General features: G+C 62.1%; 54 protein-coding genes (1 of these 54 running past the window's edge). 23 read left to right on the forward strand and 31 right to left on the reverse strand.

The genetic code is table 11. The features are described 5' to 3' along the window. Positions 1 to 142: 142 nt before the first annotated feature. Positions 143 to 1213: a phage portal protein gene (locus tag FHE74_RS07680; RefSeq protein WP_139465924.1), complete on the reverse strand. Its 1071-nt coding sequence runs from the start codon at positions 1211 to 1213 to the stop codon at positions 143 to 145. 184 nt (positions 1214 to 1397) lie between these two features. On the opposite strand from FHE74_RS07680, the gene FHE74_RS07685 reads away from it, so the two are divergent. From FHE74_RS07685 to FHE74_RS10810, 3 genes are all read left to right on the forward strand, one after another. After that, the gene (locus FHE74_RS07685) at positions 1398 to 1913 is read left to right on the forward strand and encodes a hypothetical protein (protein ID WP_139465925.1); all 516 of its coding nucleotides are present in this window, start codon (positions 1398 to 1400) and stop codon (positions 1911 to 1913) included. A gap of 763 nt (positions 1914 to 2676) precedes the next feature. Continuing rightward, positions 2677 to 2913, forward strand: coding sequence for a tyrosine-type recombinase/integrase (locus FHE74_RS07690; protein WP_139465926.1), 237 nt, complete (start codon positions 2677 to 2679; stop codon positions 2911 to 2913). A 447-nt stretch (positions 2914 to 3360) separates the two neighbouring features. Continuing rightward, positions 3361 to 3936 carry an Ltp family lipoprotein gene (locus FHE74_RS10810; RefSeq protein WP_139466034.1) on the forward strand — a complete coding sequence of 192 codons (576 nt, stop codon included), beginning with the start codon at positions 3361 to 3363 and terminating at the stop codon, positions 3934 to 3936. 111 nt (positions 3937 to 4047) lie between these two features. Here FHE74_RS10810 and FHE74_RS07700 read toward each other — a convergent pair whose 3' ends face one another. Beyond that, on the reverse strand, positions 4048 to 4800 hold the full coding sequence (locus FHE74_RS07700) for an SDR family NAD(P)-dependent oxidoreductase (RefSeq protein WP_139465927.1): 753 nt from the start codon (positions 4798 to 4800) through the stop codon (positions 4048 to 4050). Between the two features lie 287 nt (positions 4801 to 5087). Next, positions 5088 to 5450: a DoxX family protein gene (locus FHE74_RS07705; RefSeq protein WP_139465928.1), complete on the reverse strand. Its 363-nt coding sequence runs from the start codon at positions 5448 to 5450 to the stop codon at positions 5088 to 5090. A gap of 145 nt (positions 5451 to 5595) precedes the next feature. On the opposite strand from FHE74_RS07705, the gene FHE74_RS07710 reads away from it, so the two are divergent. Then, a complete protein-coding gene (locus FHE74_RS07710) occupies positions 5596 to 5847 on the forward strand; it encodes a hypothetical protein (RefSeq protein WP_139465929.1) in 252 nt (83 codons plus the stop codon). Here FHE74_RS07710 and dnaG read toward each other — a convergent pair. Continuing rightward, on the reverse strand, positions 5844 to 7760 hold the full coding sequence (gene dnaG, locus FHE74_RS07715) for a DNA primase (protein WP_139465930.1): 1917 nt from the start codon (positions 7758 to 7760) through the stop codon (positions 5844 to 5846). The genes FHE74_RS07710 and dnaG overlap by 4 nt on opposite strands. 53 nt (positions 7761 to 7813) lie before the next feature. On the opposite strand from dnaG, the gene FHE74_RS07720 reads away from it, so the two are divergent. After that, on the forward strand, positions 7814 to 8275 hold the full coding sequence (locus FHE74_RS07720) for a guanyl-specific ribonuclease (protein ID WP_139465931.1): 462 nt from the start codon (positions 7814 to 7816) through the stop codon (positions 8273 to 8275). Between the two features lie 3 nt (positions 8276 to 8278). On the opposite strand, the gene FHE74_RS07725 is transcribed toward FHE74_RS07720, so the two are convergent. Together FHE74_RS07725 and FHE74_RS07730 are read right to left on the reverse strand one after the other, a co-directional pair. Next, positions 8279 to 9553 (reverse strand): deoxyguanosinetriphosphate triphosphohydrolase, encoded by a 1275-nt coding sequence (locus FHE74_RS07725; RefSeq protein WP_139465932.1) that lies wholly within the window; start codon positions 9551 to 9553, stop codon positions 8279 to 8281. A gap of 7 nt (positions 9554 to 9560) precedes the next feature. After that, positions 9561 to 10205: a YdcF family protein gene (locus tag FHE74_RS07730; protein ID WP_246049230.1), complete on the reverse strand. Its 645-nt coding sequence runs from the start codon at positions 10203 to 10205 to the stop codon at positions 9561 to 9563. 37 nt (positions 10206 to 10242) lie between these two features. Here FHE74_RS07730 and FHE74_RS07735 point away from each other — a divergent pair, with 37 nt between their 5' ends. Next, positions 10243 to 12264 (forward strand): TPM domain-containing protein, encoded by a 2022-nt coding sequence (locus tag FHE74_RS07735; protein ID WP_139465934.1) that lies wholly within the window; start codon positions 10243 to 10245, stop codon positions 12262 to 12264. On the opposite strand, the gene FHE74_RS07740 is transcribed toward FHE74_RS07735, so the two are convergent. The 3 genes from FHE74_RS07740 to FHE74_RS07750 are packed head-to-tail and all read right to left on the reverse strand — an operon-like array spanning position 12261 to position 14618. Continuing rightward, on the reverse strand, positions 12261 to 12725 hold the full coding sequence (locus FHE74_RS07740) for a hypothetical protein (protein WP_139465935.1): 465 nt from the start codon (positions 12723 to 12725) through the stop codon (positions 12261 to 12263). The genes FHE74_RS07735 and FHE74_RS07740 overlap by 4 nt on opposite strands. Before the next feature lie 4 nt (positions 12726 to 12729). Beyond that, a complete protein-coding gene (locus FHE74_RS07745; protein ID WP_139465936.1) occupies positions 12730 to 13236 on the reverse strand; it encodes a hypothetical protein in 507 nt (168 codons plus the stop codon). Then, complete coding sequence (locus tag FHE74_RS07750; RefSeq protein WP_139465937.1) at positions 13236 to 14618, reverse strand: glycine--tRNA ligase; 1383 nt, start codon at positions 14616 to 14618, stop codon at positions 13236 to 13238. Before FHE74_RS07750 ends, FHE74_RS07745 begins: the two co-directional genes overlap by 1 nt. 372 nt (positions 14619 to 14990) lie before the next feature. On the opposite strand from FHE74_RS07750, the gene FHE74_RS07755 reads away from it, so the two are divergent. Further along, a complete protein-coding gene (locus FHE74_RS07755) occupies positions 14991 to 15470 on the forward strand; it encodes an ArsR/SmtB family transcription factor (RefSeq protein ID WP_139465938.1) in 480 nt (159 codons plus the stop codon). Positions 15471 to 15597: 127 nt separating this feature from the next. Then, positions 15598 to 16017, forward strand: coding sequence for a Fur family transcriptional regulator (locus tag FHE74_RS07760; RefSeq protein ID WP_139465939.1), 420 nt, complete (start codon positions 15598 to 15600; stop codon positions 16015 to 16017). Here FHE74_RS07760 and FHE74_RS07765 read toward each other — a convergent pair. The 11 genes from FHE74_RS07765 to hemW form a co-directional block, all read right to left on the reverse strand. Further along, on the reverse strand, positions 16014 to 17087 hold the full coding sequence (locus FHE74_RS07765; RefSeq protein ID WP_139466035.1) for a VIT1/CCC1 transporter family protein: 1074 nt from the start codon (positions 17085 to 17087) through the stop codon (positions 16014 to 16016). The genes FHE74_RS07760 and FHE74_RS07765 overlap by 4 nt on opposite strands. A gap of 8 nt (positions 17088 to 17095) precedes the next feature. Next, a complete protein-coding gene (locus FHE74_RS07770; protein ID WP_425456337.1) occupies positions 17096 to 17779 on the reverse strand; it encodes an isoprenyl transferase in 684 nt (227 codons plus the stop codon). Positions 17780 to 17874: 95 nt separating this feature from the next. Further along, positions 17875 to 18621 carry a DNA repair protein RecO gene (gene recO / locus FHE74_RS07775; RefSeq protein WP_139465941.1) on the reverse strand — a complete coding sequence of 249 codons (747 nt, stop codon included), beginning with the start codon at positions 18619 to 18621 and terminating at the stop codon, positions 17875 to 17877. Beyond that, entirely contained in the window at positions 18621 to 19550 is a 930-nt protein-coding gene (era, locus tag FHE74_RS07780) for a GTPase Era (RefSeq protein ID WP_246049231.1), read from the reverse strand. Before era ends, recO begins: the two co-directional genes overlap by 1 nt. Positions 19551 to 19609: 59 nt before the next feature. After that, positions 19610 to 20464: a pyridoxal kinase PdxY gene (pdxY, locus tag FHE74_RS07785; RefSeq protein ID WP_139465943.1), complete on the reverse strand. Its 855-nt coding sequence runs from the start codon at positions 20462 to 20464 to the stop codon at positions 19610 to 19612. 18 nt (positions 20465 to 20482) lie between these two features. Continuing rightward, positions 20483 to 21094: an rRNA maturation RNase YbeY gene (gene ybeY, locus FHE74_RS07790; protein WP_139465944.1), complete on the reverse strand. Its 612-nt coding sequence runs from the start codon at positions 21092 to 21094 to the stop codon at positions 20483 to 20485. Continuing rightward, positions 21091 to 22065 (reverse strand): PhoH family protein, encoded by a 975-nt coding sequence (locus tag FHE74_RS07795; protein WP_139465945.1) that lies wholly within the window; start codon positions 22063 to 22065, stop codon positions 21091 to 21093. Before FHE74_RS07795 ends, ybeY begins: the two co-directional genes overlap by 4 nt. Before the next feature lie 60 nt (positions 22066 to 22125). Then, positions 22126 to 22839 carry a 16S rRNA (uracil(1498)-N(3))-methyltransferase gene (locus FHE74_RS07800; protein ID WP_139465946.1) on the reverse strand — a complete coding sequence of 238 codons (714 nt, stop codon included), beginning with the start codon at positions 22837 to 22839 and terminating at the stop codon, positions 22126 to 22128. After that, positions 22836 to 23975, reverse strand: coding sequence for a molecular chaperone DnaJ (gene dnaJ, locus FHE74_RS07805; protein ID WP_139465947.1), 1140 nt, complete (start codon positions 23973 to 23975; stop codon positions 22836 to 22838). Before dnaJ ends, FHE74_RS07800 begins: the two co-directional genes overlap by 4 nt. 69 nt (positions 23976 to 24044) lie before the next feature. Beyond that, on the reverse strand, positions 24045 to 25085 hold the full coding sequence (hrcA, locus tag FHE74_RS07810; RefSeq protein ID WP_139465948.1) for a heat-inducible transcriptional repressor HrcA: 1041 nt from the start codon (positions 25083 to 25085) through the stop codon (positions 24045 to 24047). Between the two features lie 71 nt (positions 25086 to 25156). After that, entirely contained in the window at positions 25157 to 26296 is a 1140-nt protein-coding gene (hemW, locus tag FHE74_RS07815) for a radical SAM family heme chaperone HemW (protein ID WP_139465949.1), read from the reverse strand. Positions 26297 to 26444: 148 nt separating this feature from the next. Here hemW and FHE74_RS07820 point away from each other — a divergent pair, with 148 nt between their 5' ends. Together FHE74_RS07820 and FHE74_RS07825 are read left to right on the forward strand one after the other, a co-directional pair. Beyond that, positions 26445 to 27890 (forward strand): hemolysin family protein, encoded by a 1446-nt coding sequence (locus FHE74_RS07820; RefSeq protein ID WP_139465950.1) that lies wholly within the window; start codon positions 26445 to 26447, stop codon positions 27888 to 27890. Further along, complete coding sequence (locus tag FHE74_RS07825) at positions 27891 to 28928, forward strand: CNNM domain-containing protein (protein ID WP_139465951.1); 1038 nt, start codon at positions 27891 to 27893, stop codon at positions 28926 to 28928. Positions 28929 to 28992: 64 nt separating this feature from the next. Here the strand turns inward: FHE74_RS07825 and FHE74_RS07830 are convergent, their stop codons facing one another. The 3 genes from FHE74_RS07830 to FHE74_RS07840 form a co-directional block, all read right to left on the reverse strand. Next, positions 28993 to 30897 (reverse strand): fructose-specific PTS transporter subunit EIIC, encoded by a 1905-nt coding sequence (locus tag FHE74_RS07830; RefSeq protein ID WP_139465952.1) that lies wholly within the window; start codon positions 30895 to 30897, stop codon positions 28993 to 28995. A 9-nt stretch (positions 30898 to 30906) separates the two neighbouring features. Next, positions 30907 to 31590 (reverse strand): hypothetical protein, encoded by a 684-nt coding sequence (locus tag FHE74_RS07835; RefSeq protein WP_139465953.1) that lies wholly within the window; start codon positions 31588 to 31590, stop codon positions 30907 to 30909. Between the two features lie 97 nt (positions 31591 to 31687). After that, complete coding sequence (locus tag FHE74_RS07840) at positions 31688 to 33454, reverse strand: AMP-dependent synthetase/ligase (protein ID WP_139466036.1); 1767 nt, start codon at positions 33452 to 33454, stop codon at positions 31688 to 31690. A 231-nt stretch (positions 33455 to 33685) separates the two neighbouring features. Here FHE74_RS07840 and malQ point away from each other — a divergent pair, with 231 nt between their 5' ends. Beyond that, the gene (malQ, locus tag FHE74_RS07845; protein WP_139465954.1) at positions 33686 to 35818 is read left to right on the forward strand and encodes a 4-alpha-glucanotransferase; all 2133 of its coding nucleotides are present in this window, start codon (positions 33686 to 33688) and stop codon (positions 35816 to 35818) included. Here malQ and FHE74_RS10670 read toward each other — a convergent pair. The 3 genes from FHE74_RS10670 to FHE74_RS07850 are packed head-to-tail and all read right to left on the reverse strand — an operon-like array spanning position 35815 to position 38098. Further along, the gene (locus FHE74_RS10670; protein WP_180339717.1) at positions 35815 to 35955 is read right to left on the reverse strand and encodes a hypothetical protein; all 141 of its coding nucleotides are present in this window, start codon (positions 35953 to 35955) and stop codon (positions 35815 to 35817) included. The genes malQ and FHE74_RS10670 overlap by 4 nt on opposite strands. Before the next feature lie 5 nt (positions 35956 to 35960). Continuing rightward, on the reverse strand, positions 35961 to 36095 hold the full coding sequence (locus FHE74_RS10815; protein ID WP_281279415.1) for a hypothetical protein: 135 nt from the start codon (positions 36093 to 36095) through the stop codon (positions 35961 to 35963). 2 nt (positions 36096 to 36097) lie between these two features. Further along, positions 36098 to 38098, reverse strand: coding sequence for a M3 family metallopeptidase (locus FHE74_RS07850; protein WP_139465955.1), 2001 nt, complete (start codon positions 38096 to 38098; stop codon positions 36098 to 36100). Positions 38099 to 38131: 33 nt separating this feature from the next. Between FHE74_RS07850 and FHE74_RS07855 the strand changes: the two genes are divergently transcribed. Continuing rightward, on the forward strand, positions 38132 to 39253 hold the full coding sequence (locus FHE74_RS07855) for a carboxylesterase family protein (RefSeq protein ID WP_139465956.1): 1122 nt from the start codon (positions 38132 to 38134) through the stop codon (positions 39251 to 39253). Here FHE74_RS07855 and idi read toward each other — a convergent pair. Together idi and FHE74_RS07865 are read right to left on the reverse strand one after the other, a co-directional pair. After that, a complete protein-coding gene (gene idi, locus FHE74_RS07860) occupies positions 39230 to 39790 on the reverse strand; it encodes an isopentenyl-diphosphate Delta-isomerase (protein ID WP_139465957.1) in 561 nt (186 codons plus the stop codon). The genes FHE74_RS07855 and idi overlap by 24 nt on opposite strands. A 3-nt stretch (positions 39791 to 39793) precedes the next feature. Continuing rightward, positions 39794 to 40348, reverse strand: a complete 555-nt coding sequence (locus FHE74_RS07865; RefSeq protein ID WP_139465958.1) for a hypothetical protein — start codon at positions 40346 to 40348, stop codon at positions 39794 to 39796. Between the two features lie 97 nt (positions 40349 to 40445). Here FHE74_RS07865 and FHE74_RS07870 point away from each other — a divergent pair, with 97 nt between their 5' ends. The 6 genes from FHE74_RS07870 (at position 40446) to FHE74_RS07895 (ending at position 48862) form a co-directional block, all read left to right on the forward strand. Further along, positions 40446 to 42311 carry an ABC transporter ATP-binding protein gene (locus tag FHE74_RS07870; protein ID WP_139465959.1) on the forward strand — a complete coding sequence of 622 codons (1866 nt, stop codon included), beginning with the start codon at positions 40446 to 40448 and terminating at the stop codon, positions 42309 to 42311. A gap of 3 nt (positions 42312 to 42314) precedes the next feature. Beyond that, complete coding sequence (locus tag FHE74_RS07875; protein ID WP_139465960.1) at positions 42315 to 43454, forward strand: MalY/PatB family protein; 1140 nt, start codon at positions 42315 to 42317, stop codon at positions 43452 to 43454. Positions 43455 to 43520: 66 nt separating this feature from the next. Continuing rightward, complete coding sequence (treS, locus tag FHE74_RS07880) at positions 43521 to 45290, forward strand: maltose alpha-D-glucosyltransferase (RefSeq protein ID WP_139465961.1); 1770 nt, start codon at positions 43521 to 43523, stop codon at positions 45288 to 45290. Then, positions 45290 to 46432, forward strand: coding sequence for a phosphotransferase (locus FHE74_RS07885; RefSeq protein ID WP_139465962.1), 1143 nt, complete (start codon positions 45290 to 45292; stop codon positions 46430 to 46432). The genes treS and FHE74_RS07885 overlap by 1 nt, the downstream gene beginning before the upstream one ends. A 62-nt stretch (positions 46433 to 46494) precedes the next feature. Then, positions 46495 to 47841 (forward strand): branched-chain amino acid transport system II carrier protein, encoded by a 1347-nt coding sequence (gene brnQ / locus FHE74_RS07890; RefSeq protein ID WP_139465963.1) that lies wholly within the window; start codon positions 46495 to 46497, stop codon positions 47839 to 47841. 28 nt (positions 47842 to 47869) lie between these two features. After that, entirely contained in the window at positions 47870 to 48862 is a 993-nt protein-coding gene (locus FHE74_RS07895; RefSeq protein ID WP_139465964.1) for an LLM class flavin-dependent oxidoreductase, read from the forward strand. Here FHE74_RS07895 and FHE74_RS07900 read toward each other — a convergent pair. Then, positions 48859 to 50697 (reverse strand): BCCT family transporter, encoded by a 1839-nt coding sequence (locus FHE74_RS07900; RefSeq protein WP_139465965.1) that lies wholly within the window; start codon positions 50695 to 50697, stop codon positions 48859 to 48861. The two genes, FHE74_RS07895 and FHE74_RS07900, sit on opposite strands and share 4 nt — an antisense overlap. 69 nt (positions 50698 to 50766) lie before the next feature. Between FHE74_RS07900 and FHE74_RS07905 the strand changes: the two genes are divergently transcribed. From FHE74_RS07905 to FHE74_RS07925, 5 genes are read left to right on the forward strand one after another with little or no spacing between them, the layout of a single operon-like run. Further along, positions 50767 to 52272 carry an ABC transporter substrate-binding protein gene (locus FHE74_RS07905; protein WP_139465966.1) on the forward strand — a complete coding sequence of 502 codons (1506 nt, stop codon included), beginning with the start codon at positions 50767 to 50769 and terminating at the stop codon, positions 52270 to 52272. Next, the gene (locus FHE74_RS07910; RefSeq protein ID WP_139465967.1) at positions 52269 to 53207 is read left to right on the forward strand and encodes an ABC transporter permease; all 939 of its coding nucleotides are present in this window, start codon (positions 52269 to 52271) and stop codon (positions 53205 to 53207) included. The genes FHE74_RS07905 and FHE74_RS07910 overlap by 4 nt, the downstream gene beginning before the upstream one ends. After that, positions 53204 to 54022: an ABC transporter permease gene (locus FHE74_RS07915; RefSeq protein WP_139465968.1), complete on the forward strand. Its 819-nt coding sequence runs from the start codon at positions 53204 to 53206 to the stop codon at positions 54020 to 54022. The genes FHE74_RS07910 and FHE74_RS07915 overlap by 4 nt, the downstream gene beginning before the upstream one ends. Then, a complete protein-coding gene (locus FHE74_RS07920) occupies positions 54006 to 55358 on the forward strand; it encodes an ATP-binding cassette domain-containing protein (protein WP_246049232.1) in 1353 nt (450 codons plus the stop codon). Before FHE74_RS07915 ends, FHE74_RS07920 begins: the two co-directional genes overlap by 17 nt. Positions 55359 to 55361: 3 nt before the next feature. Beyond that, the gene (locus tag FHE74_RS07925; protein ID WP_246049238.1) at positions 55362 to 56276 is read left to right on the forward strand and encodes a ribokinase; all 915 of its coding nucleotides are present in this window, start codon (positions 55362 to 55364) and stop codon (positions 56274 to 56276) included. A gap of 6 nt (positions 56277 to 56282) precedes the next feature. On the opposite strand, the gene FHE74_RS10675 is transcribed toward FHE74_RS07925, so the two are convergent. Further along, on the reverse strand, positions 56283 to 56420 hold the full coding sequence (locus FHE74_RS10675; protein WP_180339718.1) for a hypothetical protein: 138 nt from the start codon (positions 56418 to 56420) through the stop codon (positions 56283 to 56285). Between the two features lie 59 nt (positions 56421 to 56479). Next, positions 56480 to 57242, reverse strand: partial view of an alpha/beta fold hydrolase gene (locus FHE74_RS07930; RefSeq protein WP_342773744.1) — the 3' portion only. The gene runs 494 nt beyond the window's last position; 763 of the gene's 1257 nt are visible here — the last part of the coding sequence; the start codon falls outside the window, past its right edge — the gene reads right to left on this strand; its stop codon occupies positions 56480 to 56482.

Consider the following 57242-nt stretch of genomic DNA (forward strand, 5'->3'; position numbering starts at 1 on the left):
GCCGGTTGCTGCTGGGCCTGCTGAGCAGGTGGGTATCAATCTTGTGGGGGTGCAGTGACTCCAAACAGGTTGACATCCACCGCAACGACTGATTGTGCGCAACAAGATGACCAGCAGACACGAAACAAAACCCCCAAAATCATTAGGGGCTTGTAATCACCCCAGTATCAGTACCAGACGCGCCAAGACCACCAGGCTCCTCACTGAAGAACCCGGGGGCCTGAACCGTGCGGCGCGCACGCTGAGCACGCTCAACACGCTCCCGGGTCCACCCGGGAATGTCCGACCACAGCTCCTCCGGCGGGATACCCAACATCTGCGCCAACTTGCCAAGACCGTCCACGGTCTGCGCGAACGACCGCGCAGACGTCTCAGCCCACTTGACCTCCGAGCTGAAGTCCCCGGCGCCAGTATCATCGCCGGTCACATACGCGGCCAGGCGCAGAAGCTGCTCATGAGACTCGCCCAAGCTCGTCTGAATCTCGGACACCTTACGGTCCTTCGACGTCTCCAAAGCAGCCAGACCATCAGCAGAAATATTGCTAATCGCATTGGCACCGAGCGCCTGTGCCGGCACCTGAGCGACCGCGGCGAAATCACGCACCGTTGCCTGGCGAGAGTCGATATACCGCGTCAGGTCAGTCTCGTCGTACTGGCCGACCTTCACGTCTGGGTCCTTGAAGAACTGGGTGGTAGCCACCGACTGCTTTAAAGCAACCAGCTCATTCTCTGGCATCCAGCCAATCACATAACGCTGCTTAAACGCCGCGAAGTACTGGGCAACACCCTGCTCGTAGTTCGTCCGATTGATTCGGTCCTGCAGGCCGATCAGGTGCTCGACGATGCCGAACTGTTGCTCACCCTCGGCCATCATGCGGTCCTGGTATCGAACCACTGGGGTCACGCCAAGGTCATGGGGACGTGCCTCGATGTAGGGCAAATTATGCGGATGAAGGTAGGCTTTCTGCGTCCACCAGAGGGGATCACCAGGCTTACGCTCAATCCCGAAGTAATAAACTGCTTCCTCATCGATAAGACGCAGATGAGTGCGCCCAATCTCCAAAGCAATGATCGGGTACTCATCCCCCACCGGCTCGAAACCAGGAAGGTTAATTCCCTCCCCGTAGTGGGCAACGAACCGGCGCGGCGAATGCACCCCAATGCGAGCACCGCCCTTCTGAGCCGGCTCCCCCGTTGAATACGCCGCAGCCACACAGCACTACGGGTCACATGCAGGAGACATCAAACAAGAGCTAGGCGTTACCAGAAACTTAATAACGACTTGGAACCAGCTGAGTAAAACCGATACAACGCCTGTAACCTCCTGACAGTCGCACCGATAAGACAGGTGCAATGCAACCGCAGCAACACCGCTGCTCCACCCCAGAAAGACCAGTGTGAGTACCCCAGCCCACGACCAGCAGCCAGCAAACAGCAACCAGTACCCGCAGCAGCCCTCCATCCCCCAGGGCTACGAGCTGCGACAAAAGAAGCCTTGGTACAAGAAGGCTGGCTGCATCATCCCCCTCATCCTCGTCCTCCTCATGCTCCTCCTCCTCGGCAGCTGCACCGCTCTCTTCGGTAGCGCGATCAACGAGACCGAAAAGATGATGAACGAAGAGCACACCGTCACCTACCGAATCCAGGGCGACGCCCAGGACGCAACCGTGACCTACTCCTCAGACGAAATGGAGACCGCACAGGACACCGGAGTGCAGGCTGGTTGGGAAAAGGAAGTCAAGGTCAAGGGATTCTGGTCCCCGCACTTTACTGCCTCCAATGGCATGAACGATTACGGCACCATAACCTGCCAGATCCTGTCCGACGGTAACGTGATCGCAGAAAACACTGGATCTGGCCAATTTGCATCGGTTACCTGCAACGCTTCCACTGAAGACCTTGGCAAGAAGTAAGCAGTAGGCACAAGGAGCCCCGTTCTGGATCTTTCCGGAGCGGGGCATTTTCGGGATTAGGGGACGAAATAGCGCCATAATAGGAATCGCAATGTCCTCGATTAAGCCTTATCAGGCCAAGGCTGGCCGCAGGTGGCGCATCCAGTACCGAGATGCAACTGGAGTTAACCGCAATAAGCGTGGTTTCCGCACGAAGAATGGGACACAAGCCTGGGCTGACAAAACGCCACCGCTGTTCGTGAGAGCGACTGGATCAACCCCAATGAGCGCAAGCGCACACTGGGTAACATCGCTGACGCCTGGTTCCCCACGCTCACCCTCTTGAAACCTAAGACCAAGCATTAAATGGAAGCTGTGTAGAAGAACCACGTGAAGCCAGTGTGGGCAGAACGCTCGGTTGTTTCTATCGCTCCGTCGGAGGTGCAGGCCTGGGGCAGCGGCCTGGACCGTTCTATTTCCCTCGTTCTTCACGCTTATGCTGTGCTGTCGCAGAGCCTTGATGTGGCCGTGGGTGACCGTGCACTCAAGGTGAATCCTGCTCGTGGAGTGCGCCTGTCACTCAAGAGCAAGACGTGAAAGTCTATCTCATTTCCGATCAGCTGGCGACGCTCGTCGGTGAGTGCACGCGGTATGAGGAATTCGTGTGGGTGCTCGGCACTGTTGGACTGCGCTGGGGTGAGGCTGCAGCACTTCGGGTACGTGACGTGAACGTTTTACGCAACCGACTCATGGCAAGTGGTACTACAACGCTTTGGATCGTTGCATGGCTAAGGACAAGACCTTTCCTCGCGTGACTCCGCATGGTTTGCGGCATGTGGCGGCAGGGTTGATGGTCCATGCTGGCGCGAACGTAAAAGTGGTTCAGCGTCAGCTCGGCCATACCAGCGCTGTAATGACTCTCGATACCTACGCCGATCTCTTTGATGAGGATCGGATGCCGTGGGTGCTCGGGTTGATGAAGTTATTCAGGGTGCAGTCAAATTGCAGTCAAATTAGCTAGATTTCGCCCGTTTTCCCAGTTCACAGGGTTACAGGCTCCTGGCTCGAGCCCAGTTGGAGGAGCACATAAAACACCCCGTTAAGCTGCGTTCGCGCAGATGGCGGGGTGCTTTTCGTTGGCAAGACCAAACATGCCGCATGCCCCCCATTTCCGGAGCATGCGCGGCAGGCTTTATCTCCTACTGCCACGTCGTTCGGCTTCGCAACCGTCGATAAGCGGCCTACCTAACACCTTTTTCGAACACTATTTCTATCTTGCCCACAGGATGCACACAGCTCTTGTTAGGGTGCATTTCATCAACCGAGCTGGTTCGCCTTGAAGCCCAGTAGGTTACTGCCGTCACCGGCTCCAGCCCAAGGACACGAGCTGAGCCCGTACGGCGCACTCCATATTTTCTGACTGCCCTAAGTCAGGCCCGATAGAGAGGAATCTCCTGTGAGCAGCCCAATGACCCAGCCGTACGAATTTCCTGAAGCTCGAAAGTCGTCGACAGGTAAGAAAGTAGGCTGCGGTTGCGGCATCGCGGTCTTACTTCTCGGCATAGTGGGGGCATGCTCGGCGGCAGTTAGCGGGATCGCTGGAGACTCCCAATACCAGCCGCCAGCGTCGTCAACCCCATCCCACAGCCCTCAAGCCCAACAAGCTCTAAACTCCGCGCCCAGTTCCGCTCCGGCCGGTACTACTTCCCCACTGCCAGTCCAATCCAACAACTCCCAAAGTGTGCCTCGGGAATATTCAAACGCTTTGCGCGAGGCAAAGAGCTACATCAAGCTCATGAACTTCTCCAAGGCAGAACTCATGGATCAGCTCACCAGCGAATACGGCGGCCAGTATCCGGTAGACGCCGCACAGTACGCAGTCGATAACGTGGGCGCCGATTGGAAAGAGGAGGCCCTAGAAGCAGCCAAAAGCTACCAAGAGCTGATGGGAATGTCTGACGCTGCTCTCTACGATCAGCTCACCAGTGAGTACGGAAATCAATTCACTGCAGAGGAAGCCCAATACGCAATCGACAACCTCTAGCGTCACGATGACTCAACTTCAGGGCCCTCTTTGAATTGTCATCACGAAGAGGTCTTGAGACCATTGGCTGCCGATTTTCCGGCAGCCAACCGGAAAAAGGAGCTCCGTACTTTAAACCGAGAGGTACCCTCCATCAGCAACGATCTGGGCGCCGGTGACAAAGGATGCCTTGTCCGAGAGAAGGAACGCGACAACTTCGGCGATTTCCTCCGACGTGCCCAAGCGTCCCAGCGGGTGCAGAGCCTCCAGCGAAGCCTTCAGCTCAGTGTTGGTCCACTGACTGATCAGAGGGGTGTCGATGTATCCCGGATGTACAGAGTTGATTCGGACACCCTGGCGCGCGTATTCGACGGCAGAGGCCTTGGTCAGCCCTGCAACGCCATGCTTGGAGGAGACATACGGAGCAAGGTTTTCGATTCCGGCGAACCCGGCGATCGATGACGTATTGACGATTGCGCCACCGCCAGACTTTACGATCTCCGGAAGCTCCGCACGCATCCCGTAGAACACACCATCAAGATTGATGGAAAGAACCTGGCGCCACTGCTCTGGCGTGAGCTCATCGGTGTGATGCTCTGCACCTACGATGCCGGCGTTGTTGAACGCAAGGTGGAGCCCACCGAACTTCTCCACAGCAAAACGCACTGCTTTCTCGGAGTCTTCCGGCTTGCTCACGTCAACCTGGATCGGCAAGGCCTGGAAGCCTTGATCAACGAGTTTTTGAGCCGCCGCATTTACGGCCTCCTCATTGATATCCGAAAGAACAACGGATGCTCCGTCTTGCGCCAAAAGCTGAGCGGTAGCAAAACCAATGCCGCCGGCTCCACCCGAGATAAATGCAACTTTTCCGTCGAATTGACCCATTGTGGGAATCCTTTCTGAAGCTGGGCTTTACGACGTCCCCCAGTTTATCCGAAAGGTAGTATGTTTGACCATGGCCTAAATCACATCTGGAGCTGAACTGTGCTTGCCGGCGCAATTCGGTATCGCAAGAAGTTGAGCATGCCCCCCGCAAACCTCTAAAGGAATAGGCACAAACCACGCCTATTTTTGCTCTAAAGCTTTAAAGGGCGCGCCCTTTGCGCCGATTCCTTTAGAGCTTTAGCCAAACTCCCCCGAAAACCCCGGCGTCGAACCCCCGACCAACCGCGCTACTTCTTCTTCCCCTGGTAAATGTCCCAGCCGGAGCGAATCAGCGGGAGCTGCAAAGGTAAACGCCCATAAGCGATCGCCTTCTTCAACGGGGTCTTGTCACGGTACTGATACGCCATGTAGATGTTGCCCGGCCACACTGCCAAGGACAGCAGCGAGGTCGCCAGACCGCCGAGTCGTCGCGTGCGCGGAAGCGCCAACAGCCCAGCAGTGGCGAGTTCCGCTACCCCGGAAGCGTACGTGTAGGTCCGCGGCGAGCCCGGAAGCTGCGGCGGAATGATGCCGTCGAAAGGCTCCGGTTTGATGAAGTGCAAGGCACCCATTCCTGCGAATAGTCCGGTGAGCTGGCGGCGTGAGGGCATGTTGGGCTCTCCTCTGCAACGTGGGGACCGCGAAAGGTTCGCGCTGAACACATCCCACGATAAACCAGCCCCTGCGTGAAAAACGTGGAAAGGTAGTCTGGCAACACAAGTCATTACCAAGCGTGCAAGGGACGAAGACACTCTTATGATCCAATTTGTTGTTGGTGCCGCGGCCGGTTACGTCGTGGGCACGAAGGCAGGTCGCAAGCGCTACCACCAGATCAAGAAGGGCGCGCAGGCGGTAGCCAACTCCCCAGTGACCAAACAGGTGGTCACCTCCGCCCGGCGCGCGGTGGCCAACAAGCTCGACCCGCAGCCGCGCATGCGTGAGGTCAAGAATCTGCGCCGCTCGAACACGGTGGACGGCCAGGAGATCCTGGAGCGCGACGCGGACTAGGAGCGATTCGGGCGAAATGCTCGGTCGTTAAGTTCGCGACGCGCCTGCTCCAATGCAATGAGGTCTGCAAACAGGTTGTTGTAGGCCTCTTCGTCGTCACTCGGGCGCATGCGCTGCAGCTGCACCTTGAGCTGGGCGATCTCATTTCCCACTCGCTGCTCCTGCAAGCGAGAGAGCACGGCGTCAGCGTAAGTGGTCACATCGTCAACGCCAATGAACTCCTCCACAGCGAGTTCAGACACAAAGTTGCGCCCCGAATAGTCGAGCATTTCTCCCGCGACGGAGGCGATCCACTCCACGCCACCGGTCCCGGCAGCGTCCGCTCCCCCGGCTTTAGAGATGGCATCTCGGATGGCGCGGTACGCGTCGTTGGTAAAGCTATCGGCGCTCAAGCCGTCAAAGTAGGCACCCACGCTCGCGGGCTCCTGGAGCGCGAGCTTGATGGCTTCCCGCTCCGGCCACAGGCGCGGATCCTTAGGATTCGGCGGGATCACCATGGGCGTGTCTGTGGTCTTCGGTTGCTTAGAGTCGTCGAAACGCGTTGCCTTACGGAAGGTTTCCTTCTTCGCCTGACGCGGCTTGCGTGCCTCCTCGCGCACCATGCGAACAACGTCCGCAGGATCATGCCAGCCAACCCAGCCGGAAAGCTGGCGGGCGTACTCATCGCGCAGGGTCTCATCACGAATCCCCGCCACCACCGGGACGGTGCGACGCAATGCCTGCAAACGGCCCTCGGCGGTGTCGGTGGAGTACTCCTGCAACAAGGAGGTGACCACGAACTCAAACATGGGCACGCGCGAGGCCACCAGGGAACGCACGGCGCCGTTGCCTTTGGCCAGGCGAAGATCGCACGGATCCTGCCCGTCGGGAGCAACCGCCACAAAGGACTGGCCAGTGAAGTTCTGCTCGCCTTCAAAGGCGCGCATGGCGGCTTTTTGCCCGGCCTCGTCGCCATCGAAGGTGTAGATGAGCTCGCCGCGGAAGTAGTTATCGTCCAACATGAGACGGCGCAGGACCTGGAGGTGGTCGGCGCCAAACGACGTTCCGCAAGCTGCCACGGCGGTGGGGATGCCGGCCGCGTGCATGGCCATGACGTCGGTGTAGCCCTCAACAACCACGGCTTGGTGCTTGGTGGCGATGTTCTTCTTGGCCAGATCCAGGCCGAAGAGCACCTTGGACTTGTGATAAAGCGGCGTGTCCTGGGTGTTCATGTATTTGCCCATGCGGTCATCGTCGAAAAGCTTGCGCGCGCCGAAGCCGATGACGTTGCCCGCCACGTCCTTGATGGGCCACAGCAGACGGCGATGGAACTTATCGATCGGACCGCGGCGCCCCATAGTGGAGAGGCCTGCGAGCTCGAGCTCTTTGAATTCGAAGCCCTTGCGCATGAGGTACTTGGTCAGGGTGTCCCAGCCAGCCGGGGCGTAACCGCACTCGAAGGTGTAGATGATCTCCTGATCGAATCCACGATCCAGCAAGAAGTCGCGAGCCGGGGCGGCCTCCGGTGTTTCCAGCTGCTCGCGGTAGAACGCATGCGCAGCCTTGTTTGCCGCAATTAAGCGCTGGCGCGTACCCGGTTCATGCTTGCGCCCACCAGTACTTCCGCCCTGGTAGTTGATGTGATAGCCGATCTTCTCGGCAACAGCTTCGACGGCTTCGGGGAAGCTCAGCTGCTCCATTTCCATGAGGAAGGAGAAGACGTCGCCGCCTTTGCCTGTGGAAAAACAGTGATAGTAGCCACGCGCCGGGCGGACATGGAACGAGGGCGTGCGCTCATCTTTGAACGGGCTCAACCCCTTCAACGAGTCTGATCCCGCTGGTTTGAGCTGGACGTATTCCCCCACGATCTCATCAAGAGCTGCACGTTCTCGAATCGCCTCGATATCGCTCGCTGGAATCCGTCCCTTCGCCATGCTTCATTACCCTACCGCCCCCACTGCGCACAGCCCATGAGACCATTAGTCGCATGGCATCGAACGTTTCCCGGAGCGGAAAGACGCTGTTTACTCTCGTGGGAGCCATCGTGGCGCTGACCTCGATGGCGATCTTGGGCACGGACGTGACCGGGACGCTAGGACAACAGTCACCGGACCACAAGCACGAGGACAAGACCCGCCCGGGCTCTATCCAAACCTGCCCGTTGGACACGCTCCCCCGGGAGACTTCCGAGACGGCCAAGGACATCAACGCGGGTGGCCCCTACGATTTCCCTGGTGAAGACGACTCGCACTTTGGTAACTACGAGGGAGTCCTGCCCAAACAGGATTCCAACTACTACCGCGAGTACACGGTGGAAACGCCTGGATTGAACCATCGCGGTGAGCGCCGAATTGTCACTGGTGGTGGAACGGAAACAGATCCGGAGGTGTGGTACTACACCGACGACCACTACGAGTCCTTCTGCGAGATCCCCGACGCAGAAAAGTAACTGTTAGATGTAACGCGCCAACCCGGCCGCCCGCTGGGCTATGCGCTCCAGGCGCGATTCCGTCATAGACGCCATGAAGTCCACGATCACGCGCTCGCGCTGGGAGTTCGTCTCGGCTTCCTCCCACCACGCGCGGAACATGGGATCCAGCCCGCCCGCGCCGGCCGCCTGCAGATAATCGTAAACCCGATAGATGCGCTCGCGCTGGCGGTCCTGGCGGGCCTTATGCGCCGGGTCGTCCATGACGTAGAGCACGGCGATGGTTTTCAGCAAGGTGACCTCGTTGGCCACAGTCTCAGGCAACACCAGCTGCCCGTGATAGCGGCCCAGCTGACCGGATGCCCCGTCCAACGTCGCGCTCACGCATGCACCAACAAAACGGCCCACCAGCTCTGAGGTCAATTTCTTCAGAGCGGTGTATCCGCGCAGGGAATAGTCAAAGTCAGCAGCTGCAGCCACGGTGGGCAGCTCGCGCAGGCGCGCGGCGGCGTCGATAAGCCCATCCACCGACCCGCCGAAGGCCACCACACCCTTCTCCGCCAAAGACGCCAGCTCCACCAGATCCCACAGCACGTCCAGCCGGACGCGCCCGGAAACGATGCCGTCCTCCACGTCGTGCACCGAGTAGGCGATGTCATCGGAGACATCCATGGCCTGCGCCTCCATTGGTGGGCGCAGGTCAGTGTGCCCCTCGCGCGCCCACGCCAAAATCTCGGCGTCCTCGTCGTAGGCCGAGTACTTGCGGTTCACCGAGCCATCCGCGTTGGTGCGCGTAACCGGGTACTTGCAGGCCGCGTCCAAGGCTGCCCGGGTGAGATTCAGCCCTACCGACTGCCCGTTCTCATCAACCACCTTGGGCTCGAGCCTAGACAGAATGCGCAGAGTCTGGGCGTTGCCCTCGAACCCGCCGCAATCCTGAGCCACCTCGTTGAGCGCGACCTCACCGTTGTGCCCATAGGGCGGATGGCCCAGGTCGTGTGTCAGCCCAGCCATCTCGCACAGATCCGCATCCAGCCCGAGGCCCGTACCGATCCCGCGCGCTATCTGGGCAACTTCCAGCGAGTGGGTCAGCCGAGTTCGCGGAGTATCGCCATCGCGCGGTCCTACTACTTGCGTTTTGTCAGCCAAACGTCGCAACGCAGCGCTATGCAGCACACGCGCACGGTCCCGAGCGAATGCCCCGCGATCCTCGTCCGCGTCCGAGCGCGGCCCCAGCGTGCTGCTCTTCGGGGCCTCCAGCACTCTGCGCTGGCTGTCGTGATCGGAGTACGGGTACACGGTCTGCTTATCCTTTAAGAGTCCGGAGATGGTCATGCCGGGCGCGCCGGGAGGGTCGCAGGCGCGACTCGATGTTTCGCAACAATTCCTCCACCCTATCGGCAGCACCATTGCCCCACCTGGCGGACACGTCGGCGACCAGCAAGCCTCCACACTCGTGGGCCAGGGTTCGAAACCAGGATTTGCGGGGAAAGCGACTCGGACAACCTGGCGCCGGTGAACCAATCGCCTGCAGCCCCTCCTGTTGCGCCAGAATCTCGGTGCGCAATACGTGATGAGGATCAGTCACCACCACCGTCCGCCCCGGTTGCTGCAGATAGAGAGCCTTCAGCGACGCTCGGGAGTCGTTGCCCTCTGGCAGCGCGGTGATGCGTTGCTTTTCGACGCCCCGGGCAACCAGAAACTTGCGGCCCACCTCAGCCTCTGTGAAGCGATCACCCGGCAGGTTAGCTCCCAGTGTGTACACGTGCGCATCTGGGAACCGAGAAGCAAGGTCGGCGACGTGCTCGAGGCGGGCAGCAAATTGTGGGGAAGGCCGGCCGTCGTACTGCGCAGTGCCCATCACCGCCAGCGAATCCACCTCGGCGGTGAGGCGACGGCGCCGCCGTGCAGTAGCCAGTATGCGCAATGGGTAGGCAGGAGGAAAGAACACGCGCATAGTCTAGGGCCCGCTAGGTACAGTTACCGGTATGAATCTCGTGCGCCGCGTCCCTGTCGCCCTCTCCGGCAGCCTTGCCGCCGCCGGACTCATCGCCCTAGCCTCGCCGGTCTCGCTGCCGACCGCAGCAGCGGATATTCCCGCCACCGTTCTCGCCCAGCCGAGCACGCAATTGAGGCAGCCCGTCACGGATGAGGCCGGCGTGCTGACCCCCGGCGATGAAGAGCGCATCAGGGAGGCGATCTCGCAACTGCAGCGAGAGAAGCAACTGACCCTGCGCGTGGTGTACCTCGATGACTTTGGATCCCTTTCTCCGCAGCAGTACGCCAAGCAGGCCGTGCAGGCTAGCGGAGGAGGCAACACCGGCGTGCTGGCGATTGCACCGCAGGCACGCCAGTACGGGCTGTACGGCGGACAGCGTTGGTTCAGTTCCCAGCTCGATGCCTTCGACCAGGGTGCGCTCGAGGCCCTGAGCCAGGAGCAATGGGCACAGGCTCCGATCAACGGAGTGGACGCCGTGATCTCAGGTGGGACCAGTTCTGCTCCCGCCGGTGGTGGCAACGCCGGGGACAACGCAGCCTGGCTGGGTGCGGGCGCTGCTGGATTAGCCGCGGTCGGCGGCGGAACCTGGCTGTACTCGCGTCGCCAGAGGAACAAGCGATCGGCTGCTCAGCTCGAGCGTTCCCGGGAGCTTGATCCCGCAGATACCCGTTCCATCATGTCGCTGGATCTGGCCACACTGCGCACGCGCTCGGAGGAGACTCTGGTGGCGACGGATGAATCGGTGCGTAAGGCCCAGGAAGAACTGAATCTGGCCGCGGCGGAGTTCGGCCCGGAGCGCACTCGCCCGTTCCTCAAGGCAGTCAATACCGCGAACCACGCACTGCAGAACGCCTACCAGATCCAAGCACAGCTACGAGACTCCATCCCCGAGACGGAATCTCAGCAGCAGGCGATGCACACCGACATCATCTCCTCCTGCGGCCAGGCCCAGCAGGCTTTGGACGAACAATCCCAACACTTTGCTGAGCTGCGCAATCTGCTCATCAATGCCGAATCCACCTTGGATAAGCTCACCCAGCGCGTTGTGGACCTGCGTGCGCGGCAGGCACCGGCAGCTGAGATGTTGGCTCAATTGCGAGAGCGTTACGACGCGCATGTGCTCAGTAGCATCAACGAGAACGACCAGCTCGCCGCCGAGGCTTTGGACAAGGCCGACCAGCTCCTGGATGAGGCCCGCCAGCTGGAGCAACGCCCGGCTGGCCAGCAGGGTGCGCTGGTTGACGTCATCACCGACGCCGAGCGCGCAGTCAGCCTCAGCGATGATCTGCTGGCTGGTATTGAACATGCGGACCGCAACATCTCCGACGCACGGGCGGTCCTGCCCCAGCTCATCGAAGAGGTGGAGCAAGAGATCGCCGAGGCTCGTCAGCTCACGCAACGCGACGCTCCATTGGACACGAGCGCTCTGCAGAAGGTCGCCGACGAGGCTGTCTCCGTACTGGAGCAGGCGCGCCAAGATGCCGAGGTCGATCCCCTGACTGCCCACGCCAACCTGATGCACATCGACTCTGAGCTTGATGAGCAGCTAGATTCCGCGCGCGACACCGTGCAGACGCACGAGCGCCAGCTCGCCATCGTCGACCAGCAGCTCGCCGCGGCAGCAGCCCAGATTCAAGGCGCTGAGGACCTCATCGCCTCCCGCGGCCGTCTCATTGGTTCCGCTGCGCGCACCCACCTGGCAGAGGCCAAGAACCTGTTCGCCCAGGCGCAGCATCTGCGGCGCAGTGATCCCCGAGGAGCTGCAAGCGCGGCTCGTGGCGCAGCCGTCGCTGCCCGACGCGCCGCGGATGCGGCCAACGACGATCTGCAGCGCTACCGCAATCAAACGATGCGCAGCCAGGGAAGCGACATGATTACCGGTATGGTCATCGGCTCGCTGCTGAGCGGTGGCGGCCGCGGCGGATTCGGTGGTGGATTCGGTGGCGGCTTTGGGGGTGGCGGCTTCAGTGGGGGCGGCGGAGGCGGCGGCTTCCGCGGAGGCTCCTTCTAGCTATTCCGTCCGCCCATGCGGGTGGGTGTCGGGGGTGCGTCGATTAGCGCGCATCCCCAGGTAAGAAAGGCGACGTCGGCCACGGGGACGTCGTCAAACGCGGGGCCGGGTTCGACGACCACAGTGCCGCCGAATTGCGAGGAGACGGTAGCGACGAGCTCCGCGCCTGCGGTGCGGATTTCCCGCACCCGGTGAAAGGTACTTGGCCGGTCTAGGCGGTAGGGCCGCTCCGCACACTGCGCCGACAGTCGCTTGACCGTGAATCCATCTTGGCGGATGAATCCATAAGCGCCCGAAGACGACGTTGCCCGCATGCGAAACTTCCGGGAGGACGTCGAGCGCTCCAACAGAAACCTGGTGGATCCCAGGACCAAGACGTCGGCGCTCACGTGCGCAATGGAGCGCCCGGCGGAGTCGCTGAGCTCGCCGGATCGCCACCGCCACTCACCGCCTTTTGCCATCGAACTACACCAAGAACGCGATGACCGCGACGACGCTAAAGAAAGCCAAGCTCAGAATCAGTGCCAGGCTGCTGCGGGTGAGCTGAGCCTCCAAGATCAGGCGAGCAAACCAGCTCAGTCCAGCTGTTTCCTCGGGACTAACCTCGACGTCCCCGTCGAATTCCACGATGGGAGAGACAGTTCCGCGACGAGCTCCCGTGAACTGTCCCACCTTGCTCCCCGTCGCGTCTTCGATAACCCAGTCCTTGCCGGCCTCGTTGACAAAGACGAATTCTCGGCCATCCAGGGATGCCTCGAGCCGGTCCCGTCCTTTAAGACTGCCAGGCAGGTGAAACACCCGAGCATCGGACAGGCTTGCCCGAGCCCCCTTGGTGGGGCTCGTAGACAGCGACCAGGTTTCCTCACCAACTACTGCCCGGTCCGCGGAGAATTCACCGAGGACCTGGGGCCCACCATCGATCAGAATCGTGGTGGCGCCGTCTTTGCCGCGCTTGGTCTGGGTGTAGTGCACTAGCAACCAATCAGTCGAGCAGCCAGGTAGGACTCCAGGTCAGCCAGAGCCACGCGCTCCTGCTCCATGGTGTCGCGCTCGCGCACGGTCACCGCGTTGTCTTCCAAGGAATCGAAGTCGAAAGTCACGCAGAACGGAGTGCCGATCTCATCCTGGCGGCGGTAGCGACGACCGATGGCACCGGAGGTGTCGTAATCCACGTTCCAGTGCTTGCGCAGCTGCTGTGCCAGGTCGCTGGCCGGGCCGGAGAGCTCGGGCTTCTTGGACAGCGGAAGCACTGCCACCTTCACCGGTGCGAGGCGACGATCCAGCTTGAGCACTACGCGCTTGTCCACGCCACCCTTGGCGTTCGGAGCCTCATCCTCGTGGTAGGCGTCGATAAGGAAGGCCATCATTGCGCGACCCAGGCCGGCGGCTGGCTCGATGCAGTACGGAATCCAGCGCTCGCCGGACTCCTGGTCGAAGTAGCTCAGGTCCTCGCCCGATCCCTCAGCGTGCACGCGCAGGTCGTAATCGGTGCGGTTAGCCACACCCTCCAGCTCTCCCCACTTGGAACCGGTGAAACCGAAGGCGTACTCCACATCCACGGTGCGCTTGGAGTAGTGCGAGAGCTTCTCCTGCGGGTGCTCGTAAAGACGCAGGTTCTCCGGCTTGATGCCCAGGTCGATGTACCACTGGTGGCGGTTATCGATCCAGTACTGGTGCCACTCTTCGTCCTCACCTGGCTTGACAAAGAACTCCATCTCCATCTGCTCAAACTCGCGGGTGCGGAAGATGAAGTTGCCCGGTGTGATCTCGTTACGGAAGGACTTACCCGTGTTGGCAATGCCAAACGGAGGCTTCATGCGCGCGGAGGTCATCACGTTCTTGAAGTTCACAAAGATGCCCTGGGCGGTCTCTGGGCGCAGGTAGTGCAGACCCTCCTCATCGTCGACCGCGCCCAGGTAGGTCTTCATCAGACCGGAGAATTCCTTAGGTTCAGTCCACTTACCCGGCTGGCCAGTCTCCGGATCGTTGATGTCTGCCAGACCGTTTGCCGGCGGGTGGCCGTGCTTCTCCTCGTACGCCTCCAGGAGGTGGTCCGCACGGTAGCGCTTGTGGGTATGCAGTGACTCCACGAGCGGGTCGGTGAACACCTCGACGTGGCCGGAAGACACCCACACCTGGCGGGGCTGGATCACGGAGGTGTCCACACCCACAACGTCGGGGCGGCTGGTGACCATGTGGCGCCACCATTGGCGCTTCAGGTTTTCCTTGAGCTCCACGCCGAGCGGGCCGTAGTCCCATGCAGAGCGGGTACCGCCGTAAATCTCACCGGCGGGATAAACCAACCCTCGACGCTTGCAAAGGTTAACGACGGAATCGATCGTGGACGCGGCCATGATGTAAACGAGCTCCTCGTAATGGTGATGAAGTCGGGGCTAGAAACTTTAGGCGCGGACAGCGACTCACGTGGCCGCTGCAAGCGCAGTGCTCCCTATCCTAACCCGTAGCGCAGACTGGGCGGTGCACCACCAGCACCAACATGATCCATAGAGCCTTTCTTATTATTTCAAAAAGTCAATAAACGATTGCTAATGGAAATGGAAATAAGTAATTTGCCGCCTTTGTAGTATGCTTTAGCGCTAACCCCGCTCGGGGGATATCCAGAAGTTTCCGCTTCTTACCCCGTAGAGCGCGCCCTTGAACGGTGGACGTCACCCCGCACGTCACACGTCGTTCGCGCGAACGCAGCATGAAGGAAGGAAACGGGGATGGATAGGCCACAGGAATCCCGACAATTAATTGTGAGCGCTGAACACGTTTTCAGCGCCCTGGATTCTCCGCAGCGCCTCCATATCCTGACCCTTCTTCGTCAGCGCGACCACGTTGTCCACGAATTGGTCTCCGCCCTCGGCGTCTCTCAGCCACTGGTGAGCCAGCACCTCCGAGTGCTCAAGCGCAGCGGCCTGGTCACTTCGGCCCGCGCCGGCCGCGAGGCGATCTATCACCTCGTCTTCCCCGAGGTGGGGGCGCTTATCGACGCCGCGTCCAGCCTCGGAGACCTCATTCTCAGCGGACAAACTCCCCTCGCCGAAAGTTCCCCTTCCGCAACAGTAACCCCGATCAATAAGCACGCCACAGCTACCGCGTCCGGCAAGGCTGCGATCACAGGAAGAATGGGCAACCCGGAAATGGATATGCCCGGGCTTGTCCCCTCCATGCCTCGCCCTTCCAAGCCAGGTTCCCAGTAGTCCCCGTAACGTCCCGCCGGCTCCGAACGCTTTAACTTTTTAGGGACTGCCAAGCGTTTTCGTTTCGTTTTCGGTAAGATTCCTTTGTCAACCCGTCAACATCTACCGGCAAGGAGCACGGGACGTTATGACTGCGCTCAATTCCAACACCCCAAAGGTTGGTGTTCGTAACACCCGCCAGCGCACGGCTGTTGTCGACCTGCTCAATGAGTTGGATAACTTCGCTTCCGCCAAGGACATCCACCGCGAGTTGGATAACCGGGACGCGAAGGTCGGCCTCACCACGGTCTATCGCACCTTGCAATCACTTGCGGATATCGACGCAGTTGATGTGCTCCACATGGCATCTGGTGAGTCGCTGTACCGCGCCTGCCGTACCGACTCGCACCACCACCACTTGGTGTGCACCCAGTGCGGAACGACGGTAGAGATCGACGGTGGCCCCGTTGAGGCGTGGGCGAAGAAGGTTGCTGAGGAACACGACTTCGACCTCACCGGTCACGATGCCGAAATCTACGGCACCTGCAGCAAATGCTCGAAGGCCTAGGCGACGATCGCCCCAAACAAGGTGCCCAGGGCGTAGGTCACCCCGGCTGCTCCTAGCCCAATAACCAACTGCCGCAACGCACGCGGCAACGGTGCACGCCCGGAGAGCAACCCGGTGATCGATCCTGTGCACATCAACGCCACGGCCACCATCACCAGGGCGATCACCGCCCCCACCGTGGGGCTAGCTCCCAGCAAGAAGGGAATGACTGGGATGAATGCGCCCACGGCAAATGCTCCAAAAGAGCTCACCGCAGCCTCGACGGCTCCACCCGTGGGCTCTGCGCTTTCGCCGTGATCCATGACCTCCTGGGCTGACCCCTCGCGCTCGTAGGTGGCAAAGGCCTCCGCCGCTCGCTCATCTGCTTCTTGGGCGTTCATTCCGCGAGCTCGATACACCAGAGCCAGCTCATTGGCGTTGACATCCACGCTCTCGAGGAGCCGGTGTGCTGAGGGGTGCGGGGTGGAGGCGTCGATAAGCTCCCCCTGACTGCGCACCGAGACGTACTCCCCCGCTGCCATTGACAAGGCACCCGCGAGCAACCCGGAGATGCCGGTCAGCAGAACGGCTTGGGAGCTCATACCAGTGCCCAACACTCCGAGCACCAGCGCGAGGTTTGATACCAAGCCGTCGTTAGCGCCGAACACGGCCGCGCGGAATCCACCTGACATGCGCTCGCGCCCGCTGGCGGCGAGACCACGCACCACCTCGGCGTGGAGTCGCTCGTCGGCGGCAATGGCATCGGGAGCGTCGTCGTCATCCACGTAGGGAGTGCGCGTCTCAGCGGTCTGCATCAGTGCGAGCACGAACACGGAGCCGAAGTGGCGAGCCATGAATCCCAGCACACGTGTGCCCAGGTCGGGCTGGCGCGGCATCCCCTCGAATTCCCCGAGCCGCTGGCGCCAGTACATTTCGTGGCGTGATTCGGCTTCTGCCAAACGCATGAGGATCTCTCGCTCAGAACCGGTGCGCTTGCGCGCGAGCTCACGATAAACCGCGGCCTCCGCACGCTCGTTGGCAAGATACCTGCGCCAGCGGTTGATTTGGGAGCGTGTCAGCTCCCGCTCCATCGACTCACTCACTTGGTTCCCCCGAAGCGCCGGTCGCGGCGTGCGTATTCGAGGACCGCATCAAACATGTGCTGCGGCGTGAAGTCGGGAAACAACACATCCTGGTACACCATCTCTGCGTAGGCCGACTGCCAGAGCAGGAAGTTGGAGGTCCGCTTCTCGCCCGAGGGGCGCAGGAACAAGTCCACATCCGGCATCCCGGGATCGTAGAGGTAGCGCGCCACCTGCTTTTCGGAGATGTCACTAGGGCTAAGCTCCCCGCGCTTGACGTCCTCGGCCATTTTCTTCATGGCGTCCACGAGCTCGGCGCGCCCGCCGTAGTTCACGCACATCACCAAGGTCATGCGGGTGTTGTTCGCGGTCAGCCGTTCGGCCTCTTCCAGCTCTCGAATCACCGAGCGCCACAAACGAGGGCGGCGTCCGGCCCACACCACGCGCACGCCCTTTTCGTGCAGGACATCGCGCTGCCGGCGCAGGACGTCTCGGTTAAACCCCATGAGGAAGCGCACTTCACCGCGCGCTCGTCGCCAATTCTCCGTTGAAAAGGCATAGGCAGAAAGGTATTCCACGCCCAGTGCCAGGCAGGCATCTACAGCATCCATGAGGACGGCCTCGCCACGCTTGTGGCCCTCGGTTCGCTCCATGCCACGATCCTGGGCCCACCGGCCGTTGCCATCCATCACGAGGGCCACGTGCCGAGGAATAAAATCCGCGGGGATCTCGGGCGGGTTCAAGGCCAGCTTTTGGGGATTCTCGGGGTGCGTCACCCCTTTATTGTGCCACCCTCCTAGCGCTGTTCAAGAACGCGCAGCGAACCTACCTTGGCATCCAGGTGCCACTGCAGGTGGCGCACGGTGAGACGGTGAGCGGTATCCATGAGGTGCGGCCCGTCCGGACCGTCCAGGATCTGTTCTGCAGCAGCCCAATGCTCCCCGGCAAGAAGCCACATGAGGTGCAGGGTTTCCGCAGGTACGCTTGCGCTTTGCGACGGCCGGCAGCGCACACACACCGCACCGCCCGCTTCGGGGTGGAAGGCTCGGTGGGGGCCAGCTGCCTGGCAGGACGCGCACTCAAACAGGCGCGGGGCCAGGCCCGCGAGCTCCAGGGCACGGAGCAGGAAGGCATCCAGTGTGGCCGTCGGGTGGCGAGTGGTTTGCATGGCGCTCAAGGCGTTGATCACGGCGTCGAAAAGCGCAGGATCTTCCTCCCCGTGCATGGCAAGGCGCTCAGCTGCCTCTACCACGACGGAGGCGGCCGTGTAGCGGTCCCAATCCTCGATGATCCCCGACCCGTAGTAGGCCACGGTGTCTGCCTGGGTGATAGTGGCCAGTTTCCGCCCTGGGTAAAGCTGAACGTCCAGGTGGACAAAGGGCTGGAGACGAGAGCCGAACCGACTCTTGGCCTTGCGCACTCCCTTGGCCACGCTGCGCACCACCCCGTGATGCCGGGTAAGCAGGACCACGACGCGGTCGGCCTCCCCAAAGTCATGGGTCCGCACGACCACTGCGCGGTCATGGAAGGAACCGCGCCGCACTAGAAGCCCAGGCGACCTAGCTGCTTGGGGTCAGACTGCCAGTTCTTGAGCACCTTGATGCGTAGGTCCAGGTACACGTTGCGACCGAGCAACTCCATGATGGGCTCGCGAGCACGGCGCACAATCGACTTCAGTCGACGCCCATCCTTGCCCTCCAGGATGCGCTGCTGGCCCGGGCGCTCGACGTAGACCACCGCATAAATGTTGGTGCGATCCCGGCCCTCCGGGTCGTCAAACATCTCGTCCACCTGGACAGCCACGGAGTGCGGAAGCTCATCCTTGAGGCCACTCAGCGCAGCCTCGCGGATGAATTCTGAGATGCGGGTCTCGGTGTCATCATCCGTTAAGTGGTCGTCCGGATAGAACTTGGGCCCCTCGGGAAGCTGCTCAACAAGGACGTCGACAAGCGTATCGATCTGCGTGTTCTCCACCGCGGAGACCGGCACCACCACAGGTTTGGTCTCATCGCCGCCAAGGAAGTCATAGAGAGCGAGCAGCTGGGCGCCCACCTGGTCGCGGGAGGCTTTGTCGAGCTTGGTTACGATGCCGATGATCGGGATGCCCGGCGCGGCCTGGCGCACATTCTCCAGAATCCAGCGGTCACCTGGGCCGATCTTTTCGTCGGCGGGGATCGTTAGGCCGATGACGTCGACGTCCGCGTAGGTGTCCTTGACGGCCTCATTAAGGCGCTCGCCCAGCAGTGTGCGAGGTCGGTGCAACCCGGGGGTGTCCACCACCACGATCTGCGCATCCGGGCGATGCACCAGACCACGAATGGGGTGGCGGGTGGTTTCCGGCTGGTCAGCCGTGATGGCGATTTTCTGCCCCACCAGGGCGTTGGTCAGCGTGGACTTGCCGGTGTTGGGGCGGCCGACGAAGCTGACAAAACCAGAGCGGAAGCCCTCGGGCGTATCGGTAAAGCTGTGCACCTGTCTCCTTGTCATTGCACGGTGAGCGCGCCACTCCGCGCCCACATGATGCGGTCAGTCTAGTCGACGCGGACGACCTCGAAGGTCTGCGCCGGCGAGACAAAGGCCTCCTGGCCGGCGACGAGCTCAAGCTCGCGAGAATCTGCCTCGTAGGTGAAATTCAGCAGGTCGTACACGCTGGCTGCCGTCTTACCCAGGGCCTGTGCAGCGTCCCCGGTTGAGAGTAGGTGGCCGGTGAACAGCGCAGCCGTTACATCGCCGGAGCCATTGCGCTTGAACGGCAGGTACGGGGTGGAAACGCTCCACACACCGGCATCGGTAACCACCATCATCTCGATCGTGTCCTCCGGCTGATCCGGGCGCCGCACGCTGGTGACCAGCACCGTCTTGGGACCCATCTGCCGGGCAGCCTGGGCTGCCTCGATGGTGGAATCCAGATCAGTGGCTTCGCAGCCAGTCAGGTAGCCCAGCTCGAATTGGTTCGGGGTGATCACGTCGGCGACCGGGACGACGACGTCGCGCAGCAGCGGCGGGATCTCATCGGACACGAAACATCCGCTCTTGGCGTTGCCCATGACCGGGTCGCAGGAGTAGATCGCCTGCGGATTCTTCTCTTTAACCAGGCGGACGGTGTCAGTGATTGCACCCGCAATGTCAGTGCCACCCTGGTAACCGGAGATCACGGCGTCTACCTCGCCGAGCTTGCCCAGGTGGTCCACACCGCTGACGATGGAGCGCACATCCTCGGCCGGAATCATTGGCCCGCCCCAGGAGCCGTAACCAGTGTGGTTAGAGAATGCCACCGTGTGAATGGGCCAGACCTCATGGCCAATCCGTTGCAGAGGAAAGACTGCGGCGGAGTTGCCAACATGGCCGTACGTGACATGGGACTGAATGGACAGGATGTGCTTCATAAGCCCCAAGTCTAGACGCTAAGCCTGCTCCTCCGAGGCCTTTGGCTGGCCGACCGCCGGGATCGAGCCGGACTCCATCTGCTGGTCCAAATCCTGCCGATCCGCCGCGGAAGGAAATGCTTTCGGCCCGGATGGCTTGGGGTGGAACGTGGTTCCCTGAGCAGCGAGCTCGTCGTACCAGTCAGCCAGGATCTCGTTCTGCAGCGCGAACATCTCGCGCTCCTCCTGAGAGCTGGCGTGGTCGTAGCCCAGCACGTGCAGGCAACCGTGCGTGGTCAGTAGCGCCAACTCATGCGCTAGGGAGTGGCCAGCGGCCTCGGCCTGGCGGGCGGCGAACGACGGGCACAGCACGATGTCACCCAGCATCGCGGGCCCAAGCTCGGCAGCATCGGGGCGAGTTGAGGATACCTGGGAGAACTCGTCCATCGGAAAGCTCATCACGTCCGTGGGCCCCTCCAGATCGAGCCAACGCACGTGCAGGTCAGCGATGGTGTCTTCGTCGACCAAGGTGATGGTCAGCTCGGCGTCCGGGTGCACATCCATAGCCCCGAGGGCAAAGGAGGCCACGGAGACCAGCATCTCCTCGTTGACGCCGTCGTAACCGGACTCGTTAAAGACCTCGATGCTCATCCCTCTTGGCTCCTGTCATATTCGTCGTACGCCTCCACGATGCGTCCCACCAGCTGGTGGCGCACCACGTCGGCAGAGGCCATCTCGCAGAAGGCGATGTCTTCCACGCCCTCCAGAATCGAGCGCACCACCCGTAGGCCACTGCGCTGCCCGCGCGGCAAGTCCACCTGGCTCACGTCACCGGTCACCACGATCGTGGAACCGAATCCCAGGCGGGTCAAGAACATCTTCATCTGCTCGGGCGTAGTGTTCTGCGCCTCGTCGAGAATCACAAAGGAGTCGCTCAGCGTGCGTCCACGCATGTACGCCAGGGGCGCAACCTCAATGACGCCGGCTTCCAGGAGCTTCGGGATCATCTCAGGATCGAGCATGTCACGCAGGGCGTCGTATAGCGGACGCAAATAAGGATCGATCTTCTCATCGAGGGTTCCCGGCAGGAAACCGAGCTTCTCTCCTGCCTCAACCGCCGGACGAGTCAGGATGATCCGGCTGACCTGCTTGGCCTGCAGCGCTTGCACTGCTTTCGCCACCGCCAAGTACGTCTTGCCCGATCCTGCGGGGCCGATTCCAAAGACGACCGTGTTGTCGTCGATAGCATCCACGTACTTCTTCTGGCCCAGAGTCTTCGCCCGCACCACCTTGCCTCGGCGCGCAATAATGTCGGACCCCATGATCTCGCGCACCGACTGAGGAGCATCCACGGCAACAATCGAGACCGCATGCTTGACCGCGTCGCGGGTAATCGCCCCTCCGCGCTGTGCCAGCGCGACAAGCTCATCGAGGACTGCCCGGGCTCGGGCTACCTCGCGCCCAGGCCCAGTGATCTTGACTGTGTTCCCACGGGCAAACAGGTCAGCGTCGATGAGGTTGTTGAGCACCTTCAGATTCTCATCAGCCACACCGAGCACTGCGTGTGCGTGCGCAGGATCCAACTCCACAGCAGTGGCTACCACGTTTCGGTTATTGGCCACGTGCTCCTCTTTTCCGCTTTGGTACCGGGTTTGTCACTGGGCTAGTTACAGGGCCTGAGACTACCAGCGCGAGGTCAAGGCCCCGATAGCGCTTAAGCCCACCATTGCAGCACTCGCGGTCCGATACACCTCGGGCCCTAAGCGCACTGCCTGCGCGCCTAGCTGAGCGAGCTCGTCCTCGCCGATGCCGCCTTCTGGCCCCACGATCAGAGTGATCACCTCGGCATCGAGATTAACCTCGGTCAGGCGCTGCTCCGCGCTTTCGTGCAGCACATAGGCGGGAGTACCGGCAATGAGCTGCGCTACCTCGGCCGTCGTTAGCGGCCCCGAGATTTCCGGCACACGCGTGCGCCGAGATTGCTTGGCCGCGGCACGGGCGGCCGATTCCCACTTGGCCACATGTTTTCCGGCCTTGGGCCCCACCCATTTAGCCACGCACCGCTGAGCCTGCCACGCAACAATCTCGTCCGCCCCAGCCTGGGTCGCCAAATCGACGGCCAACTCACTGCGCTCAGACTTGGGGATCGCCTGAACGATGCGTACCCGCGGGTGAGGCTGTGGCGTCTGGCCACGCTTTTCGACGCTCACGATCGCCTCGTCCTTAGCAGGCGTATCGGTGATTGCTCCCTCGATCCAGCTTCCCTGGGCGTCGATAAGCCGAACCCTCTCCCCGACCGCCAAACGCATCACGGTGACCGCGTGCTTTCCCTCGGCGCCAGACAGTGTGACAGATTCGCCGGTGAGATCTTCGGCGATGAAAACGGGCAGACTCATCGCTTGAAGCGGTCGCGGAACTTGGAGAAGAACCCGCCGCCGTGCTCGCCGTCGTCAGCCACCGAGGCTGCTTCTTTGCGGTGTTCGCGCACCTTTTCCAGCAGCTCACGCGTGCGCTGGTCCAACTCGGTCGGGACTACCACCTCGACGTGGGCGATCAAGGAACCGGCTCCCTCAGACCGCAGCTTGGGCATGCCCTTGCCCTGCATCGTCAAGGTCTGACCCGGCTGAGTCCCCTCGGGCACATCGAGGGTAACGGTCTCCCCATCCAGGCCTTCGACGCTGAATCCAGTGCCCAGAGCGGCATCGATCGCTGGTACGCGCACACGCAGGTGCAGATTATCGCCCTCGCGGGTGAACACGGGATGCTTGTCGACGCTTATCTCCACGTAGAGATCGCCCGCCGGACCACCGCCGTGTCCGACTTCTCCCTGGCCTGCCATGCGGATGCGCATGCCGTCGGCGATTCCTGCCGGAACGGTGACGGTGAGGTCGCGATTCTTGCGCACGCGTCCTTCGCCGGAGCAGCGCGAGCACGGATCCTTGATCGTCTCGCCGAATCCGCCACAGGTGTGGCACGGGCGGGTCGTCATCACGTTGCCCAGGAAGGAACGCTGGACCTCCTGCACCTCGCCAGAACCATGACAGGTTTCGCAGGTCACAGGCTTGGCCTTGGACTCGGAGCCGGTGCCGGAGCAGTGCTCACACAGCACGGCGGTGTCAACGCGAATGTCCTTGCGCACACCCTTGAAGGCCTCCTCCAAGGTGATGCGGGAGCGCAGCAGCGCATCCGATCCCGGCTGGACGCGCGAGCGTGGCCCGCGCGAGCCACCGCCCTGGCCGCCAAAAAAGGCCTCGAAAATATCGCCCAAACCGCCCGAACCGGAGAAGCCCCCGTAGCCTCCACCGGGCTGGCCCTGCTCAAGCGGGTCGCCGCCCATGTCAACGATGCGGCGCTTCTGCGGGTCGGTGAGAACCTCGTGCGCGTCAGAGGCCTCGCGGAACTTCTCCGCTGCTTCCTCCGTCGAGTTCACATCCGGGTGATACTTCCGCGCGAGCTTGCGGTAAGCCTTCTTGATCTCCGCATCGGTAGCGTCCTTGCTCACACCCAGGATGCCGTAATAATCGCGAGCCACGTTAAATCTGATGTCCTTTAGTTAATCGTTTTGTTCGTTGATTTTTATTGTCAGGTATGAGGCGACGTATTAGGTCCCCGAGAGAATCTTGCCCACGTAACGGGCCACCGCGGATACCTTAGACATTGTCTCCGGATAGTCCATATAAGTGGGTCCCACAACGCCCAGGCCTCCCAGCGGGACGTCATAACCGCCATACGCGGTCGTCACAATCGAAGCTGAACGCAGCTCCTCGTCCTCGTTTTCTTCGCCAATACGCACGGCTACGTTACCGATCGCTGGCAAGTCTGCCATGAGCTTGAGTACTACTACTTGCTCCTCAAGCGCCTCGATGATTCCCGGCAAAGTGGCGCTCAACGAACCCGCCACCCTGGTCAGGTTGGAGGTTCCCGCCATGATGAGGCGATCCGAGGGCTGCTCCACCAAAGTTTCGATCAACGTGGTCGCTGCGGCGACCACCACGTTGACCATGTCCGGAGGCGCCGTCTGTGCCAACTGGGCAAGCGACACAGAGGCATCCGACAGCGTCTTGGACTGCAGCGCGTTGTTCAGCATCTGGCGCAGCTGCACCACCTGATCGTCATCAATCGGGTGCGCCAGATCCACATTGCGCTGATCCACTCGCCCCGTATCCGTGATGAGCACAAGGAGGATTCGCGTGGAGCTTAGCGCCACTACCTCGCAATGCTTCACGCGTGAGACCTCGAGGGTGGGCACCTGAATCACTGCTGCTTGGCGAGTAATCTGCGCCAGCAGAGTCACCGAACGCCGCAGCACATCCTCCAGATCCACTCCCCCGGCCAGGAACGTAGAAATCGCGCGTTTTTCTGCGACGGAGAGCGGTTTGACCTGTTGCAGCGTATCGACGAAAGCTCGATAACCCTTCTGGGTAGGAATCCGACCCGAACTTGCGTGCTGCTGAGTGATATAACCCTCGGACTCAAGCACGGCCATGTCGTTGCGAATCGTGGCTGAGGAAACGTTGAGGTCGTGACGCTCGAGCAGCGCCTTGGAACCCACTGGCCCGTGGGAGGAGATGTAATCCGCCACGATCGCTCGCAGAACTGCTTGCCTGCGTTCGTCCGTTCCGCGTTTGGAACCGCCAGCCATTAGCACTCTCCCTCCTCGATTGCTAAGCCCCGAGTCTAACTGTGCAATTCGGAGAGAGCCAAGTGCCTGGCCTATCGCTCCTCGGCAACCAGCAGGTCGGCAATGATTCCGTCGGCCAGCAGCCGGCCTCGATCAGTAACCGCGAGGCGGTCGCCGAATCGGTGGAGAAGGCCGTCGTCAAGCGCGCGCTGCACAACCTCGTCGGCGCCGGCCCCGATCCAGTTCCTCGGGATACCTTCGCGGAGGCGCAACCCCAACATCACCGCCTCGGTGTGTTTGTCCACCTCCGTCAACGCCTCGCTCTCGGCGATGGGTGCGCGCCCCTCCCCGAGCTCTCGGTAATACCGAGCGGGGTGCTTGACGTTGTAAAAACGCTGGCCATCAACGTAGGAGTGCGCTCCAGGGCCGGCTCCCCACCATTGGCCTCCGCGCCAGTAGAGCAGGTTGTGGCGGCACTCACCTCCCTCGAGAGCCCAGTTCGAGACCTCGTACCAACGCATTCCAGCACTCTCGAGCCTGTGCGAGATCATTGCGTACCTGTCGGCGTACACATCCTCATCGGGAGCAGGTAGCTCTCCACGCCTCACCTTCCGTGCCATGGCTGTCCCATCCTCCACGATGAGGGAATAGGCGGACACGTGATCGACCCCGGCGGAGAGCACAGCATCGAGAGTGCGTGCGACGTCATCGTCGGTTTCGGTCGGGGTTCCGTAGATCATGTCGAGGTTGACGTGCTCGAAACCGGCTTGTCGCGCTTCTCGGGCGGCCTCGACCGCGCGACCCGGGGTGTGCGTTCGGTCTAACACCCGCAGCACCGCAGAGGAGGCGGACTGCATGCCGAGCGAAACGCGGGTGTAGCCAGCCTCCCGGATGCGAGAAAAATATTCCGGGCTGGTCGACTCCGGGTTGGACTCAGTCGTGACTTCTGCACCGGGGCTGAGTCCAAACGTCGAGCGGACTGCGTTGAGAACTCGAGTAAGCCCCTCGTGCCCCAGGAGAGAGGGAGTTCCGCCACCGATAAACACTGTGTCAGCAGGCTTTTTCACCCGCTCCGCTCCGATGGCTAGCTCTCGTTCTAGCGCTAAAAGGTAAGACTCGGTCGAAGCCGCGCTACCCAGCTCTCCGGGCGTATAGGTGTTGAAGTCGCAGTATCCGCAGCGTGTGGCACAGAAAGGGACGTGGATATACACGCCAAAGGAATCGCGGGTCATATCTCACAGGTTAACCAGCACCGAGGTTGCGGGACCATGTAGCATTCGAACTATCTATCTTCTCCCGAATCACGCGAAAGGACTGGTCTTGCCGGACCCTGACAGTTGCATCCCCCGACCCCACGAATGTGCGGAAGGGGGAATATAGATGCTTAGCGCCATTGGCCTACTTTTGCTGGGCTTTCTCATTATCGCGCTCATCATCGCGTGGAATGGCTACCACGTGGCCCAAGAGTTCGCTTATATGTCTGTGGACCGGCAGCAGCTGCGTTCCCGCGCCAATAGTGGTGACGCCCAAGCCCAGGCAGCGCTCAAAGTCACAGAGCGAACGTCCTTCATGCTCTCGGGAGCCCAGTTAGGCATCACGGTGTCGGGCCTGCTTGCGGGTTTTGTCGCCCAGCCATTGGTGGGCGAAGCATTGGGCAGCATTTTTGGCACTTTCGGAGTCCCCGTCGCTTTGTCCGTGACGGTCGGCACAATCGCCGCGCTGATTGTCACCACCATCGTGCAGATGATCTTCGGTGAGCTCCTGCCTAAGAACTACACCATCGCCGCGCCGATGAAGTCCTCGCTAGCACTGGCCCGCTCCACTCGCATCTACCTGGCACTGTTCGGTTGGCTGATCAAATTCTTTGACTGGTCCTCCAACGCGCTGCTGCGTTTGTTGCACATCGAACCGGTAGAAGACGTGGATTCCACCGCCAGCCGCGATGACCTTGAGCGCGTACTCGACGAATCGCGTGAATCGGGCGAACTTGATGACCGCACCTTCATGGTTCTTGACCGCATGCTGGAGTTCCCCGAGCAGGACGTGGACCACGCAATGATCCCGCGCTCCCGTGTCGAGGTTCTTACTCCCGAGGACACCGTTGAGACGGCCAAGCGCGAGATGCATCAATCGCATACCCGCTATCCGGTGATTGACGAGGAGCACGTTCCAGTCGGCATCGTCCACGTCTTGGACGTGCTTGACCCCGAGTTGGATCAAAACGCGCCGATTTCCACAATCATGCGCGAGCCCGTCATTGTTCACGAGCTTATGGCTCTGCCCGACGCCGTGGCTGCCATTCGCGAAACGGGTGACAAGGTCGCCTGCGTCATCGACGAGTACGGCGGATTCGTCGGCATCGTCTCCATGGAGGACCTCGGGGAAGAAGTGCTCGGCGAAATTTCCGACGAGCACGAGGAAACCGACACCGAGGAAATCACCGCCACCAGCGCGATCGAGTGGGTGGCCGACGGCGATACCCCGATCGACGAGGTGGAACGCACCGTGGGTTATGACCTACCGGATGGCGACTACGAGACGCTTTCTGGGCTGCTGCTCAGCGAAGCCGGCGGCCTCATCGAGGAGGGCGAACAGGTCGTCTTGAACCTGCAGGCCCTGCCTGAGGACTACGTCGAAGAGGGATACGTCCCCCACCGTGCGCTGTACGCCGAGGTTCTCGAAGTCGAGCGCAACGTGCCCAGCGAGATCAAGCTGACCCTGGTCGATCCAGAGGCGGACAACGCAGAGGTCATCAGCCACGGACACCGGGGCTCCACCTCGTACTCATCAATCATCGACGCCCGACAGTCAGCCAAGGAGGACTAAATGCATCACTGGTACGTGGCGCTGCCGCTCTCGCTGCTCATCATCGTGGCGTCCGCTTTCTTTGTCATCGTCGAATTCTCACTGCTCTCGGCCCGTCGCCACCGCCTGGAGGAAGAGGCGGAGCACTCGCGAGCCGCACGTGCGGGACTGCGCAGCCTCAACGAGCTGACCGTCATGCTGGCGGCCGCTCAGCTCGGCATCACCGCAGCGACCTTCGCTCTCGGTGCAATCACGAAGCCGTGGGTTCACCACCTGCTGGAGCCGCTTTTCGACGCCACCGGCATCCCTCATGGTGCGTCCTCCGTGGCATCTTTCCTGCTGTCACTGTTCATCGTGACCTTCATCCACCTGGTGGTGGGCGAAATGGCACCCAAATCTTGGGCCATCGCGCACCCGGAAATGGCGCTGCGCGTCATTGCCGTTCCGGCCCGCGGATTTGTCACCATCTTCCGCCCGCTGCTGGTGTGGATTAACCGCATTGCCAACCGCCTTGTGGCGGCGCTGGGCGAGGAACCAGTCGATCGCGCCGCAGCGAAGGGCTACGACACCGAGACGCTGCACCACCTCATCGTGCACTCTGCAGAAGCCGGTGCTCTGGATGAACGCTCTGCCTCCGACATCGAGGGCGTCATCGCTCTGGAGAGTGCCAATATTGGCCAAGCGGTGCGCGAGTACGGAGCCCCCACCAACGAGCTGCCCGCCGACGCAACGATTGCCGACGTTCACCGGGAAGCCCGTCAGCGTGATTACCTACGCATCCTGATTGAGGATCCGGATTCCACGATCCCCAACATCGTGCACATCCGCGATACCACTCTGGCCTCGCCCACGGAGCATGCTGCCTCTTATGCACATGCTCCCCAACGCTGCCAGGCAACCGCCTCTATCCAGGACGTTCTGGACATCATGCGCGAAACCAACGAGCAGTTGGTTGTGGTCTTGGAGGGCGAAAAGGTCCTGGGCATCATCACCTGGGACGACATCATGAACCAGTTGTGGCCGGAGATCGAGGAAAAGCTCGATAAGGCTGCCCGCTAAACCAAGGTAGGAACCACAAAGCCGGTGTGAGAATTGATCCTCACACCGGCTTTAGTCTTTGTGGTTACGCAGCCACCTCAGCCCGCTCCCCTACGACCGAGCGCACCAACTCTGCCAGCTCTTCTGGCGAGTCTGCCAGGCGAAGCTGCGCTCGGAAGTCCTCGCGCATGATGGCGCGAGCCAGGCTCGAGAGAAGCCTCAGGTGCTGCTTACCCGCATCCTCCGGGACGGCGATGAAGAAGACAATGTCCACATCCTCCGGCCAGGCAATGTTGTCCGTGCAGGTGGCTACCGCAACAACCGCGTGCTCCACCCCAGCGCTACGAGCGTGTGGGATGGCAACGCCATGCCCCACCGCAGTTGTCGATTTCTTTTCGCGTTCCTGCGCGGCCTTGACCACCGCATCCACGTCACTCACATAGCCGCTGCTCTGCATCTTTTCTGCCAGCAGGTAAAGAATGTCCTCCTGGTTCATCCCCGCGGACTTGAGCCGGGCAGCCATCGCCTGCGGGGTCACCACCTGGGGTGAGCGCTCCTGGGTCTCGGCGACCTGCTCCTCCGCAGTTCCTCGACGGTGGAGCCCCAGCAGGAGGAGCGCAAGACCACACGTGATTGCTGTACCGATAGCCAGTGCCAGGAAGTAGTAGCCAACTCCACTGACCGCACCGAGCAGGGCGACGATCGGTCCGCCGTGCATGACGTTATTTTCCACTCCGAACAGACCAGCCACAGCTGCACCTACCGCGCCGCCGACGACATTGGCGGGAATCAGCTGCAGCGGCTTAGCAGCAGCTAGCGGGATCGCTCCCTCGGTGATACCAAAGCAACCCATGAACAGTGCGGCGATGCCAGCATCGCGCTCGGCTTTGCCAAACCAGGCGCGCCGGAAGAGCGTCGCCAAGCCAAGACCCAACGGGGGCACAGCCACGGCAACAGCGAACATGCCCAGTGGGGCAGCATTTCCCGCGGCCAGCATTCCGCCGCTGAATAGGAAGGCGGTCTTGTTCAGTGGGCCTCCCATGTCGAAGGCGAGCATCGCGCCAAGGACCAGTCCGAGGATCACGACGGAGCCGCCCTCGAGCCCGGCCAGGAAGTGCGTCATCGCATCGAAGGCCGCGGAAATCGGAGCGCCGAGCAGGTAGATGAACGCTAGCCCCACGATCAGCGTGGTTAGGATGGGAATAACGATAATCGGCCAAATCGGCGCGATGTACTTGTGCACCTTGATTTTGCGGATCGCCAGGGCAACAAAACCGGAAAGAAAGCCGGTGACGATGCCGCCAATGAATCCCGCACCGGCCTCCGAGCCGTAGAGAGAACCAGTGGTAGCTATCAGGCCCGTGATAAAGCCCGGAGCCAGGGCGGGGCGGTCAGCAATTCCAACCGCAATGTAGGCCGAGAGAACGGGCACCATCAGGGTAAACGCCAGGGCACCAATCTCGCTGATGCCCTTCCAGAAGCTATCGTCCGGAATCACCAGCCCCTCGGGGCCTGGCTCACCACCCAGGGACAGGGCGACTGCGAGCAGCAGCCCGCCGGTAACCACGAACGGCACCATGTGGGAGACACCATTCATGAGCGCCTTGTACAGCATGCGGCTGAGTCCCTCGCTTTGCGACGGCTCCGCCTCAGCACGCTCCCCCGAGCCGGCATAGACGGGTGCCTTCTGCGCTTGGGTCAGCAATTCCTTAGGGTGTGAGATCGCCTTATCGACGCCGGTAGACAGCAGGCGTTTTCCTGCAAAGCGCGCCCTGCTGACCTCAGTATCGGCAGCGATGAGGACGGCATCGGCCTTTTCAATCTCAGCTGGGCTGAAGGTGCCCTCGACCCCGATGGAGCCGTGCGTTTCGATTCGGACTCGAACTCCCGCGTCAGCGGCTGCGGCCTCGAGGTTTTCGGCCGCCATGTAGGTATGGGCGATACCGGTGGGACACGCGGTGATCGCCAAGATGAGAGGTTGATCGCTCATGCGATCAGTCTAAGATGCGAACCCTCGATCTCGTGCAGCCTTGCGAGCAGCCACGCGTGCCACGATCGCGTCGATACGCGCGCGCTCGACCAGGAACGCCGGCGGATTTGCGCCCCGCATCGACCGAGTAAATGCCGGGTGCGATTCCGCCACAGCACTCAGCCACCCTTCGGCGGCCGCAACGACGATAATCCCGGTGCGGGCGTACAGGTGCGGGAGGGACACCGCGTCCAGATCCCGGGCGACCAACTCGGTCTGTTCGAGAACGTAGTCAACGACCTCGCCCAGGTGCTCAACGACGAGATCGGTGCGAGAAATCAAGCACTCTGCCAGTTCGTCCATGTGCAGCAGGGCACCATCGGTTGGGTAGAGCTCCTCAAGACCGCAGGCATCAAGCAGCTCCGGCTCAGGTAAGCGACGATCCGACGAGGCGGATGCGGAAAGCAACCCGGCGCGCACGCCCGAGGTCAATGCCTGGCGTAGGCCCAGCAGCTCCCCGACGATGCGGCGAGCATCCGTGCGGGCGTCGCTGACGATCTCGTCGAACTCGGCGAGGCAGTCGGCGGTGAGCTCACCGTCGTAATCCCGGATGGCTTCGATGAGATGCTCGGTGTATTCGGCGACCTCATCGCCAATGTTGTAAATCTCTTGGGTGAGCTCGCGATGCCGGAGCTCAGCGGCCAATTTGTGCACCGTGCGCCCCTTTCGACAAACCTCGCCAACGGTGTGTTGCGGTTGAAGACTTTAAGGCGCGCACACCCCATTTCTGGGACGGCGCGCCGACAAAGATTTATCGCTCGTAGATCTTGGCAATCTCATCCGCGAATCGGTTGAACACCACGTTGCGCTTCACCTTCATGGTGGGCGTGAGCTCGTTGTCTTCCTCGGAGAGGTCGCGGTCCAGAATCCAGAACTTCTTGATGCTCTCGGCCTTGGACACAGTGCTGTTGGCCATGTTGATCGCATCCTGGATCTCACCACGCAGCGCACTGTCGGTGGCCATGTCGGCCACCGACCGCGAGGCCGGGATATTGCGGTCGAGCTTGTAGCGCGTCAGCTCGTCGTCATCCAGTGCGATGAGGGCGGCCGGGAAAGGCTTGCCGTCGCCGACCACCAGGGCCTGGGAGATCAGCGGGTGCTCACGCAGGATGTTCTCCATCGGGCCGGGGGAAATGTTCTTTCCACCAGCAGTGACGATGAGGTCCTTCGAGCGACCCGTGATGGTGATGTGCCCAGACTCGGAAATTTCGCCGAGGTCGCCGGTAGTAAACCAGCCGTCGACAAGCTCCTGCTTTGTGGCTTCCTCGTTGTTCCAATAACCGGTGAAGAGGCCGCCGCCGCGGATGCAGATCTCGCCGTCCTCGTTGATGCGGGCACCGTAACCATTGAGAGGCTGGCCCACCGATCCGATGCGCTGGTCCTCAAAGCCGACAGCGCAGGCGGCCGTGGTCTCGGTGAGGCCGTAGCCCTCATAAACCGGGACGCCGAGACCGCGGAAGAAGTGCGCCAGGTCCGCGCTCATCGCAGAGCCACCAGTAATGGCCTGCTCGACCTGCCCACCCAGTGCTGCACGCAGCTTGGAGTAGACGAGCTTGTCAAAGAGCTGACGACGCAGCTTGAGTGCGCGGCTGGGACCTTCTTCGGTGTCCAGCGCCTTGGAGTACTCGATAGCCGTGGCTTCTGCTTGACGGAAGAGCGCACCCTTGACCTTGGAATCATCGGCTGCCTTGTTGTAGGCCGCGTTGCGGACCTTCTCAAACACGCGCGGCACGCCCAGCACCAGGTGCGGGCGGAAGCGCTCAAGAGCGGTGGTCAGGGTCTTGGTGTCGCCCCAGTGGGACTGAGTAACACCGGAAACGATAAGCGTGAGGGACACAGCATGTGCCAGCACGTGGGCCAGCGGCAAGTAGGTGACTACGCGGGTGCCGGGGTGTCCAAGGTGACCCATGCCGTCGGCAAGCAGCGCACGCACCTCGAAGATCCAGTTTCGGTGGGTCAGCATGCAGCCCTTGGGGTTGCCGGTCGTTCCCGAGGTGTAGTTAATCGAGGCCAGGGAGTCGTGCGTAATGCGTTCGATGCGCTCGTACACGTCCTCTGCCTCGATCTGGCGGCCCTCGAACTTCAGGGTCTGCACAGCCGAGGAATTGATCTCCAGCACGCGACGAAGCTGCGAGGGCGAGCTGGCCAGAGCCGGGGTGCCGTCCTCCTGCAGGACCAGGTGCTCGAGGGTCTCGGTGTGCTCGCGAGTCTCGGTCAGCGCCAGCACGGCACCGGAGTCTTCCACTACCCACTGGACCTGGCTGTGCGAGGAAGAGGGATAAACGGGGACCAGGACGGCACCGACTGACCAGATCGCAAACGCGAGCAGGTTCCACTCGTATCGGGTTCCGGAAAGCAGCACGACGCGGTCACCGGGCTCAACACCCAGGCTGATCAGGCCCTTGGCGGTCTCCACCACATCGTCGGCAAAGTCGCGCGCGGTCACCGAGATCCACTCGTAGTTCGATGGGCGCTGGAATAGCACCACGTGAGGGCTGGCCTTGGCGAGGGCGAACATGGAGGCGACGCAGTTTTCGTCGTCACGCAGCTCAAAACGCTGCGGTGCCAGGTACGCGGGGCGCCCCTGATAGTCAACGACCTCAATGGGGGTGGAGGTTCCTGGGGCGAGCGTCGAATCGTTCACAGCGACGACGGTCCTTTCTGAAATAACTGCATTGATTGATCCAGGGTAACGCCGCGACCCCAAATAAACAGCGCATCTCGACGTGTTTTGGCACGATAGTCACTTGTGAGCACTTCCGAACTTCTCGCCCAACTCGCGCATTCCTATGGGATTTCCACGGAATATGTGAGCAATTCTGGCAGCACTATCCATGTTGAGGCCTCCAGCCTGGTCGCCTTGCTGCGCGCCATGGGAGTCGCGCTGCCCAGCGAACCCGCGGAATCTGACCTGGCAGCGGCCCTGCAGGCAAGACACGAACACCTCGCCAGTCGCCCACTCCCCCCGGCCCTGGTGGGAGTCGAAGGCCAAGAGCACGGATTCGTGGTGCACGTGCACGACGGTGCCGAGGCCAACGTGCACATCGAGCTCGAGGACGGCAGTACCCGTCCGGCATATCAGGACGAGAATTTTAATCCCCCGGTCACCGTCGACGGCATCAGCTGGGGCGAGGCCAGTTTTCACATCCCCGGTGATCTCCCCCGCGGTTACCACCGCATTCACCTGGAGTCCCTGGGCACGCACCACGACTGCGCGTTGATCATCACCCCGCACCGGCTGAGCACAACGCAGTACCACGTTGATCACCCAGCCCACGGCGTGATGGCTCAGCTGTACTCGGTGCGCTCGCGCCAGTCGTGGGGCATGGGAGATTTCCACGACCTCGGTGATCTGGCGCAGACCTTGGCCGACACGACCGGGGCAGATTTTCTGCTGGTCAATCCCCTGCACGCAGCCGAGCCCACCCCGCCGGTGGAGGACTCGCCCTATCTGCCCACGACCCGGCGCTTTATCAACCCGATCTATGTGCGCATCGAGGACGTGGCCGAGTACGCACATGCTCCTGCTCAGCTGCGTGCAGAGATTGACGCAGCCGGCCACGAGCTCGCCAAGGCCAACACGACCCCAAACAAGATCGAACGCAACCCGATCTACGAGGCCAAGCTCGCCAGCCTCAACGCGCTCTACGAGCAGGGCCTGCTGGCTGAAACAAACGCGGAGCTCGATGCCTTCATCGAACGCGAGGGGGAAGGCCTAGAGGCCTTTGCCCGCTGGTGCGCCACCCGCGAGATTGAGACCACACATTCCCACCGGCATGCCGCCACCGTGGATGCGCAGGACCTGGCACGTTTTTACATGTGGCTGCAGTTCCTGTGCAGCCAGCAACTGGAACACGCTCAGCAGCGTGCTCTGGATGCTGGAATGTCCATCGGGTTGATCACCGACCTGGCCGTGGGGGTCCACCCAGGCGGTGCGGACGCGGCAACGATGGGACAATGGATGGCCCCGGAAGCCAGCGTCGGTGCGCCGCCGGACCCCTACAACCAGCACGGCCAGGACTGGTCTCAGCCGCCGTTTAACCCCGAGGCCCTCGCCGAGGCGGGTTACCAGCCGTGGCGCGAGATCCTGTCCACGGTGTTGCGTCACTCCGGCGGCATTCGCGTCGACCACATTCTGGGGCTCTTCCGCCTCTTCTGGATGCCGCGCATGAGCTCGCCCTCTGCCGGCACCTACGTGCGCTATGACCACGAGGCCATGTTGGGCATTCTCGTACTCGAGGCCGAGCGTGCGGGGGCGATCGTCATCGGTGAGGACATGGGCACCTTCGAGCACTGGGTTCAGGACGTGCTGGCAAACAAGGGCGTGATGGGCACATCCGTCTTGTGGTTTGAGTCGGATCTATTCAATGGCGGCCCCCGGCAGCCCCAGCACTACCGCAGCCTGGCGATGAGCTCGGTAGGCACTCATGATCTTCCGCCAACCGCGGGGTACCTCAGCGGGGAGCACATTCGCTTGCGCGAGCAGCTCGGCGTGCTCACGGATGACGCTGCGACGGAGGACCGCCAGGATGTGGAGTGGCAAAACCGTGTGCTCGACGTCGCCCGGGAACATGGACTGTTCCATGACCTGCCGGATGCGCCACACACCTTCCAAGGTCTAGATCGCGCGGAGCGTGGCAGTGTGGAGGACCTGCTGGTTGCGCTGCACCGGTACATCGCGTCCACCCCGTCCGCGTTGACCTGCACCAACTTGGTAGACCTGGTCGGCGACGTGCGCGTACAAAATCAGCCGGGAACGAACTCCACGCAGTACGCCAACTGGTGCATCCCGCTGTGCACGTCTGAGGGCACGCCGGTGCTCATCGAGGACTTGCCAGAGCTTGCGCTGGTGGAGCGGGTTGCGCAGGCTTCGCGACGCTAGAACTGCCCGATCAGCCACGCAATCACAATGAGGGCGAGCAGAAGGTACAGCGACTGCGTAACCCGTGATTGCGGGTAACGCCGCTTTTGACGCGGCAGCTTCTGATCCTGCTTACGCAGCTCCTCCGGATTTGCCATGCGGGCTAGTCTAGCGCCTTGCTCAGAGCATCGATAAGCCGTACCAAGACGCTGGACCCCACCATGGCAAGAGGAAGCAACACCGCCAAGACCACCGGCAGCTGCACCCACACCGGCAGGGAGACCAGAGCTTGGACCATGTTTAACCTTCCACGCGAGAGCCCGCCAGGCCACGGCGCTTCAACAGGGCCTGGACGCTGCGCGGCCGTCCGCGCAGACTTTCAAAGGCCTCAGCGTAGTCAGCCGCTGCGCCGCGGGAGAGCACGAGGTCGCGGAAGCGCTGGCCGGCCTCGCGCGCCTTGGCATCATCGCCCTTCTCGCCGGCTGCTCCGACCTCGGTGAACCAGTCAAAGCCGTCGGCGTCCAGGGCTTCGGCCCAAAGGTAGGAGTAGTAGCCGGCGGAGTAGCCGCCACCGAAGATGTGGTTGAAGTAGGTGGACTTGTAGCGCGGGTGCAGGGATTCGACCTCGAGGCCGGCCGCCGCCAGCGCGTCCTTTTCAAACTCCTCGATGTCACCCACCTGCTCGGCCTCTGCCGGGGTCAACCGGTGCCATGCCAGGTCGATGATGGCGGCCGCCAAGTATTCCGCGGTGCCAAAGCCCTGCCCGAGGCGCTGGCGTTCCTGGATGGCCTCCACGTACTCGGCGGGAATGACCTCCCCGGTCTCGGCGTGACGGGCATAAAGGGGCACGATTGCCGGGTCGAATGCCCAGTTTTCGTTGATCTGGGAGGGGAACTCCACCCAGTCGCGCGGCACGTTGGTCCCGGAAAGCGAGGGGTAGCGAACGTCGGAAAGCAAGCCGTGCAATGCGTGACCGAACTCGTGGAACACGGTGGTCACCTCATCGGGTGTGAGGTTCTCGTCGGTGATCGACATGACGTTGACCACCACGGGCTTGCTCTGGGTCAGGTGGGCCTGGTCCATGAACGTGGACATCCAGGCACCGCCACGCTTGGAGGAGCGGGCGTGGTAGTCGGTGAGCAGCAGGCCGATGCCGCTGCCGTCAGAGTCACTGACCTCCCACACGTCCACATCGTCGCGGTATCCCTCCAGATCCGGGCGGTGTTTAACCTCGATACCGTACAGACGGCGGGCAGCGGCAAACACACCGTTTTCCAGCACGGAACGCAGCGGGAAGTAGGCGCGCAGCTCGGCATCGGAGACACCGTCCTCGCCCTCGGCGAGGCGCGCGGCAAAGTACGGCCAATCGGCGGCGGTGATCTCCTCTTGCGCAAGCTCTCCGGCGAGTTTGCGCTCGGCCTCGGCATTCGCGCTGGCGGCGGGGGCAAGATCGGTAAGCAGCGCCCAGGCTGCGTCCGCATCGTCGGCGGTCTCCTCGGCCACGATGAAGTCAGCATGGTGCTTAAAGCCCAGCAACTCCGCGCGCTCGGCGCGCAGGCGGACCATCTCCACCAGGGTGTCGCGGTTGGATTCGCTTCCCCGCTTGAGCGAAGCCTCCAGCACCTTCTGGCGCGCCTGCTTGTTCTTGAGCTCGCTCAGCGCTGCCTGCACCGTCGGTAGTTCCAACGGCAAGACAAAGCTGCCGTCTTCCTGCCGGGCTGCCTCAATCGTTGCCGAGCTCAGGCCCTCCAGTTCATCGGCGGAGTCGAAGCGCACGGCCAAGTCTTTCGTATCGGCGGCCAAGTGGCGTCGGAAAGCATCTCCCAGCACCGCGAGGCGCTCATCGATCTCACGCAGGCGTTTTTGTCCCGCATCGTCCAGGCCCGCACCCTGACGCTCAAACCGAGCAACCAGCAGACGGTGCAACCGGCGGGACTCCTCATCCTCTGGAACGTCGACTTCCCGCACCAATCGGTACAGGTCCTGATCCTGATAGATCGCCGCGGAGTGCGCGGTCAGGCGCGGGATCATGCGCTCTGCAAGCGCGTCGATCTCGTCGTTGGCATCCGTGCCCTGCATGTTAAACAGCCACGCTGCGCCTCGATCGAGAGTCGCACCCGAGCGCTCCAGCCCCTCCACGACGCTTTCCCAAGAACCGTCTCCAGTCTTAATCGCCGCAATTTCCGCGGATTGTTCCTCCATCCCGCGCTCGAGAGCCTCCTCCGCGAATGCGGGGGTGATCTGCGCAAAGGGTGGGAGTCCGTACGGCAAGGTCGAAGGTGTCAGCAATGGATTCGTCATAACGAAACACGCTACCAATACAATGGCGGCACTATGAGGGATTTCACAGAACGCAGCGACGGCATCGTGTGTGCGACCGCACCCGCGCTTTTCGACGATCCCCTGCGCGGCGAGCGTCCCGACGGCATCCCCATCACTCTTAGCGTGATCCGCCCCAAGGACTCCCGGCCTGGCGATGACCTGCCTGTCATCGCCTTCGTACACGGTGGGCGTTTCGAATCCGGAGACTCCGCCAACTCTCCGCTGGAGGAGCTCGCCGCGCTCGGCGCTGTGGTGGTGTGCCTGGGTTATCGCCTTCGTGCACCGGGGTGGGTGCCGCTCCAGGGGGACACGCCTGCGCACTACCGCGGAGTGGAGGACTGCCAGCAGGGTCTGGAGTGGATTCAGCGCCATGTGGAGGAGTTTGGTGGGGACCCGACCAACGTGACGCTCGTCGGGCAGTCCGCCGGCGCGGCTATCGTGCTGTGGTTGAGCCGACGTGATCACTACCGGGGCGGTTTCCGCCGGGTACTTGCACTGTCGCCCGCCTTCCCCCGCCGACCTTGGCGCGACCGGCGCTGGGTGTTTCGCGCTGCCCTGGGTGCGCCTCTGACCCGCGAAAGGCTCAACGCCGTGAACCCCGCGCGCCTGGACCGTGCTTTCTGGCGCCTGCGCCGTGCCATCGCCATGGACATCCCCTTAGGCCCCCACCCCTTCGATGAGTCCGAGCTCAGTTCGGTCGACCTGGTGGTCAGCGCAACATCTCAGGAGATGCGCAACGAGCCGGTGAGTTCGTCGCTAGATTCCCGCGGGCTTAGCCGGCTGGGATTGCGCCTTTTTGCCCGCGCAACAGGTGTAAAGGACGTGTCTGGTTATTCCTCTACCACGGATTTCAGCGGCGACGTCTTCATTCGCCGCTTTGCTGAGCAGGCTGCCCGGCGCCCCGCTGGACGTACTTGGCTCATGGAAATCGCGGACGCCGCCCATTGCGATGACATCGAGGCCCTCTTTGCCGGCGGCGCCTTTACCCAGTGGGTGTACGGGTTCGCGTGCGGCCAGAAGCCGCAGTGGCCGGAGTACCGTGCGGAGTATCAGGCAGCTCGCCTCGACCTGGAAACCGGCGCGCTCACTCCCACCACAGATCCCTTTGCGCTAGCTCGAGGTTTGTTCGCTTAGGGCCTTAACCAGCGCTTCCTCGGCCAACTCGGAGACGCACCACGGAGAAAGCACCTGGGGCAACTGCCGGGCGGTATCCACGAGCGCGGATGCGTCCACCCAGGCATACTCTTCGACCTCATCACGCCGCGGGTTTACCTGTGCATCTTCGGCAATGCGCACCAGATAGACCGGACAGATCTCGTGCTCAACGATCCCGGAGCTGTCCACCGCACGGTAGCGAAAGTCTGGCAGGACTTCCTCGATACTGTCCACGCTCTCAGCATCGATTCCGAGCTCGTAACCCGCGCGGCGCACCACAGCCGCCTCGGTGGTCTCCCCCGGTGCTGGATGTCCGCAAAAAGAGTTGGTCCAGGTACCCGGCCACGTCTTTTTGCTCAGTGCCCGTCGGGTGAGCAGGGTGCGCCCGTCGGGACGGACCACGTAGGCCGAAAAGGCCAGGTGGAGCGGGGTGTTGTCCGTGTGGACGGCTGCCTTGTCGGCGGTTCCAATGGGCTTGCCCGCGTCGTCGACAAGCACAACCTTCTCAACGGTCATGCGTTAGGCCACCAGGTTGCCGGAGTAGATCACGTTTCCGATCTGCAGTTCGGCGTCCCAGAGGTTTCCACGCGGGACGTCGAAGGTGTACTGCAGGTTCGTGGTCGCCCCCACGCCAAGCGGCAGGCGCAGCGGCTTCTGGGCGGGTTCCTGCCCCTCGGGCACATCGGCCTCGAGCAGCTTGGCCTCGGTCATGGACCCGCCGCCGGAGTTGTAGCGCAGCTTCGGGGTCTCCAGGGCGTCGGGGGCGAGCGGTGCGTCGTTGTCGTTGGTGATCGCGATGGTCACCTCGGTGCCGCCGTAGTCGCCGGGGTTAGTGCCCTGGAAGTGGAAGGTCACCTTGTTGCCCGGGTCCTTCACGGACCCGAAGAGCTTGTCCGGACGGATGGGATCGGTGTCCTGCGTGTCCTTCTTCTCCACGGTCGGGGTCTGGGAAGTAGACACGGTCAGCGACTCCGTCCCGGAGGTGCCCGCTCCGTCGGAGGAGCAGGCGCTCAGTGCGGCCGTAGCGGCACAGGCGCAGGCAACGATGACGGCACGACGAGTAAGAGTGCGCACGGGTGAGTTCTTAGCCTTTCGTTTCCCAGCAAAGCGTGTGCCAGCGAGTCTAGCCTCTGCGGGCAGGTGCCCGATACACCTGTTAGCGTTTCGAGCTGTGAATCCGCTCCTGAAAATTCTGCGCAGCGCCTCGGCGTTGTGGCCGCTGTACCTGGGCATCTTCTTCAGCGCCGCCGCGGTGGCGGGCTTGAGCCTGGTCTCGCCCTTCATCGTCCGCGAGGCCACTGACACCATTGTCTCGGCGGTGCGCGGCGACACCACTCCGGCGGCTGTGACCTCCACGATCGTATGGCTGGCCATTGGGCTGCTGGCTGCCGACGTGGTGCGAACGCTCATGGACAACGTGGGCGGGTATGTCGGCGACATCATGGCTGCTCGTCTGCGCCAGATTCTGTCCACGCGCTATTACGCCAAGCTTCTGGCCCTACCCCAGCGCTACTTCGATTCGCAGGTCACGGGCACAATCATTGCCCGCCTCGACCGGTCGATCACCTCGATCACGCAGTTCCTGCAGTCGGGAGCGAACAACTTTTTGCCGATGATCCTCCAGGTCGGCGCCATCTTGGTGATCACCACCATCTATTACTGGCCGCTGACCGTCCTGCTGGCGCTGCTGTTTCCCATTTATATGTGGTTGACGGCTTTGACGTCCAAGCGTTGGCAGCGCTTTGAGGGTGAGAAGAACGAGCAGGTCGATCTCGCGGGCGGACGATTCTCCGAGACGGTCAGTCAGGTCAAGGTGGTCAAGTCCTTCGTCGCGGAGATCCGCGAACTAGGACTCTTTGGCAAGCGCTTCGCGCGAACGGTCGAGGTTACGCGGCCACAATCCTCCTGGTGGCATTTCATGGATTCCCTGCGCGGAGTAGCCATGAGCCTCATCTTCTGCGGCATCTACCTGATGATTTTCTTCCGCACTCTGCATGGCCACTTCACCTTGGGAGACATGGTCATGCTCCTGCAGCTAGTATCCATGGCCAAGCAGCCGGTATTCATGATGAGCTGGATCGTCGATACCGCCCAGCGCGCCATCGCAGGCTCGAAGGACTACTTCGGCGTCATGGAGGAGCAGGTGGAGGAGTCGGCCAACGCGCAACTTGTCGCGGCGACCTCTGCGTCTGGGGTTCCCTCGCTTGTCGACGACACCCCTGCTCCCCTGGCTCCTCAACCAGGCCAGCCCGTCATCGAGCTCGACGACGTGAGCTTCGCCTATGAAGAGGGCAAACCGGTACTAGATGGGGTCAGCTTCCACGCTGTCCAAGGAGGAACGGTCGCGCTGGTGGGAGAATCCGGTGGCGGCAAATCCACCATCGTCAACCTCCTGCTCGGTTTGTACTCCCCCACGGCTGGACGCTTGAGTGTCTGCGGGCACGACGTCGCATCCCTAACCAGCGAGCAGCTGCGTGCCTCCGTGGGCGTGGTGTTCCAGGAGCCCTACCTATTCTCCGGCTCCATCCGCGAAAACATCGCCTATGGCAAGCCTGAAGCGAGCCTCGAGGAGGTCATCGCGGTGGCCAAGCGTGCTAATGCCCACGAGTTCATTGAGGCTTTTCCAGACGGATACGACACGGTGATCGGCGAGCGAGGGCTCCGGCTTTCGGGCGGTCAGAAGCAGCGTGTCTCGGTGGCGCGCGCGATGCTCAAGGACGCACCCGTGCTCATCCTCGACGAGGCCACCAGTGCCCTTGACAATAAGGCAGAGCGGGCAGTGCAGGCTGGGCTGGACGAGTTAATGAAGGACCGCACCACGCTGATCATCGCGCACCGCCTCTCCACCATCGCGGGCGTGGATACCATTGTCACCCTCGACGAAGGACGGGTCGACGAGGTCGGTTCCCCCGACGAGTTGGCAGCCTCCGGCGGAATTTATTCAGAGCTTTTGGCGCTAACGGCCTCGTCATCGGAGGCTGATCGCCAGCGCCTCAAACGCTACGGATTCGTCGGGGACACCTCACTAGACTCCTAGGGCATGAAGTTTCCCACCCTCGATCAGCTCCGCGCCCGCAAAACTCGCAAGTGGACGGTCTACGGGGAGGACGTCCTCCCCCTGTGGATCGCCGAAAGCGACTTCCCTACCGCTCCGCCGGTCAAGGACGCGCTGCGCGACATGATCGAGGCCGAGACTTTCGGCTACACGCCCGCAGCCTCCGACCTTCCCGAGGCCCTGGCAGACTTCTACTCCACCCGCTACGGCTTCCAACCTGACCCTGCTGGGGTGGTGGCCGTACCTGACGTGGTGCGCGGACTACTCCTGGGTATCCAATACTTCACCCGCCCTGACTCCGCCGTCGTTGTGCCGGTGCCGGCCTACCCGCCGTTCCTGGAGCTGCCGGGGACGGCCGGTCGCGAGCGCATTGACGTTCCCACGCACCCAGATGGGTTGGATCTCGACGCAATCGAGGACGCCTTCCGTAAGGGCGCCGGCTCACTCTTGCTGTGCGCTCCCAACAACCCCTTCGGCTTCGTCCCCACCGCGCAAGATCTAGCGGCCCTGGTGGAACTGGCCGTACGCTACGACGCACGCCTGCTGGTCGATGAGATTCACGCTCCCCTTGTCTACGAGGGCCAACACGTTGTAGCCGCCGGGCTCAGCGATGCCGCCGCCGACCGCTGCCTGACCGTCACCGCCGTGTCCAAGGCATTCAACATTGCGGGATTGAAATGCGCGCAAATGATCTTGACCAACGAGCGCGACCAGCAGACCTACCGCTCACTGACCGGTGTGGCCAAGGACGGCACCGGAACGCTGGGCATGGTCGCCTCTGCGGTCTGTTATCGCCAGGGGATTGACCATCTCGATGAGACGGTGAAGTACCTGGCCGAAACCCGTCTCAGCGTGGCCGATCGCCTGGAGGAGGCAGTCCCAGGGCTGCGGGCCACCAGGCCAGCGGCCACTTATCTGATGTGGCTCGACTTCACCGACAGTGTGCTGGCTAGCGAGAAATCCCCCGCCCAGTGGCTGCGCACCCACGCGAAGGTGGCTCTCAATGACGGTGCGGCATTTGGCCCGGGTGGTAGCGGACACGCACGGTTGAACTTTGCTACCTCACCGGAGGTTCTCGACGAAGCCATCACGCGCATCGCCAGCGCATGCCGGAGCTTGGCTTAGCGCGAAGTCCTGTGGCGCCCGGAGATTAGCAGCGGAATTCGCGCCGGCCACCTACGCTTGGGGCTCATGGCCGACATCTCCGAGACCGATCGCCCAGACACTGACGCCCAGGGTTATCTCCTGGAGCCGGAGGCGGAGTCCTTTGATACTCCCGCCCCCGCGCCGGGAGACGCTCCGTGGGAGCGCTCCGATCATCGCTGGTACAAAGACGCCGTCTTTTATGAGGTCCTTGCCCGAGCTTTCTACGACCCAGACGGAATTGGTTCCGGCTCGCTCAAGGGAGTGACCCAGAAGCTCGAGTACCTGGCTTGGCTCGGCATCGACTGCATTTGGCTGCCTCCGTTTTACGACTCTCCTCTTAAAGACGGTGGCTACGACATTAGAAATTTCCGCGAGGTGCTTCCCGAGTTCGGCACGGTCGAAGACTTTGTCGAGCTCGTCGATCACGCCCACAAGCTGGGCATCCGCGTGATCACTGACCTCGTGGTCAACCACACCTCTGATCAGCACGCCTGGTTTCAGGAGTCTCGAACCAACCCGGATGGGCCCTATGGCGACTACTACGTCTGGTCCGACGACCCGACGAAGTACTCCGAGGCGCGCATTATCTTCATCGACACCGAGGAATCGAACTGGACGTTTGATCCCAAGCGTGGGCAGTACTACTGGCACCGCTTCTTCAGCCACCAACCGGACCTCAACTACGACAATCCCGAGGTCCAGGAGGCCATGCTCGATGTCATGCGCTTCTGGCTAGAACTGGGACTCGACGGCTTTCGCCTCGACGCCGTGCCCTACCTTTTTGAGCGAGAGGGCACCAACGGCGAAAACTTGCCGGAGACCCATGCCTTCCTCAAGCGAGTGCGCGGGGTGATTGACGAGGAATACCCGGGTCGAGTGCTGCTGGCAGAAGCCAACCAGATGCCGGACGAGGTCGTGGACTACTTCGGGGATCGCACAACCGGCGACGAGTGCCACATGGCCTTCCACTTCCCCGTTATGCCGCGCATCTTCATGGCGGTGCGCCAGCAGACCCGCACCCCGATCTCGGAAATCCTGGCGAACACGCCAGACATTCCGGCCACCGCGCAGTGGGGCATCTTCCTACGCAACCACGACGAGCTCACGCTGGAGATGGTCACCGAGGACGAGCGCGCGTACATGTACCAGCACTACGCCAAGGACCCGCGAATGAAGGCGAACGTGGGCATCCGCCGGCGTCTCGCCCCGCTTCTCGACGGCGACCGTAACAAGCTCGAACTTCTAACCGGCCTCTTGCTCTCTCTGCCTGGTTCTCCCGTGCTCTATTACGGGGATGAGATCGGCATGGGAGACAACATCTGGCTCGCCGACCGCGATGGTGTGCGCACGCCCATGCAGTGGTCCTCGGACCGCAACGGAGGTTTTTCCACCGCCGATCCGGAGCGCCTCTATTTGCCGGCGATCCAGAACGATCAGTACGGCTACGCGTCGGTCAACGTGGACAACCAGATGAAGCGAGAAAACTCGCTGCTCAAGTGGACCCGCGCGCACATTCATGTGCGCAAGCAGTACAAGTCCTTTGGCCGGGGCACCTACCGCGAGATCCACTCGACCAATGAGTCGGTGCTCTCGTTCCTGCGCGAGTACAAGGGCGAGACCATCCTGTGCGTAAACAACCTCTCGGATTGCCCGCAACCGGTCACGCTGGATCTCTCGGAGTTCCAAGGCATTAGCCCACGTGAGCTCACCGGTGGACAGTTGTTCCCCGCGATCGAGGATCACCCCGTGACGTTTACCCTCGCCCCACACGGTTTCTTTTGGTTTGACCTGTCTGCACCAGAGGAGGATGCCTGATGGATTACGCTGAGCTGCTCGCGTCGTCACGCTTCTACGGAGCTAAGTCCGAGCCCATCGATAGCGTCGACCTCCTCGACGAACACCCGCTCGATCAGTTTCAGGCGCAGCTGATCCAGGTGCATCACGCTGGTGCTTCCGACATGTATCAGCTGCTTCTCGACTCTTCCGGCAACGAGGCCCTTTCGACTCCTGCGGGTGCGCTTGCATTTGCTCGCGGGCTGGGCGAGCTCGGTGAGGTGGAAGGGTCGGTGGAGATCCCACCCTCAGCAGATGCCCGACCGATCAGCGGAGAGCAGTCCAACACCTCCTTTTTGGTCCCGGCAGAGGACCCGCAGTTGATTATCAAGGCGTTTCGCAAGTTGGAGCCGGGTTTAAGCCCCGACGTCGAACTGCTGACCCAGATTCCCGATTGCCCCTATATCGCGCCGGTGCGCGGTTGGGTAACTCGCCATTTGGGGACGGACGTGTACACGCTTGCCATGGCCCAGGACTTTGTCGCTAACGCTCAGGACGGTTGGGAACTGGCGCTGGGTTACGTACAACGGGAAGAAAGCTTTACCCGGCAGGCACATGAGCTTGGTCGCGCGATCCGAGGAGTGCATCGAGATCTGGCCGAGGCGTTTGGCACCGACGAAGTCTCCGAGGTGAGCCTGGCGATGCGTCTGCAGGACCATGCCGGTGACATCCTCGAACGCACCCCGCAATTGCGTCAGTACGAGGAGGGCATCGCCGAGGTGTATCGGGCTCTGCGGGACACCGATACCTCGATCCAGCGCATCCATGGCGATCTCCACCTCGGTCAGACCCTGCGCACCCCCGATCGCTTTGTCCTGATCGACTTCGAGGGCGAACCCGCCCGTCCTCTCGCGCAGCGACGCCTACCCGATAGTCCGCTGCGTGATCTGGCGGGCATGCTGCGTTCCCTGGACTATGCTGCGCACTTCGACGGCGCGCATCCTTCCTGGGCCGCTTCCGCATCGGATGCGCTTCTCGACGGCTACGACATCGACCAGTCCGCGCTGCTCAACGCCTACCTCCTGGACAAAGCCCTGTACGAGGTCGACTACGAGTTGAACAACCGACCCGACTGGGCGGAGATCCCCTTGAACGCCATTGAGCGAATACTGAATTCTTACTGAGCGCACTCGCCGGGTAGCCTGTCTATCAATTGAAATTTGGACACCATAGAAGAGGACCCGACATGTCGACGTCAGCTGCGTCCCGAGGCACGAGCCGGACGATGATCACCATCGCTACCGCGCTCATGCTGTTCTCCATGTTCTTTGGAGCGGGCAACCTTATCTTCCCTCCCCAACTGGGCCTCAAGGCCGGTGACAACTTCTGGCCGGCCATTCTCGGCTTCCTGGGCGCCGGCGTTGTTCTGCCGGTACTGGCCATCGTGGCCATCGCTCTGTCTGGCACCAGCGTGCGCGACCTGGCTCGCCGCTCTGGTTGGCTATTTGGCCTGATCTTCCCGATTCTGGCGTACCTGTCCATCGGCGCCTTCTACGCGCTTCCGCGTACCGGAGCGGTGTCTTTTGAAACCGCGGTTACCCCGCTGACAGGGTTGGATTCCCTGGGTGCCTCCGCGATCTTCAACCTGATCTTCTTCGGTGTCTCCCTGGCCCTGGCGTGGTTCCCCAATGCCATTGTGTCCACGCTGGGCAAGGTCTTGACCCCGATGCTGGTCATCCTGCTGATCGTGCTCATCACTATCGCCGTGGCCAGCTACGACACGATCTCTCGCGCTCCGGTTGAGCCCTACGACCAGCTGCCTGCTGCTGCCGGTCTGCTCGAGGGCTACCTGACCATGGACGCAATCGCCGGCCTCGCCTTCGGCATCGTGGTCATCTCCAGCCTGCGCGGACACGGGGTCCGCGAGGGCAAGCCGCTGCTCAAGGCCACGGTGACTTCAGGCGTCATCGCCGGTGTCTTGCTGGCCGCTATCTACGTGGGCCTGGGCATCATCGGTCGCGTCCTGCCGGGCGCAGAGAACCTGGAAAGCGGTGCCGCCATTCTGGCCGAGGCATCCAACGCCACGATGGGCCAAGCAGGACAGTTCGTCTTCTCCGCCATTGTGGTGCTGGCGTGCCTGACCACCTCCGTGGGCCTGATCTCCGCCACCTCGGAGTTCTTCGCCTCCATCATGCCGGGCATCAAGTACCACGTCTGGGCTGTCGCGTTCACCGTCCTGTCCACGGTGCTGGCCACCATGGGCCTGGATACTGTCCTGGCCATCGCCGCCCCGGTCATTGGCTTCATCTACCCGCCGGCCATCACCCTGATCGCGCTGGCGCTGATCGACTCCGCACTGCGCAACAAGGCTCACCTGAACTGGACCTTCCGTCTGGCCATCTGGGTCGCCGTCATCTGGTCGGCGCTGACCACTCTGGTGGATCTGGGCATTAGCGCTCTCGCACCGATCGTGTCCTGGGCTCCCCTCCAGGCACAGTCCCTGGGATGGGTGCTCCCCGTCCTGGTCGCTGCGGTCATCGGCGTGATCCTCGACATCCGTTCCGGGGCCCAGACGCCGGCCACCGCGGAATAAGTCATCCTGCCTACCCGTTGCGGTAGGTATGACTGCGCGCCCTAATCTTTCGCTCATCGACTTCTGCACCGTCTACGACGGCGAGAAGTTTTCTGATTCCATAGCCCGGTCTGTCCGACTCGCCCAGCGAGCCGAGCAGCTGGGCTATTCGCGCATTTGGTACTCCGAACACCACAACATGCGCCACATTGTCTCGTCTGCGCCCGCGGTGCTCATCGCCCACATCGCAGCCCAGACTCAATCCATCCGGTTGGGAGCCGGCGGTGTCATGCTGCCAAATCACGCTCCTTACGTGATCGCCGAGCAATTTGGCACGTTGGCGGAGATGCACCCGGACCGCATCGATCTGGGTGTGGGACGAGCTCCCGGCACGGATATGAATACGCTGGGACGCGCTTTACGACGCTCCCGTGACGCGGCAGAACGCTTCCCCGAAGACATTCTCGAGCTGCATGGATACCTCTCCGGCAACTCCCGAATCCCCGGGGTGACGGCCATACCGGGTACGGGCACCAACGTGCCCATCTACGTTCTTGGATCCTCTATGTACGGTGCCCAGCTGGCCGCGCATCTGGGAGCTCCCTATGTGTTCGCCGGCCATTTCGCCCCCACTCATCTGGAGGCGGCAACCTCCCACTATCGGGAGAATTTCCAACCCAGCGAGCTGGGTAGCGAGCCTTATTGCATCGCGGCGGTCAACGTCGTCCTGGATCAGGATCACGCAGCTGCACAAGAGCAGATGCGCCAGGTCGAACGCCGTCGAGTGAGGGCGATGGTGGGTCGCAATGGAGCGTCGATAAGCGAAGAACAGCTCGACGCGCTCGTCGCCTCGCCGCAGGGCCGGCAGATTATTGACATGCTGCGTTACACGGCCGTCGGCACGCCGGAGGAGGCAGTGGAGTACCTGGAGGACTTCACAAAGCTGGCCGGGGCTGACGAACTGATGATTTCGCTGCAGGGCTCTACAGACGAAAAGGCCAGCACCTCGATGGAGATGCTGGCCCAGGCCTGGGGCCTTTAGTCCTCCCAGTCAGTCGACGCGCGGGGGCGCGACTGCTCGACAATGCGGGTATCGCGCTCCTCAACGTCTGCGCGACCGTCCTCGCCTTCGACACCCAAGTTGCCGCCGATAACCACGTCGCCCGGGATGACCATGCGGCCTTCCTCGTCCAGGGCAAGGTCGGCATAGCCTGGCTGCGGGGCGACTTCGTGCTTTTCCAGCTTCTCCGGGGAGTCGGTCTTTTCCCAACGACGGGTGCGTACACGACGCTGGATCGCGGAGTCCTCGCTCATCCCCTTGACCAGTGAGTACATCATCACGAACTGCACCAGGAAGAACGGCAAGGCCACGATGATGACCACCTGCTGCAGAGTGGTGATGGCCTGCTCCTTGCCCGCCAGCAAGATAGCGGCCGTGACGGCGCCGATGGCCACTGCCCAGCCGACGCGGTAGTACGTCGGGGACTTGTCCGCTTCCCCGGTGGCCAGCATGTCGTTGACCATGGCTGCCGAGTCGATCGAGGTGATGAAGAAGATGACGATCACCACCAGGGCGAAGGCGGATACCAGCATCGTCAACGGGTAGTCCTGCAACAAACCAAACAGTGCGAAGGGCACATTGCCCTCGCCCACGACTGGCTCGGACAGGCGTCCCGGGTTGGCCAACTCGGCCTCAATACCCGCACGCCCCACGATGGCGAACCACACCACGTCGAAGATCGTGGGCAGGATGAGCACGCCGGCGATGAACTCGCGCACGCTGCGCCCGCGCGAGATGCTGGCCACGAACATGCCCACGTAGGGCGACCAGCAGATGGACCAGGCCCAGTAGAAGACCGTCCACTTGCCCTGCCAGCCGGGGTTGTTGTGGAAGGAGTCGGTCCAGAACATCAGCTCCGGCAGCCAGTGGATGTAGAGGCCAAAGGACTCGACGGTAAAGCTCAACAGCGTCAGGGTCGGTCCGGTCAGCAGGATAAACACCATCAGCATCACGGCCATGATGATGTTGGCGTTGGAGAGGATGCGGATGCCCTTATCCAGGCCGGTGGCAACAGAGATCGAGGCAGCGACCGTGATCGCCAGGATGATGCTCATCTCCACCCAGCTCACAATCGGCGTGCCCCAGAGCATGTTCATACCGGAGTTGATCTGCAGCGCACCGAGGCCTACCGAGGCAGCGATACCAAAGGTGGTGCCGATGATCGCCAAAATGTCGATGAGCTTGCCCGGCAGGCCGTACACGTGCTTGTGCAGGATCGGGGCGAAAACGCTGGACAGTCGCGGCGGAAGCTTGCGCTTGTGGATGAAGTAGCCCAGCGCAAGTCCCGGCAACGTCATAATCACCCACATGTGCACACCGAAGTGGTAGTAGGTAAAGCCGAATGCCTGCTCGATTGCCATGGGAGACATGGCCTCGAAACCGCCACGCGGAGGGTTGACCGAGTGGTTCAACGGCTCGGCCACACCCCAAAACATCAAGATCGCGCCCATGCCTCCGGCAAAGAGCATGGCGAACCAGCTCAGCAGGCTGTACTCCGGTTCTTCTTCGTCGTCGCCCAGGCGGACATTGCCGTAGCGCGAGACAAAGAGGGCGATGAGGAAAACAAAGGCAATGGAGACGCCACCGATGTATAACCAGTTGAGGTTGGTGGTCAACGCCTCGGCTACAGCAGTAAAGACCTTTTGTGAGGTCTGGGAAAAGACAATGGTGAATACGACGAATGCGGTGATAAAGCCGAGAGCGCCGAGGAAAACGATTGGGTCAGACTGAAGTCCTCGCTCCCCGGCTTTCCTATGCTCCTCTTTGGGCCGCGGATCCGCGGTGATGGGTTCGGGCTGCGGTGAGGCTGTGCTCATGGGGCTACTTTCCACAGAAAATTTTTAAAGTGCCCGACTATTATGCACGGTCTTGTTAATCTGTCCGCCATGAGTGTGCGCACTATTGTGGCGGCAATAACCTCGGCGGCAACAGTTTCTACGCTGAGTGCCTGTTCTGCCGGATCAACTGCAACCCAGGTCGGACGAGTTAGCGGGGCCGACGTGGTGGTGGCGGCCACCGCTCCCCCGGCCTCCCTTGATTTCACCTCCACTAGCGGCGCTGCTATCCCACAAGCGCTGATGTCCAACGTGTACGAGACGTTGGTAACCGTGAACAAGGAGGGAGAGATCGTCCCTCATCTGGCAGAGTCTTTTGACGTCAGCGAGGACGGACTGACCTACACGTTCAAACTGCGCCCCAATGTGCGCTTCTCCAACGGCGACGAGTTCACCGCAGATACCGCCGTGTTTTCCATTAACAATGTGAAGGAAAACTGGACCAACGGGCTGAAAAAGCAGATGGATGTGGTCAGCTCTGCACGGGCGATTGATCCGCACACGCTGGAGGTGACCCTATCCCGTCCTTCTAACCGGTGGCTGTGGTCGATGGGCACCTTGACCGGCGCGATGATGACCCCGAACGGAATCGACGAAATTGCTAGCAACCCGATTGGCACCGGCCCGTACACCATTGCCCGCTTCGTCCCCAACCAATCTGTGAGCTATGAGGCTCGCCAGGACTACTGGTCCACGCCGGCTCGTGCGAATGCAGCCATTCGTTATTACGCAGACGCCGTCAGTTCCGTGAACGCGCTGCGAACCGGCGATGTTGACGTGGTCTATGGCCTGCAGGCGCCCGAGCTCGCCGAGTCGTTGAGTGATGAATACAACGTGGAGGTAGGCACCACCAACGGTGAGATCCTGCTGGCCATGAACAATTCGCGCGCGCCCTTCGACGATCAGCGGGTGCGGCTGGCAGCCGCCCACGCTATCGATCGCGGTGCGGTCAGCGCTACCGCGTTCGAATCGATGGCCGTCGATACCGGCGGAGCCTTTGTGGCACCCACCGATCCGTGGTTTACCGGTAAGGACTACGCGCACTACGACCCTGAGCGGGCGCGCCAGCTGCTCGCCGAGTCGGGGAACCCGCATCCTTCCCTAACAATCAAGGTCCCGTCCCTGCCCTATGCCCGCAATGTGGCCGAGATCGTGTACTCGCAGCTGACAGAAGTGGGATTTGACGTCACTCTGGAGTCGATCGAGTTCCCCGCTGTCTGGCTAAGCGAGGTGTACAAAGCCGCGGATTACGAGGCCACCATCATCGCGCATGTCGAGGCCCGCGACCTCCCCAACGTCTTTGGGTCCCCTGAGACCTATCTGCGTTACGACGACCCGACGACCCGCGAGCTACTGGCTCAGGCCGACTCAGCTACCACCACCGAGGAGCAAACCCGGCTCACTGAACAGGCCACCGCCCGCATCACCGAGGTCATGGGCTCGCTGACAGTAGGCAATATTCCCAGCATCGTCGTCACCGCCCCGGGTGTGCACGGTGTGGAGGCCACCCAAGTTACTGATTCCATCGACCTCGCCGAGATCACTAAAGAGTCATGATTATTATCCGTTACCTCTTAAGCATCGTCGTCGCCAGCTTGGCGATCTTCGGCCTGCTCCGCCTCGTTCCGGGTGATCCAGCCCGCATCGCGCTCGGTGTCACCGCCGACGACGCATCGGTCGCTGCCCTCGCCCACACGCTGGGCACCGACCGCCCACTGATCCAGCAATACTTCTCCTGGATCGGCGGGTTGCTGACCGGGGACTTCGGCATGTCTTTGGCCACGCGTTCCAACGCCACCGCCATGATCCTCGACCGCGCCCAGGTTTCTCTCATCCTGTGCTTCTGCGCGACCGTCCTCGCACTGCTAATCGCCCTGCCACTCGGATTTTGGGCTGCCCGGCGCGCCAATCACCCGGTGGGCACGGTGATCTCGATCCTCACGCAGGTGGGCATTGCCGTTCCCAGCTTCCTGGCCGCTGTGCTGCTGGTTGCGCTCTTTGCCGTCCGCCTCGATTGGCTGCCGTCGAGCGGCTGGGTCCCGCCGGGCTACGACTTCAGCGCCTTTGTCCAGCGTTTGGTGCTGCCGGTGGTGGCGCTGGCATTGGTGCAGGGATCAATCCTGACCCGCTACGTGCGCTCTGCGCTTCTCGACGTCCTCAGCGAAGACCACATTCGCACCGCCCGTGCCATTGGCCAGTCCGAGAAGCAGGCGCTGACGCGCCACGGCTTGAAGTCCGCCGCCCTTCCGCTTCTCACCATCGTGGGCGTGCAGCTGAGCTCGCTGATTGTGGGCGCAGTCGTTGTGGAGCAGGTATTCATGCTCCCGGGTCTGGGGTCCTTGCTCCTGACCTCTGTGACCAACCGTGACCTGCCGGTGGTGCAAACGGTGGTCATGCTCATCGTCCTTTTCACGCTCACGGTGAACCTGGTGGTCGATGCGTCCTACCGGTTCCTTGATCCGCGTCTGCGCACCTCGGGGGTGGCTCGATGAAAGCAACTGGTTGGATCGGCGCCTTCATTGTCGGCGTCATCGTTCTATTGGCCGCGCTCTCGCTGGTGTGGACCCCTCATCCGCCTTCCCAGGCCTTCCCCATGGATCGACTCCACGCACCGAGTGCGGACTACCTGTTGGGGACTGACCGCTTCGGTCGCGATACGCTTTCGCGCATCATGGCCGGCAGCCGCATCACTCTGTTCGTGGGCACGGTGGCCGTGAGCATTTCCGGTGTGCTGGGCACCCTCTGGGGTGTAGTGGCGGGCATGCGCCGTGGATGGGTGGAGAAGGTCTTGATGGCCGCATCTGATCTGGTGCTGGCCTTTCCTGCTCTGCTGTCGGCCATCATCGCCGGCGCAGCTTTCGGCCCGTCTACCCTGACGGCAATGGTGGCCATCGGTATTTCGGGCGCTCCTGCTTTCGCACGAGTGGCCCGGGCAGCCACTCTGCGGGTGATGTCGCAGGACTACATCCTGGCCGCTCGCCTGGCCCACGTTCCCAGTTGGAAAATCGCCTTGCGCCATGTGCTGCCGAACATCGCTGGCTTGTTGATCGTGCAGGCCAGCGTGGGCTTTGCGCTCGCTGTGCTAGCCGAGGCCGCCTTGTCATTCCTTGGCTTGGGCACCCCTGCACCGGATCCGTCCTGGGGCCGCATGCTGCAATCCGCCCAGGCCTCCCTGGCCACCACGCCGTGGCTGGCAATCTGGCCGGGACTGGCGATCGCCCTGACAGTGATTGGCTTCAACCTTTTGGGAGATGGCCTGCGCGATTACCTGGATAAGAAGGGAGCCGGCCGTGTTAACCGTCTCTAACCTCAGCATTGACGATTTGTTGCACGACGTCAGCTTCGAGATCCCGCGCGGGGCTCGCGTCGGCCTCGTTGGCGAGTCGGGCTCTGGCAAGTCCTTGACTGCACTGTCCATCATGGGGCTGCTGCCCAGAGGCCTACGCGCCCATGGATCCATCAACTTCGATGGACAGGAGCTTGTTGGGCTGAAGGATTCCCGGATGCGTCGCCTGCGTGGAAAGCGCGTGGCCATGGTGTTCCAGGAACCTATGACTGCCCTGGACCCGTTGATGACCATCGGCCGCCAGCTCGCAGAAGCTGCCGGAAGTAACGCACGGAAAGTTCTGCGCGAGGTCGGGCTGAACGACGAACACTTCAACCGCTACCCCCACCAGCTCTCCGGCGGCCAGCGTCAGCGCGTCCTTATCGGACTCGCCATCGCCCAAGACCCTGATCTGCTGATTTGCGATGAGCCCACCACCGCCCTGGACGTTATCGCGCAGGCGCACGTGCTGGACCTCATCGACCGGCTGGTCGAAGAACGCGGGATGTCGTTGCTGATGGTCACCCACGACCAGGCCGTCGTCCGGCGTATGTGTGACTCCGTGCTGACGATGAGTCAGGGCCGGGTCGTCGATACGCCTCCGGCACCAGAAGAAACGATCACCCCAGCCGCCTCGCGCGAGTTGGGCGCACCGATCATTCGTCTGCGCGACGCGTCCGTCCGCTTCAGCGACACCACGGCCGTCGAGCCGACCACTCTGGAGATTCCGGAAGGGCAGCGACTCGGCATCGTCGGCGGATCAGGCTCGGGCAAGACCACGCTGCTCAAGACGATCGCCGGGCTGTATCAACCCACCACCGGTTCGGTCGACGTGGACGGGTCCGTGCAGATGGTCTTCCAAGACCCACAGTCGTCCTTGAATCCGCGTCTGCGGGTAGGGGCAAGCGTCGGTGAGTCCTGCGGTGGTGATCTCGATCGGGTGCGCGAGGTGCTTGCCGACGTCGGCCTGCCGGGAGTGGAAAAGCGCTACCCGCACGAGTTTTCCGGCGGACAGCGCCAGCGCATCTCCATCGCGCGTGCCCTAGCGCCTCGCCCGAAGATCCTGCTCGCCGACGAACCGGTCTCTGCGCTCGACGCCTCCGCACGCGGATCGGTGCTGAAGGCGCTCGATGACCTGGTAGACGAATACGGGCTCACCCTGGTCTTTGTGTCTCATGATCTGAAGGTGATTCAGCAGGTCTGCGACTACGTGGCGGTGATGAACCGCGGGTCCATCGTCGAGCACGGGCGTACCACCGACGTTTTGGGCTCCCCGCAACATGACTACACGCAACAGTTGGTTGCGGCAGCGTTGTAGATTATTGCCATGACCATAGTGGTAGTTGGATCCGTCAATGCCGATGTGACAGTCAACGTGGCGAGGCACCCGCACCCAGGAGAAACTCTCATGGGGCGCGGGAACCCTGTCACCGCCGGCGGCAAAGGCGCCAACCAGGCCGTTGCTGCCGCCCAGTTGGGTGCCCACGTGGCACTCGTCGGAGCTGTCGGCCGGGATCCCAACGCAGAGCCGGCGCTGACAAACCTGCTGTCCTCTGGGACCGACCTCTCGGCACTCGCGCGCACTGGTGAGCTCACCGGCATGGCCATGATCACGGTGTCGGATGACGGGGAAAACTCGATCATCGTGGTGCCCGGCGCGAACGCCCTGGTGGATGCCGAGTACGTGAGCTCCCACGCTGAGATCATCTCGGGTGCAGACATCGTCTTGCTCCAGGGCGAGATTCCCGCCGATGGTTTTGCCCAGGCCATCTCACTGGCTCAAGGCCGCGTGGTGGTCAATCTCGCCCCGGTCATTGAGGTCGACCGTGAGGCGTTGCTTCAGGCCAACCCGCTTATTGCCAATGAGCACGAGGCAAGCCTGATCCTGGAGCAGCTGGGAATTGCCATAACCGGCGAGGAACCTGCGGCACTGGCCGCCGCACTTCGCGAGGCAGGTTTTGCCTCCGTAGTGCTCACCCTGGGTGCAGCCGGCGCCCTGGTAGTCGATGAGACCGGCGAGCACGTCGTCCCGTCCCCTCGGGTGAAGGCAGTAGATACGACCGGTGCGGGCGATGCCTTTGTGGGGGCGTTGGTCTATCGCGTGGCGGAAGGCGATTCGCTCAGCGATGCCGCCGCGTTCGCGGTCAAGGTCGGGGCCTTCGCCTGTACGGGCCGAGGTGCACAGGCTTCCTACCCCACATCGGCGGACGAGTTGCCGTCTGTCTCGGCTTCCTAGGCCTTTTTAACCAGAGGTCACGTGCAGAACGAGCCCCGGGGAGATGAAGTGCTCCTCGGGTAGCTCAAACTGCAGCTCCAGGCGCTCGAAGGCCTCGACCACAGAGGCGTCGAAGGCCCCATCGCGAGAATCAGAAGCGTGCATAGGCACTAACCTACCTGGCCGCTCCGGGTTTGTCTGCACCCGTACTTACATCGCTGTGATTATCGTCCGGGGTAGTTCACCCGCGACAACAGCTCGCCAAAGATGCGCTCGCCGTCCTGGCGAAGGCCATTGTGGTGGTACTCCGCGGCCTGCCAGACATCGATGTCTCCGAAGTGGCTGGCCGTTTCCAGGGAATAGTTGATCGGAACGAAGCAGTCGTCGGGGTAGGCGGCCGCGGCGCACGAGGTCTCTGCAGCCTCGAGGTTGGCTAGGTCGTAGGGGTTGGACCAGTCGTCGACAAGCGCCAATTCCTCAGCCACCGCCGCGAAGGGACGCAGCGCCGGATCCTCTTCGAACTGCCATGGGAAGATGTGCTCGCCGGTGAGGTAGAACTGCTCGGCATGCAGCGGATCTGCATTCTCCTCGAATCCAGGGATTTCCTCGCGCATGCGATGGGCCGACCAGTTGGTCGCTCCCGGGGCGACTCCGCCATAGATGGACTCGTGAATCACGGCGTAGAGCGGGGCGGACTCGAAGGACACGCGCGCGTTGATCTCGGAGAGGAAGTCGCCACGCAGGCGCTTCTCCCCCTGCACTGTGTGGAAGGGCGACTCCAGCAGCGCCGCCAGGTCCGCGATGCCCGTCCCTCGCCCGAGGTCTATGCCGATGGTGCGCAGGCGACGCGAGCTCAACCGCTCACCGGTCGGTAGGAGCTCCTGCGCGTTGTCCAGGTGGTGGCACAGCTCGCGAACGCGTTGCTCCGCGCACTCAACCTCCTCGTAGAACTCCTGGTGACGGCGCGCCAGCTGCTGATATGTTGCG

This window comes from Corynebacterium tapiri (assembly GCF_006334925.1).
GTDB lineage: Bacteria > Actinomycetota > Actinomycetes > Mycobacteriales > Mycobacteriaceae > Corynebacterium > Corynebacterium tapiri.

What these genes read in the sequence shown, in the direction of transcription:
- dnaG (WP_139465930.1), bottom strand. Translation starts at nt 7,760, where the DNA reads ATGGCGAAGGGACGGATTCCAGCGAGCGATATCGAGGCGATTCGAGAA.
- FHE74_RS07900 (WP_139465965.1), bottom strand. Translation starts at nt 50,697, where the DNA reads ATGAGCACAGCCTCACCGCAGCCCGAACCCATCACCGCGGATCCGCGG.
- FHE74_RS07765 (WP_139466035.1), bottom strand. Translation starts at nt 17,087, where the DNA reads ATGGAGCGGGAGCTGACACGCTCCCAAATCAACCGCTGGCGCAGGTAT.
- FHE74_RS07690 (WP_139465926.1), top strand. Translation starts at nt 2,677, where the DNA reads ATGGCTAAGGACAAGACCTTTCCTCGCGTGACTCCGCATGGTTTGCGG.
- brnQ (WP_139465963.1), top strand. Translation starts at nt 46,495, where the DNA reads ATGTCGACGTCAGCTGCGTCCCGAGGCACGAGCCGGACGATGATCACC.
- FHE74_RS07915 (WP_139465968.1), top strand. Translation starts at nt 53,204, where the DNA reads ATGAAAGCAACTGGTTGGATCGGCGCCTTCATTGTCGGCGTCATCGTT.
- FHE74_RS07740 (WP_139465935.1), bottom strand. Translation starts at nt 12,725, where the DNA reads ATGGCAAAAGGCGGTGAGTGGCGGTGGCGATCCGGCGAGCTCAGCGAC.
- pdxY (WP_139465943.1), bottom strand. Translation starts at nt 20,464, where the DNA reads ATGAAGCACATCCTGTCCATTCAGTCCCATGTCACGTACGGCCATGTT.
- FHE74_RS07850 (WP_139465955.1), bottom strand. Translation starts at nt 38,098, where the DNA reads ATGACGAATCCATTGCTGACACCTTCGACCTTGCCGTACGGACTCCCA.
- FHE74_RS07875 (WP_139465960.1), top strand. Translation starts at nt 42,315, where the DNA reads ATGAAGTTTCCCACCCTCGATCAGCTCCGCGCCCGCAAAACTCGCAAG.
- FHE74_RS07750 (WP_139465937.1), bottom strand. Translation starts at nt 14,618, where the DNA reads ATGGCCGCGTCCACGATCGATTCCGTCGTTAACCTTTGCAAGCGTCGA.
- FHE74_RS07840 (WP_139466036.1), bottom strand. Translation starts at nt 33,454, where the DNA reads ATGTTCGCCCTCGCCAAGGCCAGCCCTCACGTGGTGCTATTCCAGCGC.
- hrcA (WP_139465948.1), bottom strand. Translation starts at nt 25,085, where the DNA reads ATGGCTGGCGGTTCCAAACGCGGAACGGACGAACGCAGGCAAGCAGTT.
- FHE74_RS10670 (WP_180339717.1), bottom strand. Translation starts at nt 35,955, where the DNA reads ATGGCAAATCCGGAGGAGCTGCGTAAGCAGGATCAGAAGCTGCCGCGT.
- FHE74_RS10810 (WP_139466034.1), top strand. Translation starts at nt 3,361, where the DNA reads ATGACCCAGCCGTACGAATTTCCTGAAGCTCGAAAGTCGTCGACAGGT.
- FHE74_RS07825 (WP_139465951.1), top strand. Translation starts at nt 27,891, where the DNA reads ATGCATCACTGGTACGTGGCGCTGCCGCTCTCGCTGCTCATCATCGTG.
- FHE74_RS07755 (WP_139465938.1), top strand. Translation starts at nt 14,991, where the DNA reads ATGGATAGGCCACAGGAATCCCGACAATTAATTGTGAGCGCTGAACAC.
- FHE74_RS10675 (WP_180339718.1), bottom strand. Translation starts at nt 56,420, where the DNA reads ATGCACGCTTCTGATTCTCGCGATGGGGCCTTCGACGCCTCTGTGGTC.
- FHE74_RS07720 (WP_139465931.1), top strand. Translation starts at nt 7,814, where the DNA reads ATGGCATCGAACGTTTCCCGGAGCGGAAAGACGCTGTTTACTCTCGTG.
- FHE74_RS07885 (WP_139465962.1), top strand. Translation starts at nt 45,290, where the DNA reads ATGGATTACGCTGAGCTGCTCGCGTCGTCACGCTTCTACGGAGCTAAG.
- hemW (WP_139465949.1), bottom strand. Translation starts at nt 26,296, where the DNA reads ATGACCCGCGATTCCTTTGGCGTGTATATCCACGTCCCTTTCTGTGCC.
- FHE74_RS07800 (WP_139465946.1), bottom strand. Translation starts at nt 22,839, where the DNA reads ATGAGTCTGCCCGTTTTCATCGCCGAAGATCTCACCGGCGAATCTGTC.
- idi (WP_139465957.1), bottom strand. Translation starts at nt 39,790, where the DNA reads ATGACCGTTGAGAAGGTTGTGCTTGTCGACGACGCGGGCAAGCCCATT.
- FHE74_RS07820 (WP_139465950.1), top strand. Translation starts at nt 26,445, where the DNA reads ATGCTTAGCGCCATTGGCCTACTTTTGCTGGGCTTTCTCATTATCGCG.
- FHE74_RS07830 (WP_139465952.1), bottom strand. Translation starts at nt 30,897, where the DNA reads ATGAGCGATCAACCTCTCATCTTGGCGATCACCGCGTGTCCCACCGGT.
- FHE74_RS10815 (WP_281279415.1), bottom strand. Translation starts at nt 36,095, where the DNA reads ATGGTCCAAGCTCTGGTCTCCCTGCCGGTGTGGGTGCAGCTGCCGGTG.
- FHE74_RS07735 (WP_139465934.1), top strand. Translation starts at nt 10,243, where the DNA reads ATGAATCTCGTGCGCCGCGTCCCTGTCGCCCTCTCCGGCAGCCTTGCC.
- FHE74_RS07760 (WP_139465939.1), top strand. Translation starts at nt 15,598, where the DNA reads ATGACTGCGCTCAATTCCAACACCCCAAAGGTTGGTGTTCGTAACACC.
- FHE74_RS07895 (WP_139465964.1), top strand. Translation starts at nt 47,870, where the DNA reads ATGACTGCGCGCCCTAATCTTTCGCTCATCGACTTCTGCACCGTCTAC.
- FHE74_RS07700 (WP_139465927.1), bottom strand. Translation starts at nt 4,800, where the DNA reads ATGGGTCAATTCGACGGAAAAGTTGCATTTATCTCGGGTGGAGCCGGC.
- treS (WP_139465961.1), top strand. Translation starts at nt 43,521, where the DNA reads ATGGCCGACATCTCCGAGACCGATCGCCCAGACACTGACGCCCAGGGT.
- ybeY (WP_139465944.1), bottom strand. Translation starts at nt 21,094, where the DNA reads ATGAGCATCGAGGTCTTTAACGAGTCCGGTTACGACGGCGTCAACGAG.
- FHE74_RS07855 (WP_139465956.1), top strand. Translation starts at nt 38,132, where the DNA reads ATGAGGGATTTCACAGAACGCAGCGACGGCATCGTGTGTGCGACCGCA.
- FHE74_RS07905 (WP_139465966.1), top strand. Translation starts at nt 50,767, where the DNA reads ATGAGTGTGCGCACTATTGTGGCGGCAATAACCTCGGCGGCAACAGTT.
- FHE74_RS07710 (WP_139465929.1), top strand. Translation starts at nt 5,596, where the DNA reads ATGATCCAATTTGTTGTTGGTGCCGCGGCCGGTTACGTCGTGGGCACG.
- FHE74_RS07705 (WP_139465928.1), bottom strand. Translation starts at nt 5,450, where the DNA reads ATGCCCTCACGCCGCCAGCTCACCGGACTATTCGCAGGAATGGGTGCC.
- FHE74_RS07910 (WP_139465967.1), top strand. Translation starts at nt 52,269, where the DNA reads ATGATTATTATCCGTTACCTCTTAAGCATCGTCGTCGCCAGCTTGGCG.